Origin of the sequence: Kitasatospora sp. NPDC058048 (assembly GCF_042885555.1) — a bacterium.
Taxonomy (GTDB): Bacteria; Actinomycetota; Actinomycetes; order Streptomycetales; family Streptomycetaceae; genus Kitasatospora; species Kitasatospora lactacystinica.
This window is the reverse complement of the sequence record NZ_JBHVRT010000006.1, coordinates 168,957-224,298: the sequence shown is the minus strand read 5'-3', so window position 1 is coordinate 224,298 and position 55,342 is coordinate 168,957. Positions and strand designations below refer to the sequence as shown.

The 55,342-nt window shown below is 72.9% G+C and carries 54 protein-coding genes and 2 pseudogenes (2 of these 56 only partly in view); 26 read left to right on the top strand and 30 right to left on the bottom strand.

Annotated features, from left to right (window positions below):
* The 5 genes from ACFVVA_RS09035 to ACFVVA_RS09015 form a co-directional block, all read right to left on the bottom strand.
* Positions 1-2,597: the 5' portion of an ATP-binding protein gene (locus ACFVVA_RS09035; protein WP_387687256.1), read on the bottom strand. 451 nt of this gene lie to the left of the window's left edge; the window shows 2,597 of its 3,048 coding nt (coding positions 1-2,597); it begins with the start codon at positions 2,595-2,597; the stop codon falls past the left edge of the window.
* 132 nt (positions 2,598-2,729) lie between these two features.
* A complete protein-coding gene (locus tag ACFVVA_RS09030) occupies positions 2,730-2,981 on the bottom strand; it encodes a ribosomal protein L7/L12 (protein ID WP_387687253.1) in 252 nt (83 codons plus the stop codon).
* Between the two features lie 78 nt (positions 2,982-3,059).
* Complete coding sequence (locus tag ACFVVA_RS09025; RefSeq protein WP_387687251.1) at positions 3,060-4,973, bottom strand: DNA/RNA helicase domain-containing protein; 1,914 nt, start codon at positions 4,971-4,973, stop codon at positions 3,060-3,062.
* A 92-nt stretch (positions 4,974-5,065) separates the two neighbouring features.
* Positions 5,066-6,064, bottom strand: coding sequence for a hypothetical protein (locus ACFVVA_RS09020; protein ID WP_387687249.1), 999 nt, complete (start codon positions 6,062-6,064; stop codon positions 5,066-5,068).
* A gap of 144 nt (positions 6,065-6,208) precedes the next feature.
* Positions 6,209-8,083, bottom strand: a complete 1,875-nt coding sequence (locus ACFVVA_RS09015) for a transglycosylase domain-containing protein (protein WP_387687247.1) — start codon at positions 8,081-8,083, stop codon at positions 6,209-6,211.
* Positions 8,084-8,613: 530 nt separating this feature from the next.
* Here ACFVVA_RS09015 and ACFVVA_RS09010 point away from each other — a divergent pair.
* Positions 8,614-9,744, top strand: a complete 1,131-nt coding sequence (locus ACFVVA_RS09010) for a hypothetical protein (protein WP_387687244.1) — start codon at positions 8,614-8,616, stop codon at positions 9,742-9,744.
* A 223-nt stretch (positions 9,745-9,967) separates the two neighbouring features.
* Positions 9,968-10,474, top strand: coding sequence for a GNAT family N-acetyltransferase (locus ACFVVA_RS09005; RefSeq protein WP_387687242.1), 507 nt, complete (start codon positions 9,968-9,970; stop codon positions 10,472-10,474).
* A gap of 180 nt (positions 10,475-10,654) precedes the next feature.
* Here the strand turns inward: ACFVVA_RS09005 and ACFVVA_RS09000 are convergent, their stop codons facing one another.
* The 4 genes from ACFVVA_RS09000 to ACFVVA_RS08985 form a co-directional block, all read right to left on the bottom strand.
* The gene (locus ACFVVA_RS09000; RefSeq protein ID WP_380352335.1) at positions 10,655-11,554 is read right to left on the bottom strand and encodes a Gfo/Idh/MocA family protein; all 900 of its coding nucleotides are present in this window, start codon (positions 11,552-11,554) and stop codon (positions 10,655-10,657) included.
* A gap of 149 nt (positions 11,555-11,703) precedes the next feature.
* Positions 11,704-12,375: an O-methyltransferase gene (locus ACFVVA_RS08995; RefSeq protein ID WP_387687239.1), complete on the bottom strand. Its 672-nt coding sequence runs from the start codon at positions 12,373-12,375 to the stop codon at positions 11,704-11,706.
* A 158-nt stretch (positions 12,376-12,533) separates the two neighbouring features.
* Positions 12,534-13,199, bottom strand: a complete 666-nt coding sequence (locus ACFVVA_RS08990) for a DedA family protein (RefSeq protein WP_387687236.1) — start codon at positions 13,197-13,199, stop codon at positions 12,534-12,536.
* Positions 13,200-13,401: 202 nt separating this feature from the next.
* Complete coding sequence (locus ACFVVA_RS08985; RefSeq protein ID WP_387687234.1) at positions 13,402-14,214, bottom strand: class I SAM-dependent methyltransferase; 813 nt, start codon at positions 14,212-14,214, stop codon at positions 13,402-13,404.
* 640 nt (positions 14,215-14,854) lie between these two features.
* On the opposite strand from ACFVVA_RS08985, the gene ACFVVA_RS08980 reads away from it, so the two are divergent.
* The gene (locus tag ACFVVA_RS08980) at positions 14,855-15,061 is read left to right on the top strand and encodes a cold-shock protein (RefSeq protein WP_387687403.1); all 207 of its coding nucleotides are present in this window, start codon (positions 14,855-14,857) and stop codon (positions 15,059-15,061) included.
* Positions 15,062-15,130: 69 nt separating this feature from the next.
* Positions 15,131-15,712, top strand: coding sequence for a hypothetical protein (locus ACFVVA_RS08975; protein ID WP_387687232.1), 582 nt, complete (start codon positions 15,131-15,133; stop codon positions 15,710-15,712).
* 119 nt (positions 15,713-15,831) lie between these two features.
* Here the strand turns inward: ACFVVA_RS08975 and ACFVVA_RS08970 are convergent, their stop codons facing one another.
* On the bottom strand, positions 15,832-16,314 hold the full coding sequence (locus ACFVVA_RS08970) for an SRPBCC family protein (RefSeq protein WP_387687230.1): 483 nt from the start codon (positions 16,312-16,314) through the stop codon (positions 15,832-15,834).
* Positions 16,315-16,379: 65 nt separating this feature from the next.
* Between ACFVVA_RS08970 and ACFVVA_RS08965 the strand changes: the two genes are divergently transcribed.
* From ACFVVA_RS08965 to ACFVVA_RS08940, 6 genes are all read left to right on the top strand, one after another.
* Entirely contained in the window at positions 16,380-17,033 is a 654-nt protein-coding gene (locus ACFVVA_RS08965) for a helix-turn-helix domain-containing protein (RefSeq protein WP_387687228.1), read from the top strand.
* Positions 17,034-17,118: 85 nt separating this feature from the next.
* Complete coding sequence (locus ACFVVA_RS08960) at positions 17,119-17,793, top strand: hypothetical protein (RefSeq protein WP_387687226.1); 675 nt, start codon at positions 17,119-17,121, stop codon at positions 17,791-17,793.
* Positions 17,794-17,867: 74 nt separating this feature from the next.
* Entirely contained in the window at positions 17,868-19,097 is a 1,230-nt protein-coding gene (locus ACFVVA_RS08955) for a hypothetical protein (protein ID WP_387687224.1), read from the top strand.
* Positions 19,081-19,851 (top strand): hypothetical protein, encoded by a 771-nt coding sequence (locus ACFVVA_RS08950; protein WP_387687222.1) that lies wholly within the window; start codon positions 19,081-19,083, stop codon positions 19,849-19,851. The genes ACFVVA_RS08955 and ACFVVA_RS08950 overlap by 17 nt, the downstream gene beginning before the upstream one ends.
* A gap of 21 nt (positions 19,852-19,872) precedes the next feature.
* A complete protein-coding gene (locus ACFVVA_RS08945) occupies positions 19,873-21,303 on the top strand; it encodes a recombinase family protein (protein WP_387687220.1) in 1,431 nt (476 codons plus the stop codon).
* Between the two features lie 77 nt (positions 21,304-21,380).
* The gene (locus tag ACFVVA_RS08940) at positions 21,381-21,536 is read left to right on the top strand and encodes a hypothetical protein (RefSeq protein ID WP_387687218.1); all 156 of its coding nucleotides are present in this window, start codon (positions 21,381-21,383) and stop codon (positions 21,534-21,536) included.
* Between the two features lie 43 nt (positions 21,537-21,579).
* On the opposite strand, the gene ACFVVA_RS08935 is transcribed toward ACFVVA_RS08940, so the two are convergent.
* Complete coding sequence (locus ACFVVA_RS08935; protein ID WP_387687216.1) at positions 21,580-22,059, bottom strand: hypothetical protein; 480 nt, start codon at positions 22,057-22,059, stop codon at positions 21,580-21,582.
* 139 nt (positions 22,060-22,198) lie between these two features.
* Between ACFVVA_RS08935 and ACFVVA_RS08930 the strand changes: the two genes are divergently transcribed.
* Complete coding sequence (locus ACFVVA_RS08930; RefSeq protein WP_387687213.1) at positions 22,199-22,387, top strand: DUF4177 domain-containing protein; 189 nt, start codon at positions 22,199-22,201, stop codon at positions 22,385-22,387.
* Positions 22,388-22,672: 285 nt separating this feature from the next.
* On the opposite strand, the pseudogene ACFVVA_RS08925 reads toward ACFVVA_RS08930, so the two are convergent.
* Positions 22,673-23,269 (bottom strand): annotated as a pseudogene (locus ACFVVA_RS08925) (transposase family protein); the annotation flags it as partial.
* A gap of 143 nt (positions 23,270-23,412) precedes the next feature.
* Between ACFVVA_RS08925 and ACFVVA_RS08920 the strand changes: the two are divergent.
* Positions 23,413-23,901: a hypothetical protein gene (locus ACFVVA_RS08920; protein WP_387687211.1), complete on the top strand. Its 489-nt coding sequence runs from the start codon at positions 23,413-23,415 to the stop codon at positions 23,899-23,901.
* A gap of 4 nt (positions 23,902-23,905) precedes the next feature.
* On the opposite strand, the gene ACFVVA_RS08915 is transcribed toward ACFVVA_RS08920, so the two are convergent.
* Entirely contained in the window at positions 23,906-24,256 is a 351-nt protein-coding gene (locus ACFVVA_RS08915) for a hypothetical protein (protein WP_387687209.1), read from the bottom strand.
* Positions 24,253-24,588, bottom strand: a complete 336-nt coding sequence (locus tag ACFVVA_RS08910; protein ID WP_387687207.1) for an HNH endonuclease — start codon at positions 24,586-24,588, stop codon at positions 24,253-24,255. The genes ACFVVA_RS08915 and ACFVVA_RS08910 overlap by 4 nt, the downstream gene beginning before the upstream one ends.
* A 269-nt stretch (positions 24,589-24,857) precedes the next feature.
* On the opposite strand from ACFVVA_RS08910, the pseudogene ACFVVA_RS08905 reads away from it, so the two are divergent.
* A pseudogene (locus tag ACFVVA_RS08905) lies at positions 24,858-25,004 on the top strand (IS5/IS1182 family transposase); the annotation flags it as partial.
* Positions 25,005-25,034: 30 nt separating this feature from the next.
* Here ACFVVA_RS08905 and ACFVVA_RS08900 read toward each other — a convergent pair.
* Positions 25,035-25,439, bottom strand: a complete 405-nt coding sequence (locus tag ACFVVA_RS08900) for a RidA family protein (RefSeq protein ID WP_387687205.1) — start codon at positions 25,437-25,439, stop codon at positions 25,035-25,037.
* Positions 25,440-26,063: 624 nt separating this feature from the next.
* On the opposite strand from ACFVVA_RS08900, the gene ACFVVA_RS08895 reads away from it, so the two are divergent.
* Positions 26,064-26,315, top strand: coding sequence for a hypothetical protein (locus ACFVVA_RS08895; RefSeq protein WP_387687203.1), 252 nt, complete (start codon positions 26,064-26,066; stop codon positions 26,313-26,315).
* Between the two features lie 87 nt (positions 26,316-26,402).
* On the top strand, positions 26,403-26,894 hold the full coding sequence (locus tag ACFVVA_RS08890) for a hypothetical protein (protein WP_387687201.1): 492 nt from the start codon (positions 26,403-26,405) through the stop codon (positions 26,892-26,894).
* Positions 26,895-27,438: 544 nt separating this feature from the next.
* Here the strand turns inward: ACFVVA_RS08890 and ACFVVA_RS08885 are convergent.
* The 5 genes from ACFVVA_RS08885 to ACFVVA_RS08865 all read right to left on the bottom strand — a co-directional run bounded on the left by ACFVVA_RS08885 (position 27,439) and on the right by ACFVVA_RS08865 (position 33,261).
* Positions 27,439-27,762, bottom strand: coding sequence for a hypothetical protein (locus ACFVVA_RS08885; protein WP_387687199.1), 324 nt, complete (start codon positions 27,760-27,762; stop codon positions 27,439-27,441).
* Positions 27,763-28,431: 669 nt separating this feature from the next.
* Positions 28,432-28,980, bottom strand: a complete 549-nt coding sequence (locus ACFVVA_RS08880; RefSeq protein WP_387687197.1) for a hypothetical protein — start codon at positions 28,978-28,980, stop codon at positions 28,432-28,434.
* Positions 28,981-29,074: 94 nt separating this feature from the next.
* A complete protein-coding gene (locus ACFVVA_RS08875) occupies positions 29,075-29,869 on the bottom strand; it encodes a spermidine synthase (protein ID WP_387687401.1) in 795 nt (264 codons plus the stop codon).
* 89 nt (positions 29,870-29,958) lie between these two features.
* The gene (locus ACFVVA_RS08870; RefSeq protein WP_387687195.1) at positions 29,959-30,930 is read right to left on the bottom strand and encodes an alpha/beta hydrolase; all 972 of its coding nucleotides are present in this window, start codon (positions 30,928-30,930) and stop codon (positions 29,959-29,961) included.
* Between the two features lie 18 nt (positions 30,931-30,948).
* The gene (locus ACFVVA_RS08865) at positions 30,949-33,261 is read right to left on the bottom strand and encodes a tetratricopeptide repeat protein (protein ID WP_387687193.1); all 2,313 of its coding nucleotides are present in this window, start codon (positions 33,259-33,261) and stop codon (positions 30,949-30,951) included.
* Between the two features lie 109 nt (positions 33,262-33,370).
* Here ACFVVA_RS08865 and ACFVVA_RS08860 point away from each other — a divergent pair, with 109 nt between their 5' ends.
* A complete protein-coding gene (locus ACFVVA_RS08860; protein ID WP_387687191.1) occupies positions 33,371-34,774 on the top strand; it encodes a selenium-binding protein SBP56-related protein in 1,404 nt (467 codons plus the stop codon).
* A gap of 64 nt (positions 34,775-34,838) precedes the next feature.
* Here the strand turns inward: ACFVVA_RS08860 and ACFVVA_RS08855 are convergent, their stop codons facing one another.
* The 4 genes from ACFVVA_RS08855 to ACFVVA_RS08840 form a co-directional block, all read right to left on the bottom strand.
* A complete protein-coding gene (locus ACFVVA_RS08855) occupies positions 34,839-36,074 on the bottom strand; it encodes a globin domain-containing protein (RefSeq protein WP_387687188.1) in 1,236 nt (411 codons plus the stop codon).
* A 307-nt stretch (positions 36,075-36,381) separates the two neighbouring features.
* The gene (locus ACFVVA_RS08850; protein WP_359900976.1) at positions 36,382-36,912 is read right to left on the bottom strand and encodes a DUF6114 domain-containing protein; all 531 of its coding nucleotides are present in this window, start codon (positions 36,910-36,912) and stop codon (positions 36,382-36,384) included.
* 2 nt (positions 36,913-36,914) lie between these two features.
* The gene (locus tag ACFVVA_RS08845) at positions 36,915-37,571 is read right to left on the bottom strand and encodes a DUF6230 family protein (protein WP_359900974.1); all 657 of its coding nucleotides are present in this window, start codon (positions 37,569-37,571) and stop codon (positions 36,915-36,917) included.
* A gap of 189 nt (positions 37,572-37,760) precedes the next feature.
* A complete protein-coding gene (locus ACFVVA_RS08840) occupies positions 37,761-38,489 on the bottom strand; it encodes a TetR/AcrR family transcriptional regulator (RefSeq protein WP_359900973.1) in 729 nt (242 codons plus the stop codon).
* A 586-nt stretch (positions 38,490-39,075) separates the two neighbouring features.
* Here ACFVVA_RS08840 and ACFVVA_RS08835 point away from each other — a divergent pair.
* The 3 genes from ACFVVA_RS08835 (at position 39,076) to ACFVVA_RS08825 (ending at position 42,223) form a co-directional block, all read left to right on the top strand.
* Complete coding sequence (locus ACFVVA_RS08835) at positions 39,076-39,744, top strand: Tat pathway signal sequence domain protein (protein WP_380544167.1); 669 nt, start codon at positions 39,076-39,078, stop codon at positions 39,742-39,744.
* A 185-nt stretch (positions 39,745-39,929) separates the two neighbouring features.
* Positions 39,930-40,802, top strand: coding sequence for an AAA family ATPase (locus ACFVVA_RS08830; protein WP_387687183.1), 873 nt, complete (start codon positions 39,930-39,932; stop codon positions 40,800-40,802).
* Complete coding sequence (locus ACFVVA_RS08825) at positions 40,799-42,223, top strand: VWA domain-containing protein (protein ID WP_387687181.1); 1,425 nt, start codon at positions 40,799-40,801, stop codon at positions 42,221-42,223. The genes ACFVVA_RS08830 and ACFVVA_RS08825 overlap by 4 nt, the downstream gene beginning before the upstream one ends.
* Before the next feature lie 70 nt (positions 42,224-42,293).
* On the opposite strand, the gene ACFVVA_RS08820 is transcribed toward ACFVVA_RS08825, so the two are convergent.
* From ACFVVA_RS08820 to ACFVVA_RS08810, 3 genes are all read right to left on the bottom strand, one after another.
* Positions 42,294-43,277, bottom strand: coding sequence for an alpha/beta fold hydrolase (locus ACFVVA_RS08820; RefSeq protein ID WP_387687179.1), 984 nt, complete (start codon positions 43,275-43,277; stop codon positions 42,294-42,296).
* A gap of 137 nt (positions 43,278-43,414) precedes the next feature.
* On the bottom strand, positions 43,415-46,912 hold the full coding sequence (locus ACFVVA_RS08815) for a S8 family serine peptidase (protein ID WP_387687177.1): 3,498 nt from the start codon (positions 46,910-46,912) through the stop codon (positions 43,415-43,417).
* A gap of 313 nt (positions 46,913-47,225) precedes the next feature.
* Entirely contained in the window at positions 47,226-48,077 is an 852-nt protein-coding gene (locus ACFVVA_RS08810; protein WP_387687175.1) for a siderophore-interacting protein, read from the bottom strand.
* 81 nt (positions 48,078-48,158) lie between these two features.
* Here ACFVVA_RS08810 and ACFVVA_RS08805 point away from each other — a divergent pair, with 81 nt between their 5' ends.
* The 4 genes from ACFVVA_RS08805 to ACFVVA_RS08790 all read left to right on the top strand — a co-directional run bounded on the left by ACFVVA_RS08805 (position 48,159) and on the right by ACFVVA_RS08790 (position 51,478).
* Positions 48,159-49,052 carry a TetR/AcrR family transcriptional regulator gene (locus ACFVVA_RS08805; RefSeq protein WP_387687173.1) on the top strand — a complete coding sequence of 298 codons (894 nt, stop codon included), beginning with the start codon at positions 48,159-48,161 and terminating at the stop codon, positions 49,050-49,052.
* Between the two features lie 227 nt (positions 49,053-49,279).
* Positions 49,280-49,804, top strand: a complete 525-nt coding sequence (locus ACFVVA_RS08800; RefSeq protein WP_359900955.1) for a SigE family RNA polymerase sigma factor — start codon at positions 49,280-49,282, stop codon at positions 49,802-49,804.
* Positions 49,791-50,588, top strand: coding sequence for a hypothetical protein (locus ACFVVA_RS08795; RefSeq protein WP_387687170.1), 798 nt, complete (start codon positions 49,791-49,793; stop codon positions 50,586-50,588). Before ACFVVA_RS08800 ends, ACFVVA_RS08795 begins: the two co-directional genes overlap by 14 nt.
* Positions 50,589-50,692: 104 nt before the next feature.
* The gene (locus ACFVVA_RS08790) at positions 50,693-51,478 is read left to right on the top strand and encodes a L,D-transpeptidase family protein (RefSeq protein WP_387687169.1); all 786 of its coding nucleotides are present in this window, start codon (positions 50,693-50,695) and stop codon (positions 51,476-51,478) included.
* 85 nt (positions 51,479-51,563) lie between these two features.
* Here the strand turns inward: ACFVVA_RS08790 and ACFVVA_RS08785 are convergent, their stop codons facing one another.
* The gene (locus ACFVVA_RS08785; protein WP_380544189.1) at positions 51,564-51,761 is read right to left on the bottom strand and encodes a hypothetical protein; all 198 of its coding nucleotides are present in this window, start codon (positions 51,759-51,761) and stop codon (positions 51,564-51,566) included.
* Positions 51,762-51,950: 189 nt separating this feature from the next.
* Here ACFVVA_RS08785 and ACFVVA_RS08780 point away from each other — a divergent pair, with 189 nt between their 5' ends.
* Positions 51,951-53,300 carry a D-alanyl-D-alanine carboxypeptidase family protein gene (locus tag ACFVVA_RS08780; RefSeq protein ID WP_387687166.1) on the top strand — a complete coding sequence of 450 codons (1,350 nt, stop codon included), beginning with the start codon at positions 51,951-51,953 and terminating at the stop codon, positions 53,298-53,300.
* A gap of 54 nt (positions 53,301-53,354) precedes the next feature.
* Positions 53,355-53,768, top strand: a complete 414-nt coding sequence (locus tag ACFVVA_RS08775; protein WP_387687164.1) for a PPOX class F420-dependent oxidoreductase — start codon at positions 53,355-53,357, stop codon at positions 53,766-53,768.
* Between the two features lies 1 nt (position 53,769).
* Here the strand turns inward: ACFVVA_RS08775 and ACFVVA_RS08770 are convergent, their stop codons facing one another.
* A complete protein-coding gene (locus ACFVVA_RS08770) occupies positions 53,770-54,549 on the bottom strand; it encodes an MBL fold metallo-hydrolase (RefSeq protein WP_387687162.1) in 780 nt (259 codons plus the stop codon).
* 150 nt (positions 54,550-54,699) lie between these two features.
* Here ACFVVA_RS08770 and ACFVVA_RS08765 point away from each other — a divergent pair, with 150 nt between their 5' ends.
* A complete protein-coding gene (locus ACFVVA_RS08765) occupies positions 54,700-55,101 on the top strand; it encodes an NTP pyrophosphohydrolase (protein ID WP_387687160.1) in 402 nt (133 codons plus the stop codon).
* Here ACFVVA_RS08765 and ACFVVA_RS08760 read toward each other — a convergent pair.
* Positions 55,039-55,342, bottom strand: partial view of a TROVE domain-containing protein gene (locus tag ACFVVA_RS08760; RefSeq protein ID WP_387687158.1) — the end only. The gene runs 1,463 nt beyond the window's last position; only the last 304 of its 1,767 coding nucleotides appear in the window; its start codon lies beyond the right edge, outside the window; its stop codon occupies positions 55,039-55,041. The genes ACFVVA_RS08765 and ACFVVA_RS08760 overlap by 63 nt on opposite strands.

Genomic DNA, 55,342 nt, shown 5'->3' with positions numbered 1-55,342 from the left:
ATGGCGGTCGCCTCGAAGCGGGTGTTGCCGATCAGCCGGGCCAGCCGCAGCGTCTCGGTGAGGTGCTCGATCGTCCGGTCGAGGTCCGTCTCCCCGTGGGCGATGGCGATGATCTGGTGCGCCCGGGCCTCGCCGCCCGGGTGGTCGTGGACGGTGGCGAGGTCCAGGGCGCGGTGGCCGGCCTCCAGGGCCTCCTGCTCGCGGCCCTGGGCCACCAGGCTCCAGGCCGTCAGGACGAGGGCGTCGGCGGTCCCGCGCTCCTCCCCGACCTGCTCGAACAGCCGCTGCAGGTGCCGGGCGCGGTCCTCCAGCGCGACCATCGTCTCGGTGCCGTCCGCCAGGTCGACGGTCGTCCCGGAGCCGTCGGCCGGGGTGGTCCAGGTCGTCACCTCGATCAGGCCCCGGGTGAGCACGGCCGTGCCCAGGGTGTCACCGGCGGTCCGGCAGGCCTGGAGGACGGTCAGGTGGGTGGTGCGCCAGTCGTCGTACAGGCCGCGCACGTCGCAGTACTTCTCCTGGCAGGCGGCGAGGTCCCAGGCCACCGGCACCATGCGCAGCGCGGCGGCCTGCCGGGCGCTCGTGTTCAGGGCCGGCTGCTCGGCGTCGAACCAGGCCATCGGGTCGTCCAGCAGCGCCGCCGCGACGCCGGAGGGCATCGGGTGGCGGGGTGCGGTGCCGTGGATCGGCGCGAAGCACGGCCCGGGCACCTGGTCGGCCGCCTGCTCGGCCAGCCAGAGCCAGGCGCCGAAGGCCCGTTCGAGCGCGGCGGTGCGCGCGGCCGGTGCGTCCGCGGCCTCGGCGTGCTCGCGCGCGTACAGCCGGACGAGGTCGTGGAAGCGGTAGCGCAGGTGCGGCTCCGTGCCGGTCTCCTGCAGGAGTTGGGCGTCGATCAGCTCCTCCAGCTGCCGCTCGGCCTGCTCCGGCGGGATGCCGGCCATCGCCGCCGCGGCCCACGGCGCGAAGTCGGGCGCGTCGAGCAGTCCGAGCAGCCGGAACGTGCGGCGGGTCGGCTCCGACAGCCGGGCGTAGCCGACGGCGAAGCCCGCCCGTACGGCCAGGTTCCCCGCGGCCAGCTCGTCGAGCCGTCGCCGTTCGTCGCGCAGCAGGTGGGCGAGCCGGGCCAGGGTCCAGCGCGGCCGGGCGGCCAGGCGGGCCCCGGCGATGCGGACCGCCAGCGGCATGCCGCCGCACAGCTCGACGATCTGGGCGGCGGCCACCGGTTCGGCGGCGACCCGCTGGTCCCCGAGGATGCGGCGCAGCAGCATCCGGGCGTGGGGGGCGTCGAGTTCGTGCAGGTCGACGAGCCGGGAGCCGGGCAGGGCGGTGAGCGCGGCGCGGCTGGTGACGAGGACGGCCGGTCGGGCACCGGGCCGTTCGCCCGGCCCCTCGTCGGACCCGCTGCCCGGCCGGTCGTCCGCAGCCACCGGTGTGCCCGGGAGCAGCGGGACGAGCTGCTGCTCCCCCGCGGCGTTGTCGAGGAGGACGAGCGTGCGGCGGCCGGCGAGCAGGGTGCGGTACAGCGCGGAACGCTCCTCCAGGGAGGCCGGGATCTCCCGGGGGTCGGCGCCGAGGGCGCGCAGGAAGGCGGCCAGGACGCCGGCCGGGTCGGCGGGCGTCTCGTCGGCCCCGCGCAGGTCCGCGTAGAGCCGGCCGTCCGGGTAGTCGACGGCGGCGAGGTGGGCGGCGCGGACGGCCAGCGCGGTCTTGCCGATGCCGCCCATGCCCGCGATCACCGGTACCCGGCCGGCCGCCAGGGCGTCCAGCACGATCCGCACCTGCTCGTCGCGTCCGGTGAAGTCCGGGATGTCCCTGGGGAGTTGGGAGGGCACGCGGGCGGGCCCGGGCTCCGGTCGGGCGCCCTTCCGGTCCTGCGCCAGCAGCGCCAGGAAGACGTTCCGCACCTGCTCGCCCGGCTCGATCCCGAGTTCCTCGGACAGCCGCCGGCGCAACGCCTGGAAGCGGCGCAGCGCCTCGGCCGCCCGACCGTCCGCCGCCAGCAGCTCCAGCAGGGCGGCCTGCAGGGGCTCGTCGAACGGGTACTCCTCGGCGAGCGCCGTCAGGGCGGGGACGGCGGTCCGGGACGCTCCGGCGGCCGTCGCGGACCGGGCCAGCGCCAGGGCGGTGGCGCGCACTTCGTGCTCCACGGCCGTGACCAGCGGGTCCTCGCGGTTCACCCGTTCCAGCCCGGCCAGCACCGGGCCGCGCCGCAGGCCGATCGCCCCGGCCGGGTCCCCGTCGGCGGCGAGTCTGCGGAACCGTCCGAGGTCCACCGCGTCCGGCCCGGTCACCAGCCGGTAGCCCTGCCCGTCGGACTCCAGCGCCACCGCCTCGTCCCCGAACCGCCCGAGCCAGGTGCGCAGCCGCGACATCCCGGTGTGCACCGCGCCCCGGCCGACCCGGTCCGCCTGCTCCGCCCACACGAGGTCCAGCAGCCGCCCCACGGGCAGCCGTTCCCCCTCCGCGAGCAGCAGGGCCCCCAGCAGCCCCCGCAGCACGGTGGCCCGCGGCAGCGCCTGCGGCACGGCGTCCACATCGACCGTCAGGGGCCCCAGCAGCCCGAACGTCATCTTCATCCGCTTCAGTCCCTCAATGCTCACGACCGCACCGAGGCCCGCCCCGCCGCCCGATCGGGTGGCGCCCACCGACCTCGGCACGACCCTGACACTAGTCCGGGCACTGATCAACAGCGGCCACCGACCCCGCGGTCCGCCGCCGCTCCCCGCCCCTCGTCAGTACCGCACCTCGACCGTCGCTCCGGCGGCTCGCAATTCGGCCGCCACGGCCTCGGCGAGGTCCGACGTCACGTCATCGAGGACAACCGCGGGCAGCCGACCGAGCAGGGCCTTGCCGTGCCACAGGCTGAGCCCGGTCCGACGCCTGACGGCCTTCGCGGCCTCCAGCACGCGCGGCCCCGCATCGGTCACCACCACGCGGATGGGCCCCGCGTCACAGACCAACTCGAAGTACCCGTCCGCCGCCACCGCTCCCCCGCCCCCAGCCCTTGCCCGGAGAGTAGACACTGCCGCAACACCCGGTCGACCGAAATTCGCCCGGTCCGATCAGGAGCCCGTCAGCAGGGAGGCGAGGTAGGCCTGGGTCTCGGGGTCGGTGGAGTAGAGGCGGGTGCCGTGGGTGGCCCGGGTCGCGAGGACCCTGTAGGTGTTCAGCGCGTACCGCAGGTACTGCTCCGGTGGCAGCGTCCGCAGTTGCCTGACGTCGTGGCTGGCCTCGGGGCGGGCCTGCCACCGGTCGTCGCGGCGGACCAGGTCCCCGCCCAGGATGACCGCGCCGAAGGCGTACTCGAGGCCCTGCGCGGTGTAGATGCAGCCGACCTGGTCGTGCCCGCCGCGGTCGGTCGCCCAGTAGGGGCGGGCCGGGACGTCGGGAAAGCCGGGGACTGGCTGCTCGGCGCGCAGGTTCCAGGCGCGGGCCCAGGAGTGCTCGACGTGGTCCGGGCCGTGCCACCGAATGGCGACCTCCGGCTCCAACGGGGGCACGTCATCGGCGTTCCAGGGCCAGCAGAACCCCGCGGTGATCCGGGCGCTGCGGCCCCGCGCGGTGTGGTCGTCGACCCAGGCGGCGAGCGCGTCCGGATCCTCGGCCACCGCGAGGTCGTAACCTGCACCGTCCCACGGCCGCACGGCGCCGGCCGGCGAGAACAGGAGGTCCACCCAGTGGTGGTAGGCCTGGGAGCCGTTGCAGCGGAACTGGGTCGCCAGGTCGACGTGCCGGAACGCCGCCCCGGACGCCCTCGCGTGGCGGGCCAGTTCGTCCAGCGTGAGCCCCTCGGTGGGACGCACGATCTGCCGCTCGTCGAGAAAGAGGACCAGGACGCCGACCCGGTCGAGCAAGTTGCGCAGGACGACGGGGAAGCCGCTGCCGCGCTGGTGCGGGTAGGTGGCGGCGCGGTGCGCCTCGTCGAGGAGAACCACGCTGTTCTTGTCCAGCCCGCCGGGGGCCTTGTCCTTGAACGTCGCGACGAGGCCTCGGGACTCCTCCCGGAGCAGCCGCTGGAGCTGCCGGGTGAGCGTGCCCGAGGGCGTCAGCAGGCGCGGGTTGCGCCGGGGCGTGCGGCAGAGTTCGCCCATGAGGCGGGCGGCGATCACCGTCTTGCCAGTACCGGGCCCGCCGGTGACCACGACCATGCCCCCGGGCCCGCGCTCCCCGGTCGCGCCGAGGGCCGCCTCACGCGCGGTCGCCTCCCGGACGGCGTCCAGGATCGCCCGGCGGGCCCGATCCTGTTCACCGACTAGGCGGAACGCGCGCCGGCCCTCGATGTTGGCGGCCAGCCGCTCCAGGACCCGCTCGGAGGGCCGGTGTTCGCCGGCGATGAAGCGGTCGACGGCCCCGCTCGACGCGGGTGTCAGGCCGGCGCAGCCGAGGCGCTCCGCGAGTTCGCCCGCGGACACGCCGGCCGCGAGGTCGTCGCGGCCCAGCAGAGGGAACTCGGCGCTCGGGGAGCCGGGGGGCGCCATCTCCCGCAGGCGCTCGATCAGGTCGGCGGGAGCGTTGTGCAGGACAACCGTGCCCTTCGCCTGCACGCCGCTCCCGCCGTCGGCCCAGTCCCGCAGGTAGTGGACGTATCCGCCGGCCTGTCGGGCGGGGTGCGGCACGGTCCGCCGACCGACCTCCAGCATCCCCGGATGCCCCGGTGCGGGCCTCGCCACGGTCCACTGCTTCAACTCGAGCACCACGACCGTCAGGGCGCCAGCAGTGTCCTGCCCGACGACGGCCGCGTCGACACGCTCACCCGTTCCCGGCAGCGACAGTTCCAGCAGGACCTCGAGGTCCCCCAGGCCTGCGCGCACCAGTGCGTCGAGGAGTACCGGCCAGCTCCGCTGCCAGCTGCCGGCCTCCTCCGCCCCGGGAGCTGTGCCGTGCCTGGCCCGGAGCCGCGCTGCGCAGGCGTCCACGAAGTCCGGCTGCGCGGCCCGCCGCGCCACGTCGTCGATGGTCCCCCGGTGTACGTACATGACCGATGGATATCACCACCGACCGACATCGCCACCGGCGGGCGCGGACGCCCGACGGCGTGGGCCGCCGGGCGTCCGCGCCCACTGCGCACTCAGACGGCCGGCGTCTCCGGCCCGGCCTGCACGGCACCGGCCTCCGACGGCACGGACCAGTTGTTCCAGTGCCAGTCGAAGTACTCCGCGCTCTCGGGCGTGTGAGCGGTGCACCGCCTGCCCTCGAGGGTCTTCGCCGCCACGAGGAGGTCTGCGCAGGCCGCGCCCTTCTCCGACACCTCCACGGTCCCTTCCGAGGACACCCGGATGAAGCCGTCCTCGAACAGGGCGTCGCAGCCGAGCACACAGGCGGCCATCACGTTCGCCAGGTGGGAGCGCTGCTCGAGGTTGCTCTGCGACCTCTTCCGCACGTGCGCCGCGCGAACGAGCCCCTGGGGCAGCTCCCGTCCGCAGAGGTCGCAGCGGATGGAGCTCCTGCCCTTGAACTTCTCGCGCCGCAGCCGGGCCTGCTCGCGGCGGGCGAGCGCGACCACGGGGCGGTCCAGGTTGTCGCCCAACTCCAGGTAGCGGTCCTGGTTCTGCGGCGAGCTCGGACCGTGCCAGCCGACGACGGGCGCCGTCGCTCCGGGCGCGCCCGGCTGGTGCTCGATGGAGTCGATCAGCCTGGTCATCACCTCGGGGTCGGCCACCGGGACCGGGGCCCCCTGCTTGTTGGCGGAGAGCCGGAAGGCCTCCATCGCCGCACAGCCGAGCTGCCCTCCGGCGACGGTGGCCTCGAGGTCCAGGATGTTCAGGCGAACGCGCACCGGGTAGCGGTCGTCTGGCCAGACCTCGGCCTCGTCCTGGTACACGGCTCCGGTGACTTGGGCGACGGCCAGCTCGCGCAGGACCGCGTCGGCCCACCCACCCTGGGGGACACGGGCGTTCGGCCCCCGGTGGCCGAACAGGACGTAGTCACCCGGCTTCAGCCCGGCCAACACCTGTGGAGTTTCGGCCTTCTCCGCGGTGTCGTGCTTCCAACCCCATATGGACTCGCGCAGGCCGATCTGGAAGTTCCGCTTCGAAGCGGCTGGGACGTACACGGCAACGACGGACACGTCGTGCATCCTCCTCGGTTCGACTCCCTGCCACGTGAGCCGGGGAGTTGGTTGGTTCGGACGGGCGGTGCCGCGTGTCCCGTGGTGGTGGGAGAAGACGGCACAGTGCCTGTCTATCAGACGGCACTGACAGACAGGCCCGGCCTACTGTCCGGTGGCCGTCTTCATGTAGGTGGTCCAGATCCGGGCCGGCACGGTGGCGTCGGAGGTGTCCGGGGTGGCGCCGCCCAGGCCTTCGAGGGAGAGGAGCTTCATGTCCTTCAGGTCCGCGCGGAACACGGTGACCGCCGTCGACAGCTGCCCGTTGTAGCCGACGAACCAGCCCGCCGTGCGGTCCGCGGTGGTGCCGGGTTTGGCGGCCAGGTTCGGGCCGGCCTCCGCCGCCGGCTTGGCGGCCCCGTCGCGGACGGAGCCCTTGAGTGCCGCGTCCACCTCGCCCGCGACCGCCGGGGTGAGTGCCTGGGTGGCGGCCGGCAGGCGCAGGGGGAGCTGGACGCCGTTGCGGGAGATCCTGAGGACCGAGTACGGGTCGGTGTGGGAGCCGCCGGCCGCGAAGGCGGCGTACGCGTCGGCGGTGCGCAGGGCGCTGGGGGTGGAGTTGCCGACGCCGAGGGCCGGGACGAGTTCGCCGAGGCTGTTGGGGAGCAGGCCGAGGTCGGTGGCGGTCTTCTGCACCTTGTCCAGGCCGACGTCCATGCCGAGCTGCATCAGCGGCCCGTTGACGGACTGTTCGACCGCGTTCCGCAGGGTGACACTGCCCCAGTTCCGCTTGCCGTCGTTGGCGGTCTTGACGATCTTCCCGTCCCGTCCCCAGTACGGCCCTTCCGGGGTCATCACGTTCACCCCGTCGTCGCCGTTGTAGGTGGTGGTGGGCGCGACCGGGGTGCGGTCGCCGCCGCGCCGGCGCTGCACTCCCTCGCCGAGCCCGGCGGCGTACACCACCGGGGTGAACGCCGAACCGATCGGCACCGTCGTGGTGTTGGCGTTGTTGAAGCCCTGCTTCAGGTAGTCGGGGCCGCCGTAGAGCGCGACGACCCGGCCGTCCGGGGCCACTGAGGCGGCGCCGACCTTCAGGAGCTTGTCGGACTCCCGGTTGTCCGGGTCGATCCCCGCGGTGCCCTGCTGGACGGCGGCGACCAGGGCGTCGACCTTCGGCTTCTCGAAGGTGGTGCGGATCTGGTAGCCGCCGAGGTCGAACTGGGCAGGGGTGATGTCGCTGTGGCTCTCCACGTAGGCGCGGGCCGTGTCCACCAGGTACCCGATCTGGCCGCTCAGCCCCGCCGACTTCGGCTGCGGCTTGGGCTCGGGGAACACCGTGTACCCGGCGCGCTCGGCGGCGGACAGCTTGCCCACCTCCACCATCCGGTCCAGGATCCAGGACCAGCGCTCCTCGGCCCGTTCCCGGTTCCCCGCGCTGATCGCCGGGTCGTACTGCCCGGCGCCTTTCAACAGGGCTGCCAGGAAGGCGCCTTCGCTCGGGTCGAGCTGGGAGACGTCCTTGCCGTAATAGGCGGCCGCGGCGCGCTCGATGCCGTAACTGCCGCGCCCGAACCAGCTGGTGTTCAGGTAGCCGGCCAGGATGTCCTGCTTGCTCATCCGGTCGTCCAGCTTGATCGCGATGGCGATCTCGCTGAGTTTGCGGGACATGTCCTGACGCTGGTTCAGGTAGATGTTCTTGACGTACTGCTGGGTGATGGTGGAGCCGCCCTGGGTGTCGCCGCCGGTGACCATCTGGACGACGGCACGGCCGATGCCGGTCACGGAGATGCCCGGGTCGGTGTAGAAGGTCTCGTTCTCGGCGGCCAGTACCGCCCACTGCACCGGCTCCGGCACCTGGGCGAGCGGCACCTCCTGCCGGTTGGTCGGGCCGATCCGCGCCATCTCGGTGCCGTCCGCCCAGTAGTAGACGTTGTTCTGCTGGGTGGCGAAGGAGTTGAGGTCCTCCGGAACGGCGGTGTTCGTGTAGAACCAGGCCAGCCAGCCCGTCAGCGCCGCCGCCCCGGCCCCGGCCACCAGCACCTGCTGCCGCCAGGAGGGGAGCCAGCGGCGGACTCCGCGCCGTCCGCGGCGCGGGTAGTCGATCCGCAGGAACCGGCGCAGGGGTGAACGCGGGGAGACGCCCGGGTCCGGGGACCGGCCCGGGTCCGTTGACGGGCTCTGGTCCGTTGACGGGCTCTGGGACGGACTCGGGGAGGGGTCCGGGGACGGGCGCCGCCCCCGGAACGGGCGCCACGCCCGTAACGGCCTCCGACGCGGTGGGAAGCGCCACCGTCGCCGCCCGGGCTTCTCCTCTTCGGCGGCGCTGTCTTGCTGGGCACGCACAGTCCGGTCTCCGATTCGCTCGTGGGCGTGATCCTCCGTACACATAGACGCGGTGGGAACATCAGTACGTATGCCTCGCCTTGGTGTGATCATGGTCATACTCGGTGCGGTGAACCCGGGCGCCCGTGCCACGGACGGCAGGCGGGCGGCAGGTGGACGGACGGCCGACGGCCGACCCACGCGGGCACCGGTCCGCGACAGCCCCGGCGTACCGCCAGAATGACGCCATGAGGATGATCCAGACCGCCGTCGGCGCGATGCTGCTCCTGCTGATCGTCGGCAGCATCCTGCGCACGCTGGTCGTTCCGCGCGGGCTCTACTCGGCGCTGGTGATGCGGCTCTGGCGGATGCTGCGCGGGCTGCTGCGGCTGGCCGCCGGACCGGGCCGCGGCTACCACGCGCAGGACCGGGCGCTCACCTGGCTGGCGCCGCTGGTGCTGCTGGGCATGCTCGGGGTGTGGCTCAGCTGCATGCTCACCGCCTACACCCTGCTGCTGCACGGCACCTCGGAGCTCAGCTGGTCGGTGTCCGTGCGCGAGGCCGGGTCCAGTCTGTTCACGCTCGGCTTCGCCAGCGGCGACCGGCTGCACCTCTCCGCGATCGACTTCCTGGCCGCCGCCAGCGGCCCGCTGGTGATCGCCCTCCAGATCTCCTACCTGCCGACCCTCTACGCCGCCTACCAGCGCCGCGAGACCGAGGTGACGCTGCTGCAGTCCCGGGCCGGCGAGCCCGCCTGGGGCCCCGAGCTGCTGGCCCGCCAGTCCCTGGTGGACACCGAGACCGCGCTCCCCCAGCTCTACCGGGACTGGGAGCGGCTGGCCGCCGACATCGGCGAGAGCCACTCCAACTACCCGGTGCTGCTCTCCTTCCGTTCCCCGCAGCCCAACCGCAGCTGGGTGGTCGGACTGATCGCCGTGATGGACGCCGCCGCCCTGCACCTGGCGCTCTGCCCGCGTTCGGCCCCGCCCGAGGCCCGGCTGGTGCTCCGGGCCGGCTTCACCGCGCTGCGCGACATCGCCCGCTCGCTGCGGATCGACTTCGACACGGACCCGGACCCGGACGTCCCGATCCGGCTGACCTACGCCGAGTACCTGGGCGCCGTCGCGATGATCACCGCGGCCGGTTTCCCGCGTGAACGCCCGGTCGAGGAGGCCTGGGCGCACTTCCACGGCTGGCGGGTCAACTACGAGGCCCTGGCGTACGAACTGGCCCGCCGCAGCGACGCCGTCCCGGCACTGTGGACCGGCCCGCGCGACTTCCGCGCCCCGGTCATCCCGCCGGCCCGCCCCGCCGACCGCCGGCCGTCCTCGGCCCCGCCGCCGGCCGGGCCGTCGCTGCCACCGGTGCCGCCGGTCTGAGCGGTCCGGGTACACTCGTCCGCGGTACGTGCCGACACAGGGCAACAGGAGCAGAGGAAAGAGGGAGGTGGGGTTGATGACCGCGCTCAGGGCCGCCATGCGCAGCGTCCGGGTCTCCCTCACGTCCCGGGCCGCGGCCTGACCCCCTCCTGTCCCGCCTCGCCGGGAGCGTGAGCTCGCGAGGCCCGCACGAACACTCCTCAGGAACGGATCCCCGTCCACCATGCGCAACTGGATCACGCGTGCCGAGACCGGCACCGACGTCCCGACCGTCCGCGACATCAACCTCGCCGCCTTCGGAACCCCCGCCGAGGCCGACCTCGTCGACGCGCTGCGCGCCGACGCCTCCTGGATCGAGGGCCTGTCCCTCGTCGCCGCCGACGAGCACGGCACCGCCGTCGGCCACGCCCTGCTGACCCGCTGCCACATCGGCGACGTCCCGGCCCTGTGCCTGGCCCCGTGCGCCGTGCTCCCCGCGTACCAGCGCACCGGCGCCGGCTCCGCCGCCGTCCGCGCCGCCCTCGACGCGGCACGGGACCTGGGCGAGCGCCACGTCGTCGTCCTGGGCCACCCGGACTACTACCCGCGGTTCGGCTTCACCCGCGCCGGCGCCCACGGCATCGGCCTGACCATCGACGTCCCGGACGAGGCGCTGATGGCCCTCTCCCTGGACGCCGACCACCCGCTGCCCTCGGGCACCGTCCGCTACGCCGCGCCGTTCGGCATCTGACGGACGACGCCGGGCGGGGCACCCACGTGCCCCGCCCGGCGCCTTTCCGCACCATCGGTCCCTACCCGGCGTCCTTCCGAACCGCCGGTCCCCGCCCGGCGCCTTTCCGAACCATCCGTCCCTACCCGGCGCCTTTCCGCACCCCCGGTCCCGCCCCCGGGGCCCGGCCGCGTCGACCGCTCAGACCTCCACCGGGCCGCCGCTCGCCAGCGAACGCTCGGCGCCGACCAGGATCTCCACCACCCGCAGGCCGAAGTCCGCCCCGCAGGGGTGCGGCTCGCCGGAGGCGGCCGAGGCCCGCAGCGCGTCCAGTGCCCGGTGCAGGGCCGCGACCGGGCCCTCGCCGCGCGGGGGCAGCTGCACCACGCCGTGCTCGCCGCGCAGCTCCATGCCCGTCCCGCCCGCCGCGAGCGGCGCGGTCAGGCTGAGCGCGAGCGTGCTGGAGGCACCGCCGGCGTGCCGCACCACCAGGTGCACGGTGTCCAGCGGGCCGGTCGCCGCCGTCACCTGCGTCGCGTCGCCCAGGACCGGCAGCAGCACGGACAGCGCGTGCGGGCCGACGTCCCACAGCGCGCCCTTCTCCACCCGCCACGGCGAGGCCGCGTACGGGCTGGTGCTGCCGGGCGCGAACACCGAACCGAGCCAGTCCGAGCGGCCGGTGAACCAGCCGCCGAGCTCCGCCTGCCGCTCGATCCACGGGATCTGCTCGCCGCCGAAGCGCACGGTGAAGAAGACCACCGAGGCGACCTTGTGCTCGCGCACCGCCTCGGCCACGGCCCGGGCGTCCGGCACGGTCAGCGCGACCGGCTTGTCCAGCAGCAGGTGGCAGCCGGCCTCGGCGGCCCGTACCGCGAGACCCGCCTGCACGGTCGGGGGCAACGCGATGGAGACCGCGTCCACCTCGGCCAGCAGCCGGTCGAGGTCCGCGTACCCGGGCACGCCGTGCGCGGCGCCCAGCGCCTCGGCCGCCTCCGGTCGCCGGCCCCAGACGCCGGTGAACTCCAGCCCGGGGTGCTCGGCCAGGACGGGCGCGTGCACCCGCCCCGCCCAGGGGCCGGTTCCCAGCAGTCCGATCCGCACGATGTCTCCGTTCTCCGGTCCGCGCGAGCGCGCGTGGTACGAGTGGGGTGAGTGGTACAGGTGGGCACGGATGAGCGCCGGTGGTGCGGGTGAGCCCGCGTACGCCCTGGCGGCGCGGGTCCCGGCCCCGGGCTCTCAGCCCCGGGCTCTCAGCCCTGGACGCGGGCCAGCGTGAAGCCGTCGTAGCCCTTGCTGCCGACCGTCTGCACCGAGGTCGCGGTGACGCTCGGCTCGGCCGCGATCAGGTCGTGCAGCGCCCGGGTGCCGACCACCGCCGGGTCGGTGCCGGCCGGGTCGGCGACCGCGCCGCCGCGCACCACGTTGTCGACGATGATCAGCGAGCCCGGCCGGGTCAGCTGGAGCGCCCGGCGGAAGTACTCGGGGTTGCTCGGCTTGTCGGCGTCGATGAAGACCAGGTCGAAGGGGTCCGCGCCCTGCTCCACCAGTTCGGCCAGCGAGTCGGCGGCCCGGCCCACCCGCACCTCGGCGATCCCGGACAGCCCGGCGGCCGCCAGGTTGCCCCGGGCGACCTCGGCGTGCCGGGGGTCCAGCTCCAGGGTGATCAGGGTGCCGTCCGCGGGCAGCGCCCGGGCCAGCCAGATGGCGCTGTAGCCGCCGAGCGTGCCGACCTCCAGGATCCGCTTCGCGCCCTGGGTCAGTGCCAGCAGGTGCAGCAGCTTGCCCTGGTTGGGGGCCACCGCGATGTTCGGCAGCCCGGCCGCGCGGGCGGCGGCCGCGGCCTGCTCCAGCACCGGGTCGTGTCCGACCAGCCGCTCGGAGAAGTAGGCGTCCACGGCGTCCCAGGTCGGCTGCGAAGACATCGGGCCCTCCGGAGTGCAAGATCGGCAGTACCCGACCGATGCTACTCCGAGGGCCCGAGGGCACCACGACGGTGGTGGTGGACGACCGGTCCGGGACCGGTCGGACGATCGACCGGGACCCTGCCGGGGGCCGGCCGGGGAGCCGGCCGGCGGGGTGGTCAGTCGGCGACCGGCTCCTTCGCCGCGGCGGCGGCCTTGGCCGCCTCCTCCGCCTCGATCTTCGCGTGCGTCTTGGCGGCGCGGCGCTTCATGATCCAGGCCGACAGCAGGCCGATCACCAGCGCCGCTCCCAGGCCCGCCCACGAGAACCGGGCCAGCCAGGGCTCGATGCTCTTGCCGACCTTGTAGACCAGCAGCGTCGTACCACCGGCCCAGACCACGCCGCCCAGCACGTTGGCGATCAGGAACTTCCAGTACGGCATCTTCAGCGCGCCCGCGAGCGGACCCGCGAAGATGCGCAGCAGGGCGATGAAGCGGCCGAAGAAGACCGCCCACATGCCCCACTTGTGGAACGAGCGCTCGGCGGTGGCCAGGTGGGAGGGCCCGAAGTGCTTGGGGAACTTGCGTCCCAGCTTCTCGAAGAGCGGCTTGCCCCCCTTGCGCCCGATCGAGTAGCCGATCGAGTCGCCGATGATCGCGCCGGCGATCGCGCAGATGGCGACGCCCCACGGGCTCACCACACCCTTGACCGCCATGAGGGACGCCGTGACCAGGGCGATCTCGCCGGGCAGCGGAATGCCCAGCGACTCCAGCCCGATGATCAGACCGACAACGGCGTACACCGCCGTCGGCGGAATCCCCTCGATCCAGGCGTCGATGTGCAAGGCCAGTACCTCCGTGGCAGGACGGGACCGGCCGCCCTCCCCCTGGAGCAGCGTGCCCGTCCCGGCAAATTCGTCCGATGGCGGCACCCGGGCCGCTCCCCCAGAGCGAGCCTAACGTGCCGGGCGGCCTGTCCCCCCGGCCGATCACCCGTGGTTACGACGTACGCCCCGACATCATGGTTCCAGGTCGACCGGCGTTTCTTCAAGATTGGGCAAAACGCAGCGCGACCACGGACGGGCGCTGCTTGATCCGGCGCACGAGCGGCAGCAGGATGCTCAGCGGCGGCCGTCCGCCCTCCGGGTACACCTCCCGCACGTCGACGACCCCCGGATGCGCGGTGGCCAGCAGGCCGCACTCGTCCGCGTCCATCCCGAACGGCATCGGCGGCGCCTGGTAGTACCGGTCCCGCAGCTTGCCCTCGACGGCCCGCCGGCTGAACCAGCGCGGCACCGCGTCCAGCACCATGGCCCCGCCGGGGAAGCGCTCGGCGCAGGCCGCGATCAGGCCGCGGACCTCCTGCGGCCGCAGGTACATCAGCACCCCCTCGGCGCTGATCAGCACCCCGTTCGCCGGGTCCACCCCGTCCATCCAGCCCGGGTCGGTGACCGAGTGGGCGACGATCCGGTGCCGCTCGTCCGGCGGCAGCAGCTGCCGACGCAGCGCGGCGGTCTCCGCCAGGTCCACCGACAGCCAGTCCGCCCGGCCGTTGTCGACCCGCCAGGCCTGGGTCTCCAGGCCGTCCCCGAGCCCGACCACGGTGCCGCGCGGGCAGCGGGTCAGGAAGTCGGACACCTCGCGGTCGAAGCAGGCCGCCCGGAGCGCCTGGAGCTGGCTCACCAAGGCGTTCTCCCCGAACCGCGTCGCGAACGGGTAGTCGATCCGGTCCACCAGCTCGACCGCCTTCGGGTCCGGCAGCACGGTGTCCGGCCGCCGCGCCTCCACCGCCCGGTGCCACAGCGTCCACAGCGCCGTCTCCGACACCTGTCCCAGCTCCGGCCGCACCCCGACACTCATCGCTCGCTCCTTCGGACCTGGTCCCGTCGCGTCTCCGCCGTGGTCCCGCCGCGTCCGGCCGGTGTTCCGGCCGCGTTCCCGTCATGGGCATGAACCCGCCGATTCTGACACCCCGTCCGCCCCTCCCCTCCCGTCGACGCGCCGACCGGGTCCGGCGCCGCATGACCGGCCCGCGCGGGCCGGGGCCGCGCGATCAGGTTCGCCCAGCCGCTGACCGCCGGCCGTCGTCGTCCTGACGGCGTGCCGTCGGGCGCGTGTCCCCGATCGGCCGGTCCCGCCGTGCTCCACGCCCCGCCTCGCACGCCCTGCCGGCACACCGACGGCCCGGGCGATTCTGGACGCGCCGTCACCACCGGGTTCGAGGAGGAGTCCCATGGCGCAGCGTCCCCGGCGCGGTCGAACGCATGGCCGGCGCGGGTGCGAGGACCGGCCGCGCTCCATCGCGGTCGGCCGCCGACTCGCGAGGAGGTCCCCGATGTCACCTTCCGTCCCCGTCCCCGTCCTCGTCCGTGGCCGTGGCCGCGCCCGTGTGACCGCCCTGGTGTGCGCCCCGCTCCTCGCGCTCGGCGCGCTGCTGGCGGCCGCCGCCCCGGGGTGGGCGGCGGCTGCCGGGCCGCCGGCCGCGACCCACCGCGCCCTGATCAACTTCGGCACCGTGAAGTGGTTCAACGCCGAGAAGGGGTACGGCTTCATCGTGCCGGACGTTCCCGGTCCGGACGTGTTCGTCCACTACTCGGCCATCGTCGGGACCGGGTACCGCACGTTGCGGGAGGGCGAGCGGGTCGAGTACCAGGTCGAACAGACCCCCAAAGGCCCGCAGGCCGTCCTCGTCGTTCCGCTCGACTGAGGACCTGCCGATCCGGCGGTGTCCGGGGCGCGCTCGACCAAGATCGCTCCGCAGCCCTGTCCTGGCGCGATGCCCGACACCACGAGCCCGACCCTGCTCTTCGTCATCGGGCCCGCCGCGGTCGGGAAGATGACCGTGGGCGAGGCCGTGGCCGCGCGCACGGGGTACAAGCTCTTCCACAACCACCTGACCATCGAGCCGCTGCTGCGGCTGTTCCCCTACGGGTCGCCGCAGTTCCAGCGCCTCAACCACGACTTCCGTGAGCAGATCTTCGCCGAGGCGGCTGCCAGCGACCTGCCCGGCCTGGTGTTCACCCTGGTCTGGGACTTCGACGACCCGGACGACACCGCGCTGGTCGAACGCTATGCGGCCCCGTTCCGCGAACGCGGCTCGCGCGTGCTGTTCCTGGAGCTGTCCGCCGACCAGAGCGTGCGGCTGGAGCGCAACGCCGGGGAGACCCGCCTGGCGGAGAAGCCGTCCAAGCGCGACCTGGACTGGTCCAACGGCAATCTGCTCGACATGGACGCCAGGTACCGGCTCAACTCGGTCGACGACTTCGCGCACATCCCGGGTGCGCACCTGCTGATCGACAACACCCGCCTGGAGCCCGACGAGGTCGCCGAACGGGCCGTCGAGCACTTCGGGCTCTGACCCGCCGGGGCGGGCTCACGCCGGGGCCTGCTGACGGCCACGCCGGCTCACGGCGGCCCGGGCTCCGCGGAACTCGCCTGTCCGGGCGGCCGGTTCGGCGGACCGGCCCGGGCCGGCGATCAGCGAACGATCGCCCGCAGCAACCGTACGTACGGGCTCCACCGCGCCGGGCGGGCCACCGCGCCCGTACAGGCCCTCTCCGCGCGATCCAGGCTGTCCTCCAGAAGCGCGTCGTGGAGCGGCCGCCAGGCGAGCGGCCAGCCGAGTCGCGCCGGGCCGCGGGCGGTCAGCACGAGCGTGTGGCGCAGCAGGGTGTGCCGCTCGTCGACGGCCAGGGCGGTGAACTCGTGGAAGCCGTGGAAGCCGCGCGGCCCGGTGAAGCCGAAGCGCACCCATGTCGCGGGGACGTACGCGTCGACGGTGTAGCGGACCGGGCCGTGCCCACCGACGGCGCCCACGGCGAGTGGACGGTCGAACCGCATCGAGGGCCACGTGTCCTGCGGCCACAGCAGGTCGCCGGTGCCGGCCAGGGTGTCGATCAGCGCCCCCACTTCGGCCTCCTTCGCGGGCAGCAGGCGTTCGTGCACGTTGTGGACAGCCATCGGCTCACCTTCCGGGCAGTTATAGAGACTGCTCTCTAATTATTGTGGAGAGTACCCTCCAACTCATGGCGAGACCACCCCTCTTCGACTCCGACCAGCTTATCGACGCCGCCGTCCGGCTGGCCGCCGAGTCCGGCCCGGCCGCGGTGACCATGGCCGCGGTCGCGGGAGAGGTCGGAGCCCCGAGCGGCTCGGTGTACTACCGCTTCCCCGGACGGAGCGCCCTGCTCGCCGAACTCTGGCTGCGGACCGTCGACCGGTTCCAGCAGGGCTACCTCGCGACCTTCGGCACGGTGCTCGGCAAGGACCTCGCCCCCGTGCCGCTCGCCACGACCGCCGACGCGCGGCAGACCGCCCGGGCGGCGGCCCGTCAAGTGGTCGCATGGGCCCGGGCCCACCCGCAGGAGGCGGCCCTGCTCGTCTACGGCCCCGACGACTTCGGGCGCGCGGACTGGTCGGAGGAACACCGGCTGCGCGCGGATCTCGGCAACCGGAATGTGCACGGCGCGCTCGCCGCCCTCGCCGTACTGCTGGGGGCCGGGTCGCCGACCGAGGACCCCCGGTCCGTCGAACGCGTGGTGCTCGCCCTGATCGAGCTGCCGCTCGCACTGGTCCGACGCCACCTGCGGGCCGGCGCACAACTCCCCGAACACGCCGAGGAACTCGCCGAGGAGTGCGCCGACGACCTCCTCGCCCGGCTCGGCCCCCACCGTCCATGACGCTCGGTGAGACGAACACCGCATAGACTCCCGGGGATCGAGCGGGCCGCCCGGCGACGGCCGGGCCGGGCGAGGAGGGGGCGTCATGGGACCCGTACCGGGCGCACGGGAAGAGCTGGACCGGCTGGGCCGGGCCCTGCGGGAACAACTGGTCGAGCTGATCGACGACTTGGCCCCCGGCAGCGATCCCGGCCTGCCGCTGCTCGACACGCCACAGGTCGTCGACTGGCACGAACCGCTCCGCTACCGGTACTCGGCCAGCGGCAGCACGGGGAAGCGCCCCGCGAACGCCGGCGCCGCCGACAGCGCCGCTCGCGCGGCCGCGCTGCTCCACGCCGCGGGCTGGGCGGTCACGACCTCGCAGGAGGACGCCAAGGGAACGCCCCGCATCGTGGTCACCGGCCGCCGCGACGGCTGCACCATCGAGATCCGCACGGTCGACCACACGTCCACCGTGTGGTTCAGCGGGCAGACACCCGCGATGGCCCTGTACGAACCGGAGGAGTTCCGGCGACCCGAGCCGGTGCGCACGGCCGAGACCGTCACGGCCGGATTCGTGCTCTGCTACGAGTGCGAAGGCCTGGGCTGGTGCTACGACTGCGGGGGACGCGGCTGGCTGCCCGACGAGACCCGTGGGCGGGTCAACTGCCCCGGGTGCCACCGGCGCCGCGTCTGCGTGATCTGTCGGGGCGACGCAGAGCTCGCCGTCTCCGAGCTGTCGACGTACCAGCGCGGCTACTACCCCGAATTGAATGAATGAGTGCGGGCCATGGCCACGGCCAGGTCCACGGTTTTGAGAATCCACCAGGATCCGCGAATGACAGGTACCGTTTGATGCACACGACAGAGCCGACGGAAGCCCGCATCGAGGATGCGGGCAACATCCTGGTCGCACCTTCGATGCTGCAGGACAACGACGTGATCAGGGACTTCTTCGGGTCCACGCTCACGCCGGAGGAGCTTGCCTCCGGCTCGCCCGACCTCGCTCGGAGGACGGTCTACCTGTGTGGCGACGTATCCGGGATCAACGGCCGTCAACTGCACTCGGCTGCACGGGTATTCGTCATCCGGGAACTGTCGCACGGCTACCACGAGGACGTCGGCGAACCCTGGAGCCTCGTCGACCTCGGCCGGGTCCCCGTCCGCGTACACGGCGTCGGCGTGTACTACCGCCGCTTTTTCGGACTCGGCGACGATCATTTCGGGCGGATACGTACGGAGCACGCGTTCCAGTCCCTGACGGAGTCCACCAAGCCCGGCGCGGCCCATCGCAGCGGGATCTACCTGACGCCCGTCACGCGCAACGGTGACGAACTGCACTTCCGCCTGCTCCGCTGCTCCACCAATCTCTCGGGGCCGACCGAGAGCTTCCGCCCGACCGACACGCTCATCGTCGAAGCGCTGAACCGCGAGGCCGCCGCCGTCTTCCGGAACCAGGCACCGCTGAACCACGTCCTCGCGCAGATCTACCACAACACCCTTGCCACGGCCGGGCGCAAGCAGTCCAAGGCGAAGATCTCGGCCCATGCCGACAAGACCAAGGACATGCCCGCCAACGGCATCATGGCCTTCTGCACCTTCTACGACCGGCTCGACAAACTGCAGCCCCTGACCGAGGACACCTACGACTTCGGAGTGAAGGGCGCCAGCGGGCTGACCAGGCTCCACTTCCGCCTCAAGGAGCGGACCGCGGAACTCGACGGGGCCGCACTCCCCCCGCAGTTCACCGTCACCCTCCACCCCGGCTCCGTGTTCTTCATGCCGCTGTCCACCAACCGCCTCTACACCCACGAGATCCGGCCCTCGTCGCTGGACGCCGAGTTAATCCCGACCCGCCTGGGCTACGTGGTGCGCTGCTCGAACACCGAAGCCGTCCACAAGGACGGCCGCACGTTCCTCGAACGGGACGGAGAACCGGTGGAGTTGGAGCCGCCCACACCGGCCGGCATGGACGAGCTGCGCAGGCTGTACGCCGAGGAGAACAGGACCTCGTCCTTCATCGACTACGGCGACGAATTCCTCTTCAGCATGAACACGGGAGACTACCTTGCCCCCCGCATCTAGGATCTCGGACGAGATCCTCTCGTGCACGCTGCCCACCGAGGAGAACCTCTTCGCGGAACTGTCCGCGTCGGCCCGCCTGGAAGACGTGGGAAAGGGCCGCCGAGGCGCTGTGCTCGCCAGGATCGACGAGACGGGTGATGCGCCCCTCGTACGGACCACCACTCGCTACAGCAGCCCGACGCAGCGCTTCCGGGCGGTGCACGAACGGCTGGCACGACAGGTTCAAGAACGTACGGCGCTCTCGGTCGGCTTCAACAACGCTCTCATCGAGAGCTACACGAACGCCTACGCGACCATGGGCAGCCATTCCGACCAGGCCCTCGATCTGGCCGACGATTCGTTCATCGCCGTCTTCTCCTGCTACCAGCATCCCGACGCGAGCCCGCCGAGGAAGCTGATCTTCGAATCGAAGGAGCCCGATGGCGATAAGTTCGAGATCCCCCTCACCCACCACAGTATCGTCGCGTTCTCGGTCGACTCGAACCGGCGACTCAGACACAAGATCGTCCTGGACCCGCCCGCCCGCACGGCGGACAACCAATGGCTGGGCGTGACCTTCCGAACGTCAAAAACACTCGTCCGGTTTCGCGACGGACAGGCGCACCTCCCCGACGGTGAACGCCTCGTGCCGGCCGACGAGGAGCAGAGGCACGAGTTCTACCGACTGCGGCGCCGTGAGAACACGGAAACGGACTTCGTCTACCCACCGCTGACGTACACCATCAGCGAGAGCGACCTGATGCCGCCCGTCTGACCTCGAAGGCCCGGCTCGCTCGTGCGGTCAGCCGAGCGCGTCGGACCAGTGAACGGGCGGCCCTTCGCAGGCGACGATCTGCGGGGTCTTCCAGAACACCCCGCCGCCCGACTCGGGCCTCGGCTCGGACCAGGGGATGTACGGCAGGCCGGGCAGCCCCAGCAAGGGACCGATGAAGGCGTTGGCCTCCTCCTGCCAGAGCGACGGGTCGCCCTTGCACCTCCAGAGTGCGAGCCCGCGCTGCTGACTGGAGAGTGGAACCATGGCACGGAGCCTGCCGGACCGGTGCGACTCGTCGACCTGCTTCTTCGGAAATCGCAGGTCGTCCGGGGCACGGCGACCCGGGACATCCTGTCGCTGAGGGCCCAGGAGGTGAAGGGTCGCGAGTGGGCAAGGACTAACCGATACGAGGTCCGCCGGATCTTCCGCGAGAACCTGAGCGCGTACAAAGAGGGGGTGAAGCGTCCGGACTTCGATTCGGCAGTGCACGCGCTGCTGGAGGGCGAGTCGGACTGCCTGTGGGTCTACGACTCCTCGCGGTACAGCCGTAAGGGTGCGGACGACGTGCTCAAGATCCTGGACGTGCCGGACAGGCGCCTCGTGTCCGACTGCGGCGTCGCCGACCGGGGCGACCCACGCCGAGGACGTGTTGCTCGGGCCGGGTGCCGGCCGCTGGTCGCCGTAGCCGTCATCGATCATGCGGACGGTGTGGACGGTGTGGACGGTCACGCGGGTACGCCCGCGTTCCAGCAGGTTGAACGCGGCCTCGGAACCCAGGACGACGGTCCGGCCCTCGGCGGGGATGTTCTCCTTGTTGAGCCGCACGCGCAGGCGGGTGAGCGCCTTGCGGATCATCTGGCCGGCCTGCTCGTCGGAGGCCGCCTTGGTGAGGTCCGCCGGGATCTTCGCGGCGGTGGCGACCTCGGGGAACTCGGTCATCGCGGAGGCGACCTTGTTCTCCAGACGCTCGGTGATGGAGTCGATCTGCGGGACCATGACCTGCTCGCCGAACGACAGGAGATCCAGGGAGAGTTCGGCGTCGGAGAGGTCCACCGCGGAGTAGGCGTGGGTGTCGAGCTTGACCGTCAGCGGGCCCTCGTTCAAGTTCTCCGACTGAATCCAGGTGGAGGCGTCGTTGAACTTGCGCTTGGCGTCGATCGCCTCCTCAGCACCCTTCAGGCGGGCGGGGCGGCGGATGTTGATGGCCTGGCCGGTCGCGTTCACGAACTCGGACGCGGCCCGGCGGTCGAACATGCCCGCCAGGACCACGGAGTCCTTCAGATTGGCGAGAGCCGCCTGGACGAGCTTGTCCGGGTTCTGGAAGGCGTTGACGCGGTTCGGATTGAGAGAGATGGCGCTGTTCCTCGGGAAGACGGAAGGCCGCACGGGGCAGGGCGGTCTCAGGTTTTGGGTGATCGTTTCAAGCCGACGGCATCGTCCGATGTCTCGTAATCCCCTCGTCGCGCAGTCGCCCGAAAGGGAGCATGTCAACGAACGAACCCATCGGACACGGAAGAAGGAGACGGGACATGGCAGAAGGTCAGCAGAGGCTGGACAGCAAGCAGATCAGCGGGCAGGTCATTACACACACCATCGTCAAGCCGCTCCGGGGGGATAATGCACCCCCGCCGAACGAGGCCGCGCTTGTCGATGAGCTGGACAAGGCGGACACCGCCTCGGAATGACGGCGGCTGAAGCCTGACACCGCACGCCCGCCCGCCTCGGGGGTCAGATGCCGCAGCGGCGGCGGCACAGCTCCTTGGCCAGGCCCTTGTACGGGTCGGGCTCGGAGTGCGGGGTCAGCTCGCCCGCGCCCAGCACGGGCTTCGGGGCGGCGACGGCGGCCAGCTGCTCGGCGTGCGCGCGGACGGCGGCCTCGTCGGAGCCCTGGACGAGGGCGGCGAGGACCGGCGGCAGCGCGTACTCGGCGGCGATCCGGCCCCGAAGGGCCTGCTCCTGGAGCTGGGCCACCTGCGCGCGCAGCTCGTCCGCCTCGACGCCGGCCTCCTGGCCGCGCTCGCGGGCGGCGTCCAGGTCGGCCTGGATCTTCTCGTACAGCGCCCGGTAGTCCGGCTCCACCGGCTTCGGGGCCGGGCCCTCCTCGCCGCCCTCCGGGGCCGGGGCCTTGGACTCTTCGGGTGCGTGCGGGGTGTCCGGGTGGGCCACGCCATCGGGGATCGCCTCGGCCGGGGTCGGGGTCTCGGGCACGTCTCTCCTGGATTCTGGTGTTGGGTATGCCAATTGGGCGGTGCGGGGTGCCCGAGGACCTTGCTGAACTCCCAGCGCGCCTACGAGTGCGCATGCCACCATCGGCAGAGGACTCCACCGCTAGGGCGAAGGGAAACCTGTGGGAGCGAGCTGGGAGTACAAGATCATCGACGTGAGAGTGAGTGGCTGGAACGTCGATCTTTCAGAGCTGAACGCTCTGGGCTCGCAGGGCTGGGAGGCGGTGAGTGCGAACCGCTACGTTGAGAAGGTCGGAAGCTCCACGGAGGTTGTCCACCGCGAAGTGCTGCTGAGGCGCGCCGTTCACTGAAGGTTGTCCCGTAACCGGGGCCTGACGTCTCGCGGCATACTGGCGCTCGTTGATGACCTTGGTCAGCCGTGGGGGCGTTCGTGCTTGAGTTGCGATGTGAGGCGGTCCGCTGGGTGGACGATGAGCCGTGGCCCGGGGTGGTCGAGGTTCAGTTCACGGATGCGGCGGGACGGCGCTGGTCGCTGTTCGACAAGGCCCCGATCTTCGCGGCGATGGGCGAGCTCGGCCCGGATACTCCGTATCCGGTGGAGGTCACCGTCGTCTGCACGATCGCCCAGGGCCATGGTCTGGCGGGGGCTCCTGTCCGCGACGGCGCCGGTGCGGAATCAGGGCGCCGGTCCCCTGGTAGCCGCCGTCCGCCAGGACCGGCGCGTCCCGGCAGGCACGGTCGACGCCCGACCCGGTGACGGCCCGGCAGTCGTTGCGGTTGCCCGGCAGGGGCAGGCCGACGGCGACGACCAGTCGGCTGTTGGCGTCGATCACCACCTGCTGCTTGGTCGAGTACCGGTAGTTCTTGCTGGAGGCCGCGATCGTTCGGTCGCGGATGGGCACCAGGGTGCCGTCCACGATCAGTACGGTGTCCTGCTGCTGCCGGCGGGCGGGCGGGATTGCCAGCAGTGGTGCGAGGTGGTCCAGCACCCGGTCCGCAGCGGACTTCGAGATCCCGAACAATGGGGCGACCTGCCGCAAGGTCAGGTTGGTCCGCCAGTAAGTGGCGACCAGCAGCACCCGGTCCTCCAGGCATAGCCGCCACGGCCGGCCGCGCTGGACGTCACCGCCACGACGGCGTACCAACGCAACCAGCTTGCGGAACTGCGACTCGCTCAACCCCGAGAACGGCTCGATCCACATCGGATCGCTCGCCGAGATCACCCCACCCATGCCGTGACCAACGCGGGAGCAGGCCAGCAGTTGCGGGACATCCTTTAGCAAAGGCGTTGCAGGATATGGAAGTTGGCGCGTTTGCCCAAGCCTCGTCGCCTACGATGACTCCGCTGAGACAATCGCTGGGCCGAGGGGGCCGGATGGCAAAAGCTCAGGATGGGGACGCCGGGGCACACGACAAGCGGGAGGGCGGGAGAGGCAGAAAGCTCGCATTCCGCTTGGCGATCGCCGGTGTCCTTGTCGGTGTGCTGGCGTTCTTCGGCTTCCGCCAACTCGCTGGACACCCCGACCCGCATGCAGGCGACATCAAGGCGTGCAACGCGTTTGAAGCGGCAGCTGGAGCCTCCTCGAACGACCTGTTAGTGCTTGGCTATCCAGCCGCCATGTACCTGTATGCCAGCAGGCTCCGGGACGCTGCCGCCAGCGCCAACGACGCAACCCTTCACTCAGACCTGCTCAGTGACGCGACTGCTGCCGACCTCGCCGCCAAGGATGCCGATCTCGCCGCCAAGCATCCCGCCGATCCGGCAATGGGACGCCAGGAGAGCGCGGCCAAGGATGCGGAGAAGGCCAGCGCTGACAAGGCGATCAAAGACTGCTCCGACGTGTCGTGGTATCGAGGGAAGTAGGCCGTCAGACTCGGTTGCCCCAGCGGGCGGCGATGGCGTCGCGGGCGTTGTGGCCCCGGCGGTTGCCCTCGCCCTCACCGCGGATTTTGGCGAGGTAGCCGGCCGCGCTCGCCCGGTTGGTCTGGGCCTGCGCGATGCCGGGGTGCAGGACGAACATGCCGGCGCGGTTGCCGCCGGGGATCATCTGGCCCTCGCGGCGCACCACGGCGTCGAGCTGGGCGGCGCGGGCAAGCATCGGCGAGGCGATGTCGATCAGCGCGAGGTCGGTCGACTCAAGGTCGAGTTCCGTCTCGTACAGCGCGACCAGCGCGGCGCGGATCGCCGCCGGGTTCTTCTCGGTCGGGTCGACGTTCAACGGATCTCCCCGGGGTGGCGACGGCGGGTTCGGGCGGGCTGCCAGCGCTCTGCGGCGGCCCTCTTACGGGCCCGGCCGGCGTCGGCCGCGTCCTTGCGGAGCACGTGCCAGTCGCGCAAGGCGCGGAGGTTGGCGGGGTCGTCGGAGCCGCCTTCGGAGCCGCCTTCGGAGGCGGGGACGATGTGGTCGCAGTGGCGCGCGGGCTCGGCGCACGGCTCGCCGGTGTCGTAGCGGATGTGCTGGCACATCCAGCCGTCGCGGTTCATCACCGCGCGGCGAAGGCTGGCCCAGTGCGCAGGAAGCGGAGTCGTCCGGCGTGAACTCGCTGACATGGCAGCCTCCTTGAAGCGCAGGGCCCCGCCAGGTGCTCGACCACGACCGGGGAGAGAGGACCGATCGGGGAGCGTTGCCCTGGCGGGCTGCGAGGGGAGGCCGGCCGGAGTGCCGCAGCAACAGGTGCGCGCACGCGCGAGAACCGCCTCCACATGTATTTAGGCCGCCCGGTCAACATGCCGGCCGACACCCGCGGCCCCCTGTGCTGGTGGGTGAAATGGGCTGGTCGGCGGGTGCGGTGACCAGGCAGGGCCCCCTCGTCGTCGGCGTGGTGATTCCACTCATCACACCGGCGACCGAAGGGGCTCTGTCGGTTCCGTATCGAGCCACGCTCGACGTCCCGCATGAGCTCGTCGAGCATGTTGCCTGGCTGCTGTGCGAGCACCGCCGGACCCGCAACTATTCAGGACGAAAGAGGCCGAGGGAATCAGGCCGGCCTCCTCGCCTACGGCTTCACATCGAGACGCACGAGCGCGCCGATCTCCACGAGTTGGTCCGGCAGCGCCAAGTCGGAAACGCCCATGACCGTGCTGGTGGGCCGATGCTCCCCGAAGTACTGGGCGTGGAGGCGTGCTGTCGCGTCGAAGTTCTCCCGCAGGTTCCTCACCAGAACCGTGGTCTCCACTATCTGGCTACGCTCGGCCCCGAAATGCCTCAGCACCAGGTCCAGATTCTCCAGCGCGGTGCGGACCTGCAGTTCGAATTCGCCGGCACCCACGAAGTTGCCGTGACGGTCATGAGACAGCTGCCCCGACACATAAACCGTGTCACCGACCTGGATGGCCTGACTGTACCCGTACAACGACTCCCACGGCATGCCGAACCCGAATGCCCTCACCTGAGAACTCATGACTCACTCCCTTGATACAGCACGTGGAGCCGTCAGTTGCAGACAGGCCCCTTGCGCATAGAAGTTACGGGTCCGCATAAACGATGCTTTTCTGGTAGCGCCATCCAAGTTTTCTCTGCGCGCACAAAATTGGCTTCAGTGGGCTCCTCCGGGCGCCGGTGTGGCGAGTGGAACCTCTACGCCACGACGAGGCGCCCTGCCTCCTCACCACATTCTTCGGCCAGCCCGTTTCACCCTCCAGCAAAAATGAAAGAGGCTCACTCTCTGCGCACAGTGCGTGGCGCTGAGTTTATTCCCGCAGGTCACATTGTGCTTTCCCGTCAATGAAAGGGGCCGGCCGATATTCGTATCGGATTTCGGCTGCCATGACGCCCCGGGCAATAAAGCTCATGGAGACGGACGCCGAATACCGCGCGGTACACGAGAGCTGCCGGGGGTGGCGTGCCTCCCTGGACATGACCGCGTGGGACTGCGACTACACCCACACAGCGGGCAACTACGTCTTCCGGTCGCTCTGAGCTGTGCCCCCCTGGTGGCGGCCCAGCCCCCGCGCAGGGTCCCCGCCAAGGGTGCACAGACACCAGACCCCACCCCCTCACCTCCCCAACAACCCAGGAGCCGGCCATGACCGACGACGACCGCTTCCAGTGCCTCTACTGCGGAGGGACCCTCGAAGCCTCCGCTCCGCTGTGCTTCGTCGTCCGCTGCCTCCCCGACGGCACCGCAACCGCCGACCTGTCCGGCCTCGAACTCGAACTCGAACTGTCCACGGTCCGCTGCGCCGACTGCGGCCGGGACGCGTCGAAGGAACAGGACCGGATCATCACGGACGCCATGTGGCTGTTCACGCAGGCACTGACCGGCACACAGGCCTGAGCCGCTTCGGTGGCGACCGGACACGCTCCGGCCCCGCCGGGGCCCCTCAGACTCCGGGCCCCACCCCCGCCCCGAAGGAACAGCGCCATGTCCACCGCACAGCTTCAAGCCCTCGTCGACCGCGTCTACCGCAACGAAGAGGCGTGGGAGTCCGGGTTCCGGAAGAACGTCCCTACCTACGACCCCGCCCGCTACCCCGACCAGCTCGCCGACAACGAGCGCATGGACGACTGGGACGAGATGGACACCTCCCGCGCCTTCGACAGCAGGGAGCTGCTGTTCAAGCTGACCGCCGAACTCGAAGCGATCATCGCCGAGATGGAGCACACCCCCGGAGGGCAACCGTTGATCAGTGCCGAAGACTTCACGCTGCTGTCCCACTGGGCCTTCGGCAACCGGATCGGGGCCGACATCGCCGACCCGGACAGCACCGCCGCTCGGCGGCTCGCCGAGGCCGGATACCTCACCTCTGGGCACATGACCGGCTTCTGGCGGCTCACTCGCGCCGGACACGCCGCCCGCGCCGAGTACACCAGGGCCCACCCGGTCGGGCGGGGCGTCAGCGGCGTCCGGCTCTGACCGGCCGCCGCTGACACCAGGCCCCACCCCCGCACAGCACCGGAGAGCAAGCAGCCTGCCGAAGTACATCGTCGCCGTCGACTTCATCACCGTGCATGTGGGCCCGTCCTCGCCGACAGCCCCGAAGCCGCCCAGGCCGAAGCCGAGCGCATCGTCACGGGCGACCGGGAGACCTGGTACGACCACACCGAGCCGCTGTGTGTCGGCGACGCCCTCACCGAAGCCGAGTGGGACGCCGAGCAGGAAGCCGACAACCGCCGCCGAAACACCTGGCACCAGACCCCGCCCCGGGCCAGCTGGCCGAAGGACGACGGCCCCGCACCGAAGTTCACCGCGCCCCGCACCGACCACCACGCCGACGGCACCGAATGCCCGCCCACCCACAAGCACACCAGCAGCGGCAAGCCGCTCACCGAGGGCTGCTCCGGCCGGGCGTACTCCCGGGCCGTCTGTACCTGCGGGTGGGAGACGAAGAACGCAGGCAAGGGCTACACCGACGAGTGCCGTGAGCGACACCTCGCCACCGCACACCGCTGAGCCAGGGTCAGCACTCGCGCAGACCGGGAGCCGGATCCACTGGGCTGCTGACGTCGAAGGCGGGCACGTTGCCCCACGCACCGTTGTCGAGCTGGGTCCAGTACCAGATGTTGTTGCCGCCCGCGTGCGGGTCGCCGTGGCCCCAGCACTCGAACCAGTCGAAGGTGCCGCCGAGTTGGCCCTTGGACACCGACTGGTAGGAGCGCTGCTCGTAGCCCTTGGCTCCGGCCTTGTGCTCGCAGTACAGCCGGCCATCGGAACGGACACCGCAGTCTGCGGCGGTTGCCGGGAAACCGATCGCGGCCAGGCCGGCCGTCAGCGCGGTGGCCATGACCAAGACGGTGATCTTCCTGCGCACGTTCACGTGTACTCCCGTTGAAGGTGGGGCGCCTGCGCACTGTCGTGGCGTGTGGGCGCTGGCGGGTGACCTCGGCCTCGCCGCCGAGGGTGATCGTGCGTCCAGATATAGCGCCCATCCGCCCACGAACCACCATGTGTCACTCGTGCGAGGGCGCGCCCAGAATACGGCTGACGGGCTCGCCATTCGGTCCTGCCAGGTCGCGGGTCGAAGGGCCGGCACCGACCGACAGAGCCCCCACCGGCACCAGGCCCCACCCCGTCCACCCGGGGTGGGGCCGGTGTCGAAGTGCCGCGTGTAGGCCCCCCGTTGGCGTTGAGCCCCACCGTAAGAGTGCTGTGTATAGATCTTTCTAAGAGTGTCAGTAAAACGACACTACCGACATGGCCCTTACGCCGTACTCCCCCTCCACCACCCAGCGTGACCACAGGCCCCACCCCAGGAGACACCAGTGCACACCCCCGCCCGCGCCCCCTGGATACCCGGAGGCGGCACCGCCCTGGGGTGGGGGCTGCGCCGACTGCATCGCCCGCGCGCGGAATCCCCAGCGCCGCGCCGCGCTGCGGGCCGCGCTCACCCCCGCCTGGAGCTAGCCGCCGCCAGCCTCTGGGTGACCCACGAACTCCCGGCTCGTTCGTGCGGTCAGCCGAGCGCGTTGGACCAGTCCGCCAGTCGGGCGAAGTCCTGGGCCGTCAGGCCGACCTTCGGGTCGACGTGGTGGAGCAGCGCCGGGCCTGGGTGGTGGGCTTCGACCCAGGCCCGGTCGGCGTCCGTGATCAGGTCGTCGACCCAGGCGAACGGGCGGCCCTTCGCCCAGGCGACGATCTGCGGGGTCTTCCAGAACACCCCGCCGCCCGGCTCGGGCCGTGGCTCGGACCAGGGGATGTACGGCAGGCCGGGCAGCCCCAGCAAGGGACCGATGAAGGCGTTGGCCTCCTCCTGCCACGTCGTCGCCCACGCCAGGTCGAAGGGCAGCGCCGCGAGGGCCGGGCCGTGGGCCGGGTTGAGCCAGACCCGCAGGAGCTTCGGCGCCTTGTGGGGAAGGCCCCAGGCCGTGAGCCGACGGCGCTCGGCCGCCTCCCAGCGCGGCGTCATCAACCGGTGGGTCTCGTAGCCCTCGGGCCGCCGGTAGGGCTTCGCCGCGCACGGGTTCAGCGGTCCGTCGACGTCCACCAGCAGCAGCGGCCGCATCGCCTCGCCTCCTCCGGGATCGTCCCCGCACGCTACCCGGGCGGAAGGAGGAGGCCCACCGGATTTCCGGCCGCCGACCCTGCGGGGCCTGGGCTCAGCCGATGCTGAACGCGCCGTCCGGTGGGGGTGGGGAGTCGGTGGCCTCGGCGTCGGTGACCGGGGCGGTCCGGCCGACCAGGTCCGCCAGGTCGTCCCCGTCGGTGAGCCGCGCCGGGAAGATGTCGCCGGCGAGCAGCCGGGTCAGCTCGGCCACCGGCAGGGGCGCCGTAGAGCCGGCCAGCAGGATGTTGCCGTACCGGCGGCCGCGCAGCACCGGCGCCTCCGCCACCAGGCAGACGTACGGGAACACCGCCCGCACCGTCGCCGCCTGCGCCTTGGCGAAGGCCAGCGGCGGGCCGTCCGCCAGGTTCGCCGCGTAGCAGCCGCCGGGGCGCAGCACGGCCGCGGCCAGGCGCAGGAATTCCACGGAGGTGAGGTGGGCGGGGGTGCGCGAGCCGTGGAAGACGTCGGCGATCACCAGGTCCTGCGAGCCGGCCGGGGTTTCGGCGAGGGCCTCCCGGGCGTCACCGACGGTCGCGGTGATGTCCGCGCCGGGGCCCTGCCAGGGCAGTTGTTCGGCGACCAGTTCCAGCAGCGGTCCGTCCACCTCCGCCACCCGTTGCCGGGAGCCGGGTCGGGTGGCGGCCAGGTAGCGGGGCAGGGTGAGGGCGCCGCCGCCGAGGTGCAGCGCGTCGAGCGGCTGTCCGGCGGGGGCGAGGGCGTCGGCGAGGTGGCCGAGGCGCCGGGTGTACTCGAACTCCAGGTGGGTCGGGTCGGCGAGGTCGACGTAGGACTGGGGGGTGCCGTCCAGGGTGAGCAGCCAGCCGCCGTCCCGGTCGAGGTCGGGCATGAGCTTGGCGAAGCCGAGGTCGGTCCGCCGCCCGACGGGCACCGGCTCGTCGTGCTCGTCGTCCTCGGCGCCCTCGTGCTGCGGGAAGGTCACGCGTGCTCCCCGACGGGCTCGACGTCGAGGTAGGCGGTGAGCCAGCGGTCCAGTTCGGCGAACACCTCGGTGCGGGCCTGCGCACCGGACAGCACCAGGTCGTGCATGCCGCCCTTGATCCGCACGACGGTGACGTGCCGGCCGAGCCGCGGCGCCTGCGCGGCGATGTCGTCGGCGCGCAGGACGGCGTCGGCGTGGTGCAGCGCGCTGTGCCACTTGGTGGTGGAGATGGACCGGGTCGAGGCCATCAGCAGCACCGGCACGTCGATGCCCAGTCCCCGGTGCAGCCGCCGGTGGCCCTGGTGGATCGCCGACAGCCAGCCCGCGTACAGCGGGAAGCTCTCGGGGCGCTTGAGGGTGAGGTCGAAGTCCCACTCGCCCTGGTGGTCCTTGTGCAGGCTGTGGGTGTAGTGCGGGTTGAGCGCGGACGGCAGGACGCGGGTCGGCGCCAGCCGCCCGACCGCCGTCACGGCGGGCCCGCCGAGGGTGCGGGCCGCGGGCCCGACCGGCATCGACAGGAACGGACTGTTGAGGAACAGCCCGTCCACCACCTCGCGCCCGGCCCGGCGGCCGGCCCACAGGGCCCCGATCAGCCCGCCGGTGGAGTGCCCGTTGAGCAGCAGCTGACGGTGCCCGTCCACTTCGCGGATGATCCGGACGGCCTCGTCGATCTCCTCGTCGTACTCGGCGAGGTCGCGGACGAAGTTCGGCGACTGGTGGGGGCGCAGCGAGCGGCCGTACTTGCGCAGGTCGAGGGCGTAGAAGGAGAAGCCGAGCGCGGTGTAGTGGTCCGCGAGGTTGGTCTGGAAGAAGTAGTCGTTGTACCCGTGGATGTACAGCACGGCCCGGTCCGCGCCGGGCACCGGCCGGCGGACGAGTGTCGCGCACACCGCCCCTTCGTCGTCCGGCCGCAGCGTCAGCTCGGCGGCCTCGTAGGGGGCACCCAGGATGTCTTCACGGAACTCCATGAGGGTGACTGTACTGGCTCAGCCCTGCTCGTCCCCGGCATCGCCGACCTGCTGGGATGTGATGATCGCAATGCTTTCGGAGAGCGCCGCGCAGGCGTCGTCGATGGCACGATCGGCCTGCCGGCGGGCCTCCTCGGCCTCCTCGTGCCGGCCGAGGTCCTCGAACACGGCTCGGAGTGCGCTCCAGGTGCTGCCCTCACCGGTGCGGTCGCCGAGTTCCTGGCAGACGGCCAGGGACCGCCGGTGGGCCGCCAGGGCTTCGTCCGCCCTCCCGACACGCCGCAGGGCGATACCGAGGTTGCGCAGGCTCTGGCTCTCCCCCTGACGGTTCCCCGTCTCCCGCAGCAGGCGGCCGGCCCGCTCGTGTGCGTCCACCGCTTCCCCGGCCCGGCCCGCCCGGGCGAGGGTGACGCCGAGATCGCCCAGCACCAGCGCTTCGTTGTACCGGTCACCGGCCTCCTGGCAGATGATCCGCGCCCGCTGATGGGCCTCGATCGCCTCGTCGTAGCGACCCCGGCGGCTGAGGATCTGGGCGACGGAGCCCCAGGACATCCCTTCGCCGCTCCGGTCACCGAGGTCCCGGAAGACCGTTGCCGTCCGCCGCAACGTCTCGTCGGCCTCGTCCAGCTGTTCCGCGTCGATCAGCAGGATGCCGAGGTTGAACGACAGCCGGGCCTCCCACCGCCGGTCGTCCCGGCCGTGCACCAGGGTGAGGGCGTGCCGGGTCGCGTCGATGGCCGGCTGCCTCTGGTGCAGGCTCGCCAGGACTTCGGCGAGGTTCGCGTGGGCCGAGGCCTCCCCTTTCCGGTCGTCGACCTCCTGGAAGATCTCGCCGGCGGTCAGCAAGGCCTCCATCGCCTTCTCGAACCGGCGGGCCCGGCCCTGTGCGAAGCCGAGGTTGTGCCACGCCGTCGCCTCCTCGGACCTGATCCCGACGGCGAGGGCGGCGGACAGCGCCGCCGTCGTCATCGCGACGGCGTCGTCGTTCCGGCACCACCGGACCAGATGGCCGACCAGCGCCGAGGACAGCGGCATCGCCACCGAGGGAAGGCCGATCGCCGCCGCCAGACGCACGGTCACGACCAGGTTGGCGCGCTCGCACTCCAGCCACGCCAGGGCCTCGCCCCGGTCGCGGAACCGGCCGGGGCCCGGCCTTCCGGGAAGCGCCTCGATCTCCTCGTCGGCGGCCACGGCCGTCTGCGCGTAGTGCACCAGCAGGCGCTGCAGGGCGCTCCCGCCGGCCGCCCGGTGGCGACCGGCGTGTTCCAGGGCGTAGTCCCGGACCAGGTCGTGGAGGTACCAGCGGCCGCCCGCCGTCTGTTCGACCAGCGCGCTGCCGACGAGCCGGGCGAGCCGGGAGCGGACCTCGCGGACCTTCCCGTCGGCCAGTGCGGCGGCGGCCTCGGTCGAGATGTCGGGGCCGAGGTTGAGGGCCAGCAGCCGGAACAGCTCCGCCTGCGGCTCGGTGAGCCTCCGGTACGAGCGGTCGAGCACGATGCGGATGCCGACCTCGCCGTCGTCCAGGAGGTCGAGCCGGGCGGCGTGATCGGCCAGGTCCGTGCCGAGCTCGTCGGAGCGGAGGTGCGGGTCCAGGACGAGCTGGGCGGCGGCGAGCCGCAGGGCGAGCGGGAGGCGGCTGCACAGCTCCGCGATGCGACGGGCGGCCGCCGGGTCGGCCGTGACCCGCTCGTCGTCCGCGCGGGCGGCGCGGACGACGGTGTCGAGGAGGGCGACGGCCGCCTCGGGTCCGAGGACGCCGAGGCGGTGGAGGCGGGCGCCGAGGCCGGGGAGGGTCTCGCGGGAGGTGACCAGGAGGCGGTGGCGGGTGGACGGCGGCTGGAGGAGGCGGACCTGGTCGGCGGCGGAGGCGTTGTCGGCGATGACCAGGACGCCGCCGCCGTGCTGCTCCAGCCGGGCGCGGTAGAGGGCGGCCCGGGTCTCCGGGTCCGGGGGGATGTGCTCCGCCGGGACGCCGAGGGCGCGCAGCAGGGTGTCGAGGGCCTGCCCGGCCTCGACCGGGGTCTCGTCGTAGCCCCGGAGGTCGACGAGGAGGGCCGCGGAGAAGTGCTCGGCGTCCAGGAGGGCATGGCCGACGGCGATCGCCAGCGTCGTCTTGCCGATGCCGCCGAGGCCGGTGACCGTCACCGTCGGCGGGCCGTCCGTGGTCAGCAGGGCCCGGAGTTCGGAGAGGTCCTGCTCCCGTCCGGTGAAGGCGGAGGTGAGCGGCGGGAGGCCGGCGATGGTGGGCGGCCGGGGGGTGACCGTCACGTGCGCGGTGTGCGCCTGGACGACCGGGCCGTGGAAGTTCCCCCCGCGAATGCTGTTGTGCACCCGGTCAGGGTAGCCGCCCGCGCCTCCCGGCCGCTTCTCGTGCGCCTCCTGTGCGCCGGTGGTTCTGTGGAACGCTTCCCGGACAGACCAGGCGAGTTGGGGAGTTTGCATGCAGCACGGGCATACCGATCCGTCGCTCTACCGTTCGGCCGCCGAGGCGATCGCCGCTCCGCCGGAGAAGCTGGCGTACGTGGCCGGGTTCGACCGGTCGGGGCAGCAGCCGGACGCACTGCTGAGCGTCGACACCGATCCGGACTCGGCGAGCTACGGGAAGGTTCTGAACTTCGCCGAACTGCCCACGCTCGGCGACGAGTTGCACCACTTCGGCTGGAACGCCTGCTCCAGCGCCCTGGCCCACGCCTGCCACGAGAACCCCGAGCGGCGCTACCTGCTGCTGCCCGGGCTGCGCTCCTCCCGGCTGCACGTCCTGGACACCCGGCCCGACCCGGTCCGCCCGCGCCTGGTGAAGACGATCGAGGCCGAGGAGTTGGCCGCCAAGGCCGGCTACTCGCGCCCGCACACCCTGCACTGCGGCCCCGACGGCGTCTTCCTCTCCTGCCTCGGCGGCGCCGACGGCGAGGACGGGCCGGGCGGGGTGGCGCTGCTCGACCACACCACCTTCGAGGTGCTGCGCCCCTGGGAGACCGAGCGCGGTCCGCAGCACTTCGCCTACGACGTCTGGTGGCACCTGGGCACCAACGTGGGCATCACCAGCGAGTGGGGCACCCCGTCGATGGTCGAGGACGGGGTGGTGCCGGACCTCCTGCTCGGGCGCAAGTACGGCCACGCGCTGCACTTCTGGGAGCTGGACTCCGGGCGCCACCTCCAGCGGGTGGACCTCGGCGACCAGTACCAGATGGTGCTGGAGCTGCGCCCGGCGCACGATCCGCAGGCGGAGTGGGGCTTCGTCGGTGTGGTCACCAACGTCGAGGACCTCTCCTCCTCGGTGTGGCTCTGGTACCGGGACGGGCCGGCGTTCACCGCGCGCAAGGTGATCGAGATCCCCGCCGAGCCGGCCAAGGCCGAGGACCTGCCGCCCGCGCTGCAGCCGTTCGGCGCGGTGCCGCCGCTGGTCACGGACATCAACCTGTCGGTGGACGACCGCTGGCTGTACGTCTCGGCGTGGGGCACCGGGGAGCTGTTCCAGTACGACGTCTCGGACCCGTTCCACCCCCGCCTGGCGGGCTCGGTGCGGCTCGGCGGGATCGCCGCCCGCACCCCGCACCCGGCGGAGCCCGGCCGGCCGCTGAGCGGGGCGCCGCAGATGGTGGAGATCAGCCGGGACGGCCGGCGGCTGTACCTCACCAACTCGCTCTACGGCGCCTGGGACGACCAGTTCTACCCGGAGGGCATCGAGCCCTGGATGGTCAAGCTGGACGCCGACCCGGAGGCCGGCGGGCTGAGCGTCGACGAGCGCTTCTTCCCGCACGGCGCCGACTTCCGGGGCCTGCGCGTCCACCAGACCCACCTGGCGGGCGGCGACGCCTCCTCCGACTCCTACTGCTACCGCTGACCCGCCGACGGACCGGGCGGCCGCCCGGTCGGCGGCCGCCGGTCCGACGGCCGTCCGGCCGGCGTCACCGGAACAGCGCCTGGTCGAACCGCACCTGCGTGGACGGCAGCCCGGCCGCCGCCAGCCGGGTGCGGACGGAGCCGACCATGCCGATCGGCCCGGTGACGCAGGCCAGGTGCTCGCGCCAGTCGCCGGCCGAGGCGACGGTGTCGGCGAGCTCGCCGACGGTGACCGGGGTGACGGTCAACCACGGCTTGTGCTGGCCGAGTTCGGCCAGCGACTGCCAGTCGTAGAGGTCCGCGCGCTCCCGGGCGCCGACGAACAGGTGGACCCGGCGGCCGGTCGGCCGGCTGGTGGTCTGCTGCTCGATGATCGCCTTCATCGGGGCGAGGCCGGTGCCTCCCGCGACCAGCAGCAGGTCGCGGGCGTCGTCGTCGGGCAGCAGGCTGCCGCGCGGCGGGCCGAGGCGCAGCCGGTCGCCGACGGCGATGTGCTCGACCAGGGCGGCGCTGACCCCGCCGGGGCCGGTGCGGCGGACGTGGAACTCCAGCTCGTTGTCGGCGCGCGGGGCGCAGCCCATCGAGTACTGCCGCCAGGTGTGCGGCAGCGCCGGGTGCTCGACGGTGCCGTACTGCCCGGCCCGGTACGGGTACGGCTCGCCGGTGCGCACCCGCAGCACGGCGAGGTCGGGGCGGCGGCGTTCGTGGCCGGTCACCACGGCGTGCCAGTACGGGGGTTCGGTGAGCGCGGAGTCGGCTCCGGCCACCATCGCGCCGACGGCGAAGCGCAGCATCCGCACCCAGGCGCCCTCCAGGTCCTCGGTCCAGCGCTCGCCGGCCCGGTGCCGGACGGCCGCGCACAGGGCCTCCTCGAAGGCCTCGTAGTGCACCGGCCGGACACCCAGCTTCCGGTGGTCGCGGCCGAGTTGGCGGAGTGTCTGCTCCAGTTCGGCCGGGCGGTCGAGGTGGTCGATCAGGTGGTGGAAGATCCGTTCCAGGTGGAGCTGCTGGAACTCCATCGAGGCCGGGAAGAGCGGTCGCAGATACGGGCGATGGCTGAACATCACCGCGTAGAGGTGGTCGATCAGATCCGCGAGCGGGGAGATCAGGTCGAGGTCGCGCCGGATCAGGTGCTGGTCGGCGGCGCCGTCGTAGCCGCCGTCCTCGCCGTACGCGCCGTACCCGAAGTCGCCGCTGCCCGAGGAGGACGGGGCGAGGAGTTGGCGTCGCAGGCGCATCGCGTGATGGCGGGCGATCAGGCGGTCGTACTCGGCGGTGGCGGTGGCGGTGCCAGTGCTCATGCTGCTGTTGTCCATGTCCCGTCCAGTCAACTGCCGGGCCGCCGAGCGCGAGAAGGGCCGATCGCCCCGGAGGAACCCGGGACCATCGACCCCTTGCGTTGGTACGTGTGGACCGGGATGGTTCTCGGCCACCGCGGACCGGACCGCCCGGATGGGCCGGTACGGCCCCGGAAGGGCGGGCACGACCCCGGAAGGACAGCGGCCGAAGGACACCCGCGGCAGGACGGCCGCGAAGGAACGGGTGCGACGGGCGGGTGCCCCACGCCCCGGTGCTCTCCCACCACCAGGACCCGGGGCACCGCCGTCGTCAGACCCCTGCCCGGTGCGTCTCCCGGCGCTCCAGCCGCCGCTGCCGGCCCTGGCGCAGCGGCTGTTCGGGCAGCCACCCGAAGGTGAGACAGGCGCCGACCACTCCGAGCAGCATCCCGATCACGAAGCCGCCCAGGTTGGAGGTGAGCCAGCTGGCCAGCGAGGCCAGCACGGCGAGGATGGAGTAGAACAGCCGCTGCGCCGGATTGAACAGGATCAGCAGGCCGCACAGCATCATCACCGCCGGCACCAGGTACCCGGCCAGCCCCTGCATCCCGATGTGCAGGATGACGGGCAGCGGGGCCTTCAGGGTGAACAGGATCTCGGCGCCGCCGAGCGTCACCAGCAGCCCGCCCCAGAACGGCCGCTTGCCCCGCCAGTCGCGCTTGGTCGGGCGCGCGGTCGGCTCGGCGGCGGTGGCCGCCGCGGCCTGGGCGGGCGCGGCCGCCGTCCCCTCGGCGGCCACCCCCTCGGCCCGTGCCGCGGTGCCCTCGCCGGTGCCGGCCGGCTCCGGTACGGACTCCGTCATGGTCAGCAGCCCGTGGAGCTGAAGCTCAGCCGCAGGTTGGGCAGCTTGAACCCGACGGCGGTGCTCGCGTAGTTGTGCTGGTTCAGGTGGGTCAGGGTGACGTGGTCGGCCTGCTGGCCGAAGACACCGGCACCGCCCTTGCCGACCGGGCCGGCCTTGGTGTAGGTGCTGGCGTCGCCGCCGATCTCGATGTTCTTGAACTCCGCGTCGCCGGACAGCAGGTCGGAGTCGGTGGTGAGGTCGGAGGCGGTGACGGGGGTGCCGCCGTCGCCCGCGTGGATCACCAGGTTGATGCCGCCGAGGTCGACGCTCTGGCACAGGTTGGTGATCTCGGCCTTCTTGATCGCCGACACCGCGACCAGCACCTGACCGCCGGTGGAGCCGGCGTTGGGGCTGTCGGGGATCATCGAGTCCAGCGCGCCGAACTGGGCGAAGCCCTCGCCGTCCAGCTTGTCCGCGGTGATGGTGAACGGCATTCCGGAGATGGAGAACTGGGCGGCGAGCACGCCCTGGGCGGTGAGCGCCATCAGGACGCCCCCGGCGGCGACGGCCGGGACGGCCATCAGGGCGGTGCGCTTCAGCCGGACCCGTCCTCTTCTCGGCCCGCTCGGCGTCTGCGGGGTCTCGGCCGCCGTGGCGGCGTCCTCGGACATGGCCATGTGTGTGCTCCCTGTGGGTGGATGGGTCTGCAGGCACTTGGCACGTTGTCCTGGCGCGGACAGCGTTCCCCGGGCGCGACCGGGCCGTCCGCCCCTCGGCAGCGGGGCGGGTCCGGTCAGCACGCGGTAAGTAACTGGGAAGCTACTGCCCGGTATTGGCCGGGTCAATACGGGTGCACGAAGGGATCTTCACCAATCGGCGACCCGCTTCGGCCAGTCCCGCACCCCCATCCTCTCGGCCGCTTCCGCCGGACCGAGGAACGGCGACAGGCAGAACATGCTCAACACCGGCAGCAGTTCCATCAGTTGTTCGGTCCGGCCGGAGTCGATCCACCGGTAGATCGCGCTGTAGACGCCGCCCACCACCGAGTCCACCATCTCCTTCGAGTCGACCCCGCCCGGCAGTTGGGGCACCTCGTCGAAGAACGCCCGGAACCTGGTCAGCAGTTGGGCCCGCTCCCGTCGGCCCGCCGGGCCGACCGCCTCGACCTCGATCACCGCCATCGTGGCGAACGCCGGTGTTCCGGCGAGAAGTTGGAGCATCGCACCGAGCGCCTTCCGGATGCCCCGGCACCAGTCGGATTCGGCCGTGAAGGCCGCCGCCATCCGCCGGATCACCACACCGGTGCCGTGCCGGTGCGCGGCCAGGAAGGCGTCCTCCTTGCCGCTGAACAGCTCGTAGAAGACCGGCCTGGTCACGCCCGCCGCGCGGCAGATGTCGCTGATCGTCGCGTGCTGGTAGCCGCGCTCGGCGACGGTCCGCACCAGGCCGTCCAGCAGCCGCTCGCGCTGGGTCGCGGCGACCACGCCGGCGGGCAGCCGGCGCGGCCCGGGCTTGATCGAGCGGGCCGGATCGCGGCCGGTCCGGGCGCCCGGCAGCAGGACCACGTCGGCTCCACGGAGGTTCTTCCGATCCATCACCAACTCCTGTGTCCTGTATTGACATTGACGGAACACTGGGTTTACAACACTGACAGGTTTCCAACCGGTGGGCCAGCAGGCCCCCACCGGCCGGACCTCCGGAGGCTCCGGAGAGCCCGGACGAACGCCCGGGCCACGGGACCACGGCGGAGACGGGGCGCGACGGCGGCAGCCGTCGACGTGCCCCACGGCACCGCACGTCCCCGACCGAACGGCGCGGTGCCGTTGGTGTTCCACGCCGCCGTCCGTACGCACGACCGTGCCACCGCAACGCCGCACCACCACCGCAGGACCGTGCCACCGCAATGCCGTACCACCGCACCGCCGTACGCCCACCCTTGCGTACGTCCGCACCGCCGTACCGAGCGGGCGGGCCCGTGGCGCCGGGCCCGCCCGCACGCCGGCCGGTGCCGAAGCCCGCGGGACGCTGCCCCGGCACCGGGCCACCGGCGCCGAACCACCGGCACGAAGCCCTCCGGTACGAAGCACTCCGGTACGCCATGCACCTCCCCCGTCGTGCACACCACCACACCCGCACGCGGGGATTCCCCCACCCGTCCGTCGGACGGAGAGAGGCACCCTCATGCGCATCAGCCGCACCCTCGCCACCGCCGCCCTCGCCGCACTCGCCCTCACCGGCGCGGCCGTCGCCCCCGCCCAGGCCGCCGGCGCGGTCCTGACCACCGGCAGCCCGACCGGCCCGGCCGTCGCCGTCGGCGACGTACTGACCGCCAACCTGGTCTCCGGCACCTCCGCGACCTTCTACAACAGCGCCACCGGGACGACCGGCGTCAAGTGTGCCGCCTCCTCCTTCTCGGCGACGGTGACCTCCAACCCGGCCGCGCCGGGCAGCGCCACCGAGCAGCTCAACACCCAGACCTTCGGCTCCTGCACCTCCAACGTCATCGGCGTCACCGGCGTCAAGAGCGTCACGGTCACCAGCCTGCCGTTCACCAACACCGTCAGCGACGGCCCCGGCAACCCGGTCAAGCTCACCCCCGGCGCGGCCGGCGTGATGGGCACCACCGTGGTGCTCAACACCATCCTGGGCAGCATCAGCTGCAACTACCAGAACACCACCGGGATCAACGGCACCACCTCCAACACCGGCAACACCATCGGCTTCACCGGCCAGCCGTTCGCCCTGGCCTCCGGGCCGAGCCTGTGCTTCGCGACCGGCTACTTCAGCGCCACCTACGGCCCGGTCCTCGACACCTCGGTCGCCGGCAGCCCGGCCCTGTTCGTCAACTGACGCCAGGGCCTTCCCGGCCCGTCCCGACGGCGGCGGCGTACGGCACCCTCACCGGGCCGTGCGCCGCCGCGCCGACCGCTCCCCCGGCACGCCCCTGGCCCCGGACGCCCACCCCCGGGACAGCGAAGTGACCGGCCGGTAGGGTGGCGCCGCACGGAGACGGCGAACCGGAACGGGGCGAGCGGATGAGCGACAACGGCACGGGTTTCTTCACCTCGGTGGCGGACGCCGCCGAACAGCTGGCCGCCACCGGCTACCTGGCCTCCACGGCCGTGGCCACCACCGTCTTCCTCGCCGACCGGCTCGGCAAGCCGCTGCTGGTCGAGGGCCCGGCCGGGGTCGGCAAGACCGAACTCGCCAAGGCGGTGGCCGCGATCGGCCGCGCCCGGCTGGTCCGGCTCCAGTGCTACGAGGGCATCGACGAGGCCCGCGCGCTCTACGAGTGGAACCACGCCAAGCAGCTGCTGCGGATCACCGCCGGCCGCGACGAGGGCTGGCAGGAGGCCCGCACCGACATCTTCGGCGAGGAGTTCCTGCTCACCCGCCCGCTGCTCACCGCGATCCGCGGCGAGGAGCCGACGGTGCTGCTGATCGACGAGATGGACAAGGCCGACGTCGAGGTGGAGGCGCTGCTGCTGGAGGTGCTCAGCGACTTCCAGGTCACCGTCCCCGAGCTCGGCACCATCACCGCCACCCGCCGCCCCTTCGTCCTGCTCACCTCGAACGCCACCCGCGAGCTCTCCGAGGCGCTGCGCCGCCGCTGCCTCTTCCTCCACCTCGACTACCCCGAGGCCGAGTTGGAGCGCCGGATCGTCCGCCTCAAGGTGCCCGGCCTGGACGGGACGCTGGCCGAGTCGCTGGTCCGGGTCGTCGGCGCGCTGCGCGCGATGGACCTGCGCAAGGCGCCGTCCGTCGCCGAGACCATCGACTGGGCCCGCACCCTGCTCGCCCTCGGCGCCGACACCCTCGACGGGACGGTCGTCCGGGAGACCCTCGGGGTGATCCTCAAGCACCAGGACGACGTCCGCAAGGCCGCCCAGAAGCTCACCCTCGCGTGACGACACCCCCGCGGGCCGACACCGCCGCCCGCCTCACCGGCCTGGTCCGCGCCCTGCGCGGGCACGGCCTGCGGATCGGCCCGGCCGAGACGGTGGACGCCGCCGCCGTGCTGGAGGTCCTCGGTTTCGCCGACCGCGAGCAGATGCGGGCCGGTGTGGCCGCGGCCCTGCTGCGCTCGGAGGGCCAGCGGGGCGTCTTCGACGCCGCCTTCGACCTGTTCTTCCCCCTCGGTGTCGGCACCCCGGAGGCCGTCCGGGCCGACCCGCCGCCCGTCCCCGACGACCCCGAGCCGCCGCGCTTCGGCCGCCCCGACCCGCTGCGCGAGCAGCTGCGCGAACGCCTGGCCGCCGCGCTGGCCGACGACGACCGCGCCGCCCAGGCCCGGCTGGCTGGCGAGGTGGTGGAGGCGTTCGGCCGGTACGGCGCCGGCGGCACGCCGGGCTCGGACGGCTGGTCCGCCCAGCAGGCGCTCGGCCGGCTCGCCCCCGAGACGCTGCTCGCCCGCGTCCTGGCCGCCCTGCGCGAGCGGCGGAGCGCCCCGGACCTCTCCGACCTGGTGCTCGCCGACGAGATCCGCCGCCGCATCCAGGACTTCCGCGCCCTCGCCGCCGGCGAGGCCCGCCGCCGGGTCGCCGAGCTGCGCGGCCCCGAGCGGATCGCCGAACGCGCCGTCGCCCCCACCGCCGACCTGGTCGACTTCCTCTACGCGGGGCGCGACCAGCTCGCCGAACTGCGCCGCACCGTCCACCCCTTGGCCCGCAAGCTGGCCACCCGGCTGGCCGCCCGGCGCCGCCGCGCCGCCCGCGGCGAGATCGACCTGCGCCGCACCCTGCGCCGCTCGCTGAGCACCGGCGGGGTGCCGCTGCGCCCCGCGTACCGGCTGCGCCGCCCGGCCCGCCCGGAGCTGGTGCTGCTGTGCGACGTCTCCGGCTCGGTGGCGGGCTTCGCAGACTTCACCATGCTGCTGGTGCAGGCGATGAGCGAACAGTTCAGCAAGGTCCGGGTGTTCGCGTTCGTCAACCGCACCGCCGAGGTGACCGGCCTGCTGCGCGGCGGCGACGACCCGGCCCGCCTGGCCGCGCGGATCCTCGCCGAGGCCGAGGTGACGGGCTACCACGGCAACAGCGACTACGGCGCCGCGCTCGGCGAGTTCGCCGAGCGGCACCTGGACGCCGTCGGCCCGCGCACCTGCGTGCTGGTCCTCGGCGACGCCAGGAACAACCAGCGCGACCCCAACGCGGACGCGCTGCGCCGGATCGCCGGCCGGGCCCGCCGGGTGTTCTGGCTCAACCCCGAGCAGCCCTCGCTCTGGCCGACCGGCGACTCCGCCGCCCTCGTGTACGCGGGCGTGGTGGAGATGCACTCCTGCCGCAACGCGCGCCGCCTCGGCGAGCTGATCGCCCGCCTGCTGCCGGTCTGACGCCGGCCCGACGGTGCGGGGCGCCGGTCGCGGCCCCCTCCCCGGACGGCCGCGACCGGTGCCCCGGGGTCTACTTGTCGAGGTGGGCCAGGAAGTCCAGCAGCGCCGCGTTGACCTCGGCCGGGCGCTCCTGCTGCGTCCAGTGCCCGGTCTCCGGCAGCCGGACGTGCCCGTGCAGCCTGGGCACCCGGCTCAGCAGGTGGTCCAGCACCGGGCGCGGGACCATCGCGTTGACGAGGTCCTGCTCCCCCACCACGAAGAGCGCGGGCACGTCGACCGTCACCCCGGTGAAGGCGGCCAGCAGTTCGGCGTTGCGGTCGAGGTTGCGGTACCAGTTGAGCCCGCCGGTGAAGGCCTTCTCGCCGTGCGGGGCGTAGTCGGCCTCGAAGGCGTCGAGGTCCGCCTCGGTGAGCCAGTCCGGCAGGCGTTCCGGCTCCGGGAGGCTGTCCAGCAGTCCCTGGCCCTCGGGGACGATCCACACGCGCGGCGTGCCGTCCGGCGACTTCGCGGACAGGATGCGGCGCAGGCTGGTCCGGACGTCCGCGGCCAGTTCGGCGTCGGCCCGGCCGGGCTCCTGGAAGTAGACCTGGTAGTAGCCCTCGCCGAAGGCCGCCCGGGCGGCCTCCAGCGGCGGCGGCCCGCCCACCGGCAGCGGCGGCACGCTCAGCCCGGCCACCGCGCGCACCAGGTCCGGCCGCAGCGCCGCGGTGGCCCAGGCCACCGGCGCGCCCCAGTCGTGCCCGACCACGACCGCCCGTTCCTCGCCGAGCGCGCCGATCAGCGCCGTCACGTCGCCGACCAGGTGCAGCAGGCTGTACTGGTCCACCCGCTCGGGCCGGTCGCTGCGGGCGAATCCGCGCTGGTCCGGCGCGACGACCCGGTAGCCGGCCTCGGCGAGCGGCGCGAACTGGTGGCGCCAGGAGTACCAGCTCTCCGGAAAGCCGTGCAGCAGCAGGACCAGCGGGCCTTCGCCCTGCTCCGCGTAGTGCAGCCGGACGCCGTTCACCTCGATCTCGCCGTGCTTGATCGCGTCGTTCAACTCGCCACTCCCCATCCGGTGAAGACATGCCGTCACTTCCGACCCTGCCCAGCCGACCGCCCCCGGAACCCCGCCGGCTCCGGGCGGCGGAAGCGGCCGAGGCCGCCCCGGAATCCCGGGACGGCCTCGGCCTTGAAGCAGATGACGTAGCGTCAGTTCACGGTGTAGCTGTACGGGATCGCCGCGAGCACCGAACCGGTGGTGTTCAGGACGTTGTTGGCGGTGGCCACGCCGGTCGGGCCGGACACCAGGTACAGCACGCCCTTGACGGTGCTGCCCTTCGGGCCGGTCGGGGTCAGCGTCACCTGGAGCGAGCCGGTGGCGCCGGGGGCGACGGTCACCGGGGTGGCGGCCGCGGCCGAGGCGTTCACCGAGGCGGCGTACGGGTCACCGGTGCTGGAGGTCAGCGCCGGGTCGAAGGCCTGGGTGTGCGCGGTGGCCGTGATGGTGGAGGTGCCGGCGGGCGCGGAGCCGCTGCCGAACGGGCCGATCTGCTGGACGAAGGTGCCCCAGGTGCCGGGGACGACCGGCTGCTCGGCGGTGCCGTTGTCGGTGACCACCGAGACGGTCGAGCCGTCCTGGGCCTTCTTCAGGTCGCCGAACAGGTCCGGCGAGCCGGTGGTGGCGCTCAGCTCGATCTGCGCCGGCGTCGAGGACGCCGCCACGGCCTTGAGCCGGTCGGTACCCGGGGGCACCAGGAAGGACGGCACCGCGGAGCTGAGGCTCAGCGGCAGGCTGACGGTCGCCGAGGCGCCCTGCGGCACCAGCGCCAGGTCGACCCGGCGGTCCAGCCGGCCGTCGGCCGCGATCCGCTGGGTCGCGACGGTGTTGTTGGTGTAGTTCACCTGGACGGTGACCGGCTTGCCGGCCGCCAGCTTGGTGCGGGCGTCGTTCGGCAGACCGGCCGCGGTGGCCTGGTTCTGGTTGAACGCGACGCTGCCGGTGAAGTCCTGGGCGAGCTCCTGGCCGCTGACCGGGCCGAGCACGTTCAGGACGAAGCGCCAGCGGCCGGCGGCCGGGTTGACGGCGGTGGCCGAGACGCCGTTGCCGGTGCCGGACAGGTTGCCCTGGGCGTCGAACTGCCCGTTGCCCTCGATGTCGACCGGGGTGCCGTTCGGGCTGATCAGCGCGCCCTGCATGAGCAGCTTCGGGTCCTTGCCGACGGTCACGCCGACCCGCAGGTCCTTCTGGCCCTTCGGGACGTCGAAGGCGTACGCGAAGCTCTGGGTCGGCGAGGCGCTGCGGCCGTTGCCACCGGTGACGGTGCCGGTGAAGGTGCCCTTGCCCTGGTTGACCGGGACGAGGCTGCGCAGCACGACCGGGACGCTGGTGGTGTTGCCGTTGGAGCTGGAGACCAGGACGGCCTCGCTGGAGTCACCGCTGGTGGCCGGGGTGGTGAGCTGGACCTTGAGGGTCTTGGTCTGGCCCGGCTTCAGGTCGGTGGTGTTCGGGCTCACGGTGCCGGCCGGCACCGCGCGCTGGGTGGCGGTGCCCAGCTGGACGGCGCCGCTGTAGCCGGCCTTGCCGGCCGGGGTGTAGAGGATCGCGGTCCACTCGCCGGCCACCGGGTGCGGAACGTCCACCAGGCCGAAGTTCGCCGGGGTGGCGCCGCCCTGCGGACGGGTGTTGGTCTCGAAGCGGCCCGAGGGGTCGAGCAGCGTCATGCGGACCACCGGTCCGTTGGTGACCGGGTTGGGCGCGCCCTGCCAGGCGATCGAGGCCGCGAGGCGGTCGGCGCCGGCCGGGACGGTGAACTTGACCTGCTTCTGCACCCAGTCCGCGCCGTTGGTCGCGTACTTGAAGGTGTCCTTCGAGGACGGGTCCAGCTGGACGGTCTGCTGGTTGCCCGACTGCGGGGCGAAGCTGCGGGTCGCGGCGCTCACCGTCTGGGTGGTGTCACTGGTGTTGGTGACGGACACGTCGGCGGTGTGGGTCGAGCCGGGGGCGCCGGCGATGTCGACCTGGCCGGTGTTGACCACGACGGTCTTGGCGCCGTCGGTGCCGTCCCCGTCGTCGTAGCCGCGGGCGGCCTCGACGGCGGCGCGGACGTTCAGCAGGCCGGCGCCCTGCTCCTCGGCCGGCACGCCGAGGTCGGTGGCGGTGCCGGTGAGGAACTTCTTCACCAGCGCCGGGGCGGGCGAGTCGCCGCCGTGGGTGTCGCGGTAGGCCTGGATGACCAGGGCCGCGGCGCCGGTGACGAACGGGGCCGACTGGCTGGTGCCGCCGAACGGCTGGATCGGCGAGGGCTGGCCGTTGTAGCCCGTGCAGTCGGTGTACTTGCTGGTGTCGGGCGTGCACAGCGCCCAGTCCGACTCACCCGGGGCGACCAGGTCGACGGTCCGGCCGGCCTGGGTGAAGCCGCCCGAGGAGAGCGCGGAGATCCGGCTGTTGCTCCAGGTCCGGTTGGAGAACTGGGAGGCCGCGTAGCCGGTCTGCTGGTAGTTCTGGTTGTCGGTGGAGGCGCCGACCGCGATCACGTACGGGTCGGTGGCCGGGGTGCCGACCGTGCCGCTGATGCCGGCGTCACCGCTGGAGACGGCGACGGTGACACCGGCCTTGACGGCCTGCTCGTTGAAGAGCGAGATGGTGTCGTGCGCGCCGCTGTCCGGGGTGACGTTGCCGCCGAAGGACTCGTTCAGCACGTCGACGTGGGCGACCCGCACCGCGTAGTCGATCGACTGCAGGATCGAGGAGTTGGACATCATCTCGCCGCCGGCCTTCAGCGCGACCAGGTCGGCGTCCGGGGCGAGGCCGCGGATGCGGATGTTGCAGCCGGCCGGGAGCGGGTGCGAGGAGTTCACGAACTTGGAGACGTCGTAGACCTGGCGGCCCTGGGCGATGACCGCCGAGGCGTCGCCGAAGGCCTCGGCCGCACCGGTCGGCGCGTCCCAGCCGTCGCCCGCGAAGTCCTGGTAGTCGACCACGGCGTGCGAGCCGTCGGCCCGGATGAAGTCCGGGTTGTTGGGGTCGAGGCCGTCGGCGATGTAGGCGACCTTGACGCCCTTGCCGGTGGCCAGGTCCTCCACGCCGGGCTTGCCGTTGCCGGTGACGGCCCGGGTCGAGTAGAGGCCCTCGGGCTCCAGCAGCGGCTTGCTCGGGTCGGAGGGGCAGACCGTGTTGGTCGCGTTCTCCTCCGCCCCCTGGCCGTTACTGCCCGAAACGGCCTGCGGAGCGGCATCGGCCTTGGGCGCCTTGGCGCCGGCGGCGGCCGCGTCCTTGGCCGCCTTCGCCTTTCCGGCGGCCGCCGGGGCGACCTGGACCTGGGCGTCGGCCACCACGGTGGAGACGGCCGGGTCCGCCTGGAGCTGGGCGCGCAGGGCGGGGCTGACCGTGGCCGAGAAGGCGTTGCCGACCACGAAGCTCTTGATGTCGGTGCCGCCGGCCGCCTTGACCTTCTTCAGCAGCGGCGCCTGGGCGTCGGCGGTCTTCTGCTGCCGGGCGCCGAGGTGGCCGTGGTCGGCCGGGGCGTCCGCGATCTGGTCCTTCAGAATCACGATCACCGGCACCGGGGCCCCGTCCGCGGACGCCGCCTGGGCGTTCTGCGGGTCGGGGGCCGGGGCCGCGCTCGCCATGGTCCCGAGGCTCAGGACCATCGACGCGGCGGTGACCGTGACGGCCGCCGCCAGCTGGGTTTTCCGCCAGCCGATCATATAAATCCTCTCGTCAGATGGATAGCTGACGCATTCCAACGCACCTGAGAGGATCACGACAAGGGGGTAAATCCCCATCAGAAAGTAAAGTTGACCATCAATCAGTAAAATTCACGGAGGAAATCGGGCCGAATCATCATCTTTCAGCCGATCGGCCCTTACCGGCCCCGGAGCGACTCCACCGCGGGAAGGGCGGTGGCGGCTCCCTTCCCGCGCCACCGCCCGGCGAAACGACCTGCCCGGCGAACCGGCGCGTCCGGCTGCTGCCGAGACCGCCGCCCACCCGCCGCCCGGCCCGCCCGGCCCGCCCCGGTCAGTACCCGGCCAGCCGCTCCTGAACGTCCGCCAGGTCCTCGGCGGTCGGCGCGTCGTCCTGGGTCAGCCGGTGGCGCCAGTAGCCGGTGAAGTCGACGGACGCCTTCGGCACCCCGCGCTCCTCGACCAGGTGGCGGCGCAGCGCCCGGACCGCCCCCGCCTCGCCGGCCAGCCAGGCGAACGGCCGGCCCGGCGGCAGCTCGGCGGACCGGACGGCCCCGGTCAGCACGGCGCCCGGGGCGGCGCCGTCCCGGTGCAGCCAGTGCACGGCGAGGCCCTCCGACCCCTCCAGCGGCTGTCGCTCGGCCTCGTCCGCGACCTCGACGTACGCCACCGCCGGCACCCCGGCGGGCAGCGCCCCGACCAGCGTCGCGAGCGCCGGCAGCGCGGTCTCGTCACCGGCCAGCAGCACCCAGTCGGCCGCCGCCGCGGCCTCGGCGAACGGGACCGGCGGGGCGTACAGCGCGGAGGGGCCGACCATCCCGAGCCGGTCCCCCGGCGCGGCCCGCAGCGCCCAGGCGGCGGCCGGCCCGGTGTCGCCGTGCAGCACGAAGTCGATCTCGACCAGCCGGGTGCCGGGGCGCCGGCCGCGCAGGGTGAAGCCGCGCAGCAGCGGGCGCCGCTCCTCGGGGATCGCCAGGTAGGCCCGGTACCAGCCCATCGGGTCGTCCTGCCGGGCGGGCAGCACCGGCTCGCGCTGGCCGGGGCGGGGGAAGCAGAGCTTGAGCTGCTGGTCGGGGGTGGTACCGACGGCGTCGGGCAGTTCCTCGGCGGCGAAGGTGATCCGGGCGGTGCGCGGCGTGATCCGGCGGACCTCGACGACCTCGACGAAGGTGACGGGCAATGTCATCACGAAACCCCTTCGGTTGGTAACCTTACGGCATAAAGAGTTGCCGCAGGGGCGATACTTTACGCCATAAGGAGATGTCGGATGACCGTCTACGCCGGACAGGGCGACGCCCATCGCTCGCTCGCCCTGCTCTGGGGTGCGCCCGCGGAACCGCGCACCGGGCGCAGCGGCCCCAAGCCGGGCCTGAGCGTGGACGCGATCGTGTCGGCCGGAATCGCGGTGGCCGACGCCGAGGGCATGGCCGCACTGTCGATGCGCGCCGTGGGCGAACGGCTCGGCCGCACCGCGATGGCGCTCTACACCTACGTGCCCGGCAAGGCCGAACTGCTCGACCTGATGCACGACCGGGTGCTCGCCGAGCTCCCGGTCGAACGCCCCGCCGAACGCCCAGCCGAATACCCCTCCGAACTCCCCGGTGAGCGCCCCGGTGAGCGCCCCGCCGAATTCCCGTCCGGACTCCCCGACGGACTCCCCGACGAACTCCCGGACGACCTCTTTGCCGCCGAGGACTGGAGGGGGGCCGTCACCGCCTGGGCCGAGAACCTGTACGACTGCTACCTGCGCCACCCCTGGGTGCTCCAGGTCTCGCAGGCCCGCCCGGTGCTCGGCCCCGCCGAACTCGCCGCGATGGAGGCGCTGTTGCGCGCGCTGCGACCGGCCGCGCTGGCTCCCCGGCGGCTGCGCGGGGCGGTCGCCGCACTCTGGCAGTTCGTCCGCGGCCTGGCCGCCACCACCGCCGACGCGCGCGGCGCGGCCGCCGCGACCGGCGTCACCGACGAGGACTGGTGGGCCGGCCGCTCCGCCCGACTGGTCGAACTCGCCCCGGACTTCGCGGAACGCTTCCCCCTGCTCGTCGCCCTGCAGAGCGAAGGCGGCGGCGCCCCGGAGGACGGCCACCTGGAGGCCTTCCGCAGCGGGCTCGCCGTGCTGCTCGACGGCATCGCGGCGGAGGGCCTCCCGACCGATCCGCGGTGACGCGGTCCCGGGAGCCGAGGACCGGGGACCGGGCCGTTACGGGCGGTACGGCCCCCGGGCTCGGGCCCCGCCGCTCCGCGCCGGCCCGAAAAACTTTTTTCCGCAGGCAGGCAACCCGCCCCGTCACCCATCGCGTTCAGCAGCCGTGAGAATGAGACCACCACCGCGGCCGACCAGGCCGCCGCAGCGAACGGGAACGGCACGAGCACCATGGCGGGGACAGCACGATGAGGGACGCGACACCGGACTTCGAGGAGTTCGTCTCCGCCTGCGGACCGAAGCTGCTGCGCACGGCCTGGATGCTGACCGGCGACCGGCACCAGGCCGAGGACCTGCTGCAGACCGCACTGGCCAAGGTCTGGCCCAAGTGGGAGCGGATCGCCCCCGACCGTCCCGAGGCGTACCTGCGCAAGGTCCTGGTCAACTGCCACGTCTCCTGGTGGCGCCGCCGCTGGACCGGGGAACTGCCGCACGGCGAACTGCCGGACCGGCCGTCGCCGGGCGCGGACCCGTACGAGGACGTGGTGGTCGGGCAGGTCGTCGCCCAGGCCGTCCGGGCGCTGCCGCCGCGTCAGCGGGCCGTGGTCGTGCTGCGCTTCTTCGAGGACCTCAGCGTGGAGGAGACCGCCGAGGCGCTGCGCTGCTCCACCGGCACGGTCAAGAGCCAGACGCACCACGCGCTGGCCGCCCTGCGCGGCCGGCTGCCCACCCGGGAACTGCTGCTGGACGGAGGACACCGTGACCGGATGTGACCTGCTGGACCCGGACGCGCACGGGCCCGCCGGCGGCGACGAGGAACAGGAGCTGCGGTTCCTGCTCCAGCGGGCCGTACCGGACCTGGACGCCCCCGAGGACCGGATGGACCGGGTCCGCGCCCGCGCCGCCCGCACCCGCTCCCGGCGGCGGACCGCCACGATCGGCGCCGGACTGACCGGCGGGCTGGTCGCCGCGGCGCTGGCGGCCGCACCCGCCGTCGCCCCGGCCCCGGAACGAGGAGCGGCCGCGGGGCCGGTGGCGGCACCGTCCGCCGTGGCCACGGTCCCGCCCCCGGAGGCGACCATCCGCTTTCCGGCCCTGCCGGACGTGTCCGTCGACGTACCGCACGGCTGGCGCACCCGCGACGGCCTCACCGACGACCCCCGGGACGGCATCGGCTTCCTGGCCACCCACCCGCTCGACGTGAAGTCGTCCTGCCCGGAGGGCGGCCTCTGCGTGCCCGTCGGACCGCTCACCGCCGACGACGCCTTCGTCATGCTCCAACTGGTCGACGACCAGGCCCGGATCCAGCAGGCCGCCGCAGGCCCGGCCACCCTCACCGAGGGCAGGCCCGAGGCGTTCTGCACGACGTACGGCGGCACCCGGCAGCTCGTCGGGCACCGCGTCGTCGTCCGGGGCGGCCGTCCCGCGCTGATCGAGCTGACGGCCTGCCTGCGCGAGCCGTCCGACCCGACACTGCGACAGGTACGGCAGGTGCTCGACTCCCTGCGGACCACCTCCGGAGGCGGCAGCACGCCGGCGAACACCCCGCGCGGCTGATCCGAACTCTCTCCTCCCTCCCCGGCGTTCCTCTCCCGGCTCCTCCCGAAGCCCCTCTCCCCGAGTTCCTTTCCGGAAGCTCCTGTCCCGAAGGCCGAACCGCCATGTCCCTACCCCGTCGCGCCCTGGCCAGGCTGGCGCTGCTCCTCGTGAGCTGCGCGCCCAACACCACCGCAGGGCCCGTGCCGCCGGCCGCGGCCGTCCCCGACACCCCGGGCACCCCCGGCGCCCCCGCGCCCGCAGCGCCCACGCCGCACCCCACCGCGGCCGCCGTGGCCGCCCGGCCCGCTCCGCCCGAACTGCCGCGCCGACTGCCCGGGGTCGGGCCCCGCCTGCTGGCCGCCGTACCCGCCGGGACGCGGCAGGCGCTGGTCGTCACCGGCGACGGCCCCGACGCCTCGACCGGCCGCGCCGTCCTCTACCGCGACGACGGCACGGGCTGGCTCGCCGGCCCGACCTGGCCCACCCGCAACGCCCTGCACGGCTGGACCTCGGACCACCACGAGGGCGATCTGCGCTCGCCCATCGGCGTGTTCACCCTCGGCGACGCCGGCGGACGCCTGCCCGACCCGGGCACCCGGCTGCCCTACGACCACACCGACGACTTCAGCATCTCCGGCACCGGATTCGCGGGCGAGCCACTCGCCGGGGCCTTCGACTACGTGGTGGCCATCGACTACAACCGCGTGCCCGGCGCCTCCCCGCTCGACCGGCGCCGCCCGCGCGGCGGGCAGTACGGCGGTGGCATCTGGCTGCACGTCGACCACGGCGGGCCCACCCACGGCTGCATCGGCCTGACCCCCGACCGGATGCGCGAACTGCTCCTCGCCCTCGACCCCGCCCTGCACCCGGTGGTGGTCATGGGCGACGCCCCGGCCCTGGCCCGCTGAGGGCCGGGCACCCGGTGCGGACCCCGCCGGCGGCGGCCGCACCGCGGTTCGCCGCCGCGCCACCGCTCCCCGCCTCCCCGCCGCGCTAACCGTGCCGGGCGGCGGGGAGCGTCAGCAGGACACCGAGCACCACCAGGGTCGCGTACCCGGCGATCTCGTGGCCCGCCGGCACCAGGACCCGGACGAAGCCGAACAGCCGGAAGCCCTCGATCCAGGTGGACAACAGGCCCGAGGCGCCGCCGACGATCAACACCGAACCGAGGTAGCCGAGCAGGGTCTTCATGCCCCCGAGCCTAGGAAGGCGGCCGGTCGCCGGACGTCCGACTTTCGGTGCGGACCCGCGCCACCAAAGTCGTCCCTTCCGCACGGTCCGCACGGCTCCGGGCGGCCCCCGGGCTCCGCACGCGTCCGCAGAACTCCGGACGGAGCAGCAGGCCCGGCGGCCCGGCGGCGGCGCGGGTACGTTCGCCGTGTGCAGCCCAAGCGTGAGCAGCAGAAGTCCCCGTACGTCACCAGGGCCGCGGCCGGCACCGCCGCCTGCGCCGCCCTGGTGCTCTCCGTCGCCGCCCCGGCGGCCCTCGCCCAGGACTCCGTCCCCGCCGTCGGCGGGGAGCGGCTCGGCCGCCAGGCCGTCCAGGTCGAGCCGCTCGCCGGAGCGCCGGCCCTGCCGTCCGAACTGACCGGCCGCTCCTGGCTGGTCGCCGACGCGGCCACCGGCGAGGTGCTCGCCGCCCGTGACGCCCACCTGCCGTTGCCCCCGGCCAGCACCCTCAAGATGCTGTTCGCGGACACCGTGCTGCCCAAGTTCGACCGGGGCCTGGAACACAAGGTCACCACGGCCGAACTCGCCAGCCTCGGCGCCGGCAGCAGCCTGGTCGGCGTCAAGGAGAACCTGGCCTACCGGGTCGAGGACCTCTGGCGGGGCGTCTTCCTCAGTTCCGGCAACGACGCCGTCCACGTCCTCTCCCACATGAACGGCGGCATCCAGCGGACCGTCACCGAGATGCAGGAGCGCGCCCGGGCCCTCCAGGCCCGGGACACCCATGTGGTCTCCCCCGACGGCTACGACATGGACGGCCAGGTCTCCTCCGCCTACGACCTCACGCTCTTCGCCCGGGCCGGGCTGCACAACACCGACTTCCGCTCCTACTGCTCCACCCGCACCGCGAGCTTCCCCGGCGGGCTGGACAAGACCACCGGCCGGCGCACCAGCTTCGACATCGCCAACACCGACAAGCTGCTCGGCAAGTACCCCGGCCTGATCGGCGTCAAGAACGGCTACACCACCAACGCGGGCGCCACCTTCACCGGCGCCGCCGAACGCGACGGCCGCACCCTGCTGGTGACGGTGATGCACCCCGAGGCGCAGGGCAAGGTGTACGACGAGGCCGCCAGCCTGCTCGACTGGGGCTTCGCGGCCGCCGGGAAGGTCCAGCCGGTCGGCAAACTGGTCGACGAGCCCGCCGGCCCCTCGCCCTCCCCGTCCGCCGGGGCCGAGGCCGAGGCCGTCGACCAGCTCCCGCCCTGGTCCCGCCCGCCGGTGGCCGGCAGCTCCGACTCCGGCTTCGCCGCCGCCGTCTGGACCGCCGCGGCCCTCGGCACCGCGCTCGCCGCCTGGGCCACCGCCCGCACCGCCGCCCGCCGCCGGGCCGCGCCCGCCCCGGCCGTCCCCGTCCCCGCGTACAGCGGGGGCGGCGCGACCTCCGTCGGGGGCGCCACCGGCGTCGGTGGCCGCGGCCGGCGCCGCGTGGTCCGCCACGCCCGCACGCTGGTCCGCAGCGCCCGCCCCCGCGCCCGAACCCACCGACCCGGATCCGACTGACCGGCGAGGAGGGTACCCGGCGGGAATGGTCGGACACGCCCTAGACTTCCGGCCATGACCACGCCCGACCCCTCCGCCGCGGACCGGCTCTCCCGGATCGTCCGGCTCTCCTCCGGGAGCTACCTGCTCGTCACCACGTACAAGAAGGACGGCAGCACCGTACCGACCCCGGTGTGGGTGGTGCGTGACGGGGAGGCGCTCGGCGTCTGGACCGTCGCGGACTCCTGGAAGGTCAAGCGGATCCGCAACCGCGCGGAAGTGCTGGTCGGCCCCTGCGACGTCAAGGGCAACCCGACCGGCGACCAGTACCCCGCCACCGCCGAGATCCTCGGCCCCGAGCGCACCGCCGCCTACCGCACGCTGCTGCGCCAGAAGTACGGCCTGCTCGGCGTGCTCACCCTGCTCGGCAGCCGGCTGCGGCGCGGCGAGCGCGGCACCGTCGGCATCCGGATCACGCTCGCGGACTGAGTTACGGGTGCGGGCCCGCCAGCACGCTGGGCAGCCCGACGAACTCCGACTCCGGCCCGAACCGCTCCTCCAGCCCGTCCGCCAGGGCGTTCAGCGCGGCCGCGCCGTCGCCCTGGAAGGAGGAGCCGTGCATCACCGCCAGGGTGCGCGGGCGCAGCTCGGCCAGGGAGCGCAGCGCGGCCGCGGCGGCCGTCAGGCAGGAGGTCTGGCGGAACAGCCGCTCGGACTCCAGGGCCGGTTCGACCAGGTCGGCGTCGGTGACGGCGGGCCCGTTGCCGAGGTGGGTGAACAGGTCTCCGCAGAACAGGGTGCGGGTCTGCTCCTCGAACAGCACCCGTGCCTCCCAGCCGTGCGGCACGTGCGGGGTGTTGATGTTGCGCAGCCGGCGGCGCACCCGGCGCCCGCCGAGGTCCAGCACCTCGCCGTCGTCCATCGGCACCGGCGGACGGTCGGCCAGGTCGTTCAGCGAGACCAGGCAGCCCAGCGTGTTGTGCGCCACCCGCGCGTGCGGTGCCGCGGCGAGGAACTCGTTCATCGCCCCGCACTCGTCCGCCTCGACGTGCCCGAAGGTCACCCAGCGCAGCCGTTCCAGCGGCACCACCTTCCCGATCGCCTCCGAGACGACCGGGAACAGTTGGCGCATCCCGGTGTGGAAGATCAGCGGCTCCTCGGCGTCGACCAGGAACTGGTTGAAGGTGAACCCGGTGGGCGGGGCGATCTCCGGGACGAAGGTCGAGACCCGGTAGATGCGTTCGGCGATCTCGTCGATGCGTGTCTCCATGGGCCCGTTGCCTACCCGACCGCCGTGCGGCCGCCCGGCAGCACATGCCGGACATGCCGGGCGCGTCCCCGGTTCGGCCGAGCCGCGTGCGCGCGGCCCGGCACGTGCCCGCGGCCGGGCGCGGGGCGACGACGTGGCAGGCTGGCGGCCATGGACGAGAACGCGGCCGGGCCGCTCCCCCTGCTGGTCGTCGACGGCGCGAACGTGGTCGGCTCCGTGCCGGACGGCTGGTGGCGGGACCGGCGGGGCGCCGCCGAGCGGCTGCGGGACGGGCTGGTCGCGGTGGCCGCCCGGGGCGTGCCGGAGCTGCCCGGCCCGCTGGAGGTGGTCCTGGTGGTGGAGGGCGCGGCCCGGGGCGTCGACGGGGTGGCCGGGGTGCGGGTGGTCGCGGCGAGCGGCAGCGGGGACGACCGGATCGTGGAGCTGGTCCGCGCGGCCCGTACCGAGGCTCCGGAGCGGACCTGCCTGGTGGTCACCGCTGACCGTGAACTACGGTCCCGGGTCGGCGTGTTGGGTGCCGGGGTGACCGGGCCGCGCAGTGTGCGGAGCTGACCGCTCCCAGGGGTGGCCGCCGTCCTGGCCGCTCTCCAGCAGCGGGATCAGCGCGAAGGACGCGTCGCTGAGGCCGCCGAGGGTGTAGCGGCGCGGGCCGGGGGCGGTGTGGCCGACGGCGTAGCCGGCCAGGTTCCAGGTGTACACCGGGACGTCCTCGGGGACGGGCGCGAACGGGTCGGCGCTCGACCAGTGGGCCTGCTCGTCGGTGACCACGACCACCCGGTCGTGGTCCCGGTAG

Bases quoted from the DNA above. Each gene is read 5' to 3' on its own strand.
- ACFVVA_RS09025 (WP_387687251.1), bottom strand. From the start codon at position 4,973: ATGTACGTACACCGGGGGACCATCGACGACGTGGCGCGGCGGGCCGCG.
- ACFVVA_RS09010 (WP_387687244.1), top strand. From the start codon at position 8,614: ATGAGGATGATCCAGACCGCCGTCGGCGCGATGCTGCTCCTGCTGATC.
- ACFVVA_RS09005 (WP_387687242.1), top strand. From the start codon at position 9,968: ATGCGCAACTGGATCACGCGTGCCGAGACCGGCACCGACGTCCCGACC.
- ACFVVA_RS08995 (WP_387687239.1), bottom strand. From the start codon at position 12,375: ATGTCTTCGCAGCCGACCTGGGACGCCGTGGACGCCTACTTCTCCGAG.
- ACFVVA_RS08985 (WP_387687234.1), bottom strand. From the start codon at position 14,214: ATGAGTGTCGGGGTGCGGCCGGAGCTGGGACAGGTGTCGGAGACGGCG.
- ACFVVA_RS08975 (WP_387687232.1), top strand. From the start codon at position 15,131: ATGCCCGACACCACGAGCCCGACCCTGCTCTTCGTCATCGGGCCCGCC.
- ACFVVA_RS08970 (WP_387687230.1), bottom strand. From the start codon at position 16,314: ATGGCTGTCCACAACGTGCACGAACGCCTGCTGCCCGCGAAGGAGGCC.
- ACFVVA_RS08965 (WP_387687228.1), top strand. From the start codon at position 16,380: ATGGCGAGACCACCCCTCTTCGACTCCGACCAGCTTATCGACGCCGCC.
- ACFVVA_RS08960 (WP_387687226.1), top strand. From the start codon at position 17,119: ATGGGACCCGTACCGGGCGCACGGGAAGAGCTGGACCGGCTGGGCCGG.
- ACFVVA_RS08955 (WP_387687224.1), top strand. From the start codon at position 17,868: ATGCACACGACAGAGCCGACGGAAGCCCGCATCGAGGATGCGGGCAAC.
- ACFVVA_RS08940 (WP_387687218.1), top strand. From the start codon at position 21,381: ATGGCAGAAGGTCAGCAGAGGCTGGACAGCAAGCAGATCAGCGGGCAG.
- ACFVVA_RS08920 (WP_387687211.1), top strand. From the start codon at position 23,413: ATGGCAAAAGCTCAGGATGGGGACGCCGGGGCACACGACAAGCGGGAG.
- ACFVVA_RS08910 (WP_387687207.1), bottom strand. From the start codon at position 24,588: ATGTCAGCGAGTTCACGCCGGACGACTCCGCTTCCTGCGCACTGGGCC.
- ACFVVA_RS08900 (WP_387687205.1), bottom strand. From the start codon at position 25,439: ATGAGTTCTCAGGTGAGGGCATTCGGGTTCGGCATGCCGTGGGAGTCG.
- ACFVVA_RS08895 (WP_387687203.1), top strand. From the start codon at position 26,064: ATGACCGACGACGACCGCTTCCAGTGCCTCTACTGCGGAGGGACCCTC.
- ACFVVA_RS08890 (WP_387687201.1), top strand. From the start codon at position 26,403: ATGTCCACCGCACAGCTTCAAGCCCTCGTCGACCGCGTCTACCGCAAC.
- ACFVVA_RS08885 (WP_387687199.1), bottom strand. From the start codon at position 27,762: ATGGCCACCGCGCTGACGGCCGGCCTGGCCGCGATCGGTTTCCCGGCA.
- ACFVVA_RS08880 (WP_387687197.1), bottom strand. From the start codon at position 28,980: ATGCGGCCGCTGCTGCTGGTGGACGTCGACGGACCGCTGAACCCGTGC.
- ACFVVA_RS08875 (WP_387687401.1), bottom strand. From the start codon at position 29,869: ATGCCCGACCTCGACCGGGACGGCGGCTGGCTGCTCACCCTGGACGGC.
- ACFVVA_RS08870 (WP_387687195.1), bottom strand. From the start codon at position 30,930: ATGGAGTTCCGTGAAGACATCCTGGGTGCCCCCTACGAGGCCGCCGAG.
- ACFVVA_RS08860 (WP_387687191.1), top strand. From the start codon at position 33,371: ATGCAGCACGGGCATACCGATCCGTCGCTCTACCGTTCGGCCGCCGAG.
- ACFVVA_RS08855 (WP_387687188.1), bottom strand. From the start codon at position 36,074: ATGAGCACTGGCACCGCCACCGCCACCGCCGAGTACGACCGCCTGATC.
- ACFVVA_RS08850 (WP_359900976.1), bottom strand. From the start codon at position 36,912: ATGACGGAGTCCGTACCGGAGCCGGCCGGCACCGGCGAGGGCACCGCG.
- ACFVVA_RS08845 (WP_359900974.1), bottom strand. From the start codon at position 37,571: ATGGCCATGTCCGAGGACGCCGCCACGGCGGCCGAGACCCCGCAGACG.
- ACFVVA_RS08840 (WP_359900973.1), bottom strand. From the start codon at position 38,489: ATGGATCGGAAGAACCTCCGTGGAGCCGACGTGGTCCTGCTGCCGGGC.
- ACFVVA_RS08835 (WP_380544167.1), top strand. From the start codon at position 39,076: ATGCGCATCAGCCGCACCCTCGCCACCGCCGCCCTCGCCGCACTCGCC.
- ACFVVA_RS08830 (WP_387687183.1), top strand. From the start codon at position 39,930: ATGAGCGACAACGGCACGGGTTTCTTCACCTCGGTGGCGGACGCCGCC.
- ACFVVA_RS08820 (WP_387687179.1), bottom strand. From the start codon at position 43,277: ATGGGGAGTGGCGAGTTGAACGACGCGATCAAGCACGGCGAGATCGAG.
- ACFVVA_RS08815 (WP_387687177.1), bottom strand. From the start codon at position 46,912: ATGATCGGCTGGCGGAAAACCCAGCTGGCGGCGGCCGTCACGGTCACC.
- ACFVVA_RS08810 (WP_387687175.1), bottom strand. From the start codon at position 48,077: ATGACATTGCCCGTCACCTTCGTCGAGGTCGTCGAGGTCCGCCGGATC.
- ACFVVA_RS08805 (WP_387687173.1), top strand. From the start codon at position 48,159: ATGACCGTCTACGCCGGACAGGGCGACGCCCATCGCTCGCTCGCCCTG.
- ACFVVA_RS08800 (WP_359900955.1), top strand. From the start codon at position 49,280: ATGAGGGACGCGACACCGGACTTCGAGGAGTTCGTCTCCGCCTGCGGA.
- ACFVVA_RS08790 (WP_387687169.1), top strand. From the start codon at position 50,693: ATGTCCCTACCCCGTCGCGCCCTGGCCAGGCTGGCGCTGCTCCTCGTG.
- ACFVVA_RS08785 (WP_380544189.1), bottom strand. From the start codon at position 51,761: ATGAAGACCCTGCTCGGCTACCTCGGTTCGGTGTTGATCGTCGGCGGC.
- ACFVVA_RS08775 (WP_387687164.1), top strand. From the start codon at position 53,355: ATGACCACGCCCGACCCCTCCGCCGCGGACCGGCTCTCCCGGATCGTC.
- ACFVVA_RS08770 (WP_387687162.1), bottom strand. From the start codon at position 54,549: ATGGAGACACGCATCGACGAGATCGCCGAACGCATCTACCGGGTCTCG.
- ACFVVA_RS08765 (WP_387687160.1), top strand. From the start codon at position 54,700: ATGGACGAGAACGCGGCCGGGCCGCTCCCCCTGCTGGTCGTCGACGGC.